Here is a 57671-nt window from a genome sequence, read left to right as displayed (position 1 = left end):
GCAGCCTCGTAGTCACGGATCAGCGAACGTATTTTCTGGCCGTCAGCTTGGGCAGGGTTGTTGTTTTGGAGCAATCCTGTTTTTGTATCTCACCGGCGGCTCCCATTGGGCAGTTGCTATTGGGAAAAACAGTAGGGGAGGAGATTGTCTTTAATGGCAGGAAGGAGGAGGTTTTGGAGGTTTGGTAGGTAAGTACTTCATCACCGCTTCAACTTCTTATTCTTCTGATAAAAGTTGATATCCTTCTTAGCGACCCAGTGGATGAATTTACGCATTTCTTCGTGTTCCCTCAGCTTCGCGGGGGTATGGAACTCATCCCTAAGTTCTTTTTCCGTGAAGACCGAGTGTATTTTTTGATGGCAGATATTGTGGATCAAAATAGTATCGGTATGCTTCCCTCCTCGGGATTTTGGAATGAGGTGGTGTTTAGAAACGCGCTTGCTGTTTCCCAGCGGTCGTTGACAAATCAGACAGTGTTGGTCGTCCATTACAAAATACGTGTGGTAGTTTTTTTTGAAATCAACTGGATCAACGTTTTTCTGTAAACAGAGAGTTCCCTTAATAGCACAGGATCAGTAGGTTTCTGTTTGTAACTTACTTACGGTGTTTTCGATTTTTTGATGAAGCTGCTCTATTTCTTCTGAATAGTCATTAGTGNTATAGTTGATGGCTGTTCTAAACAGTTCGAAAAGTTCAATTTGTAATGTGCAATACTCGCTCAATAGTGCATTTCGCTGGGCCAATTCAGCAGGGAGGTTCTCTATTTGATTGGTCGTTTCTACTATTTTTAGGTTGTCTTTCCAGCTGGGAATAGTCCTGTTGTCCAATTCTTGTATCAGTGAGTAATCGGAATTGGTTTCAAGATGGTCATAAAACTCAAAGGCTTTCGATTCATTCACGTTGAATTTTTCCATCTGAATATCGTATTGAGCGTATGCTGGGTTGGACGTTTCGTAAAATGTATATCCAAACAATGCACCGATAATGAGCAGCATACACAGAAAGCCTATGCCCGCTGCTCTCCAACTGGACATGAATTCATGATCATTGGCCTTGTGTTGATTGAGTGCTTCCCCTTGAATTTTTTCAACAATGAAATAAATTATAGCCGTATAAATGGCAGGTATAATTTGATTTGGAATTTTTGACATCAGGTGGTCAGGAACCATAAATATGCCACCAAATAGCAATATCGTAGCGATGATGCCAATGATTAAAGCTGTTTTGCCATCGTCTTCTTTCCCTAATTCGATGTAGTTATGACGAACCAATATCCCCGCAGCGAGCGGGCCACCCAAAAATGTCGCGCCACCAATCGCAGCTTGAGAGTAAAGCTTTATGTCTTGCTGATTATCATTTAGTTGTTCCATTATAGCGCTTATTTTTTGAGAGAGCTGATATAATAAACATCAGAGAAAAGAGAACTGCTCCGTATCTCCATGAAGGTAGGTCGAATTAGCGTTTTTTCAAAATAGACGCTGCTTCAGATAGTATTCATAAGGCGTTACAAATGTTACCCCCTCCTCTACTAGAAAAAGGATGATTCTTTTAAATTCTTCAAAGCGATTTTCGTCCTCCGCCCAGCTCCGAGGGTGCCCCTGAATAACCAGTAAAGGTTCGTTTTTGAACTGTTCGTAGCCTGCTTTGAATTGTTCAAAATCTGGTTGATGAACAGGGTACTCAATATTTACTTCCGCAATTCTGGGGAGCAAACACTTGTCAGTAGGCTCGTCGGTTTCCTTGTACATCCAAACTTTCAATGCGGGAATTTCTGCCAAGGCGCTAGCCGTATACTCGTCGGTAGAATTATAAGGTGCGCCGAAAGAGCGGAGGGTAATACCTAGCTTTTCTTGCGCTAGCTGTTGGGTCTTTAGCAGACTTTCGGTTTGTGCCGCCAGGTCTTCTCCTCGGTATTCTCTGATTTCAACATCCCCTTCTTTATGGCGGCAATGGCAAAAACCGTGATGCCAGATTTCATAACCCTCAATATGGCGTTCTTTTATCCAATTGAAATAGGTAGCATCTCCTTCCTCTAAAGAATTTCCTACAATGCCTATAGTGCCTTTTACCTCCATGCTGTCAAGAAAGTCTACCACTTTTATCCAACCGGGGTGAACCAAGCCTTCTTCAAACCACAGGTCGTCTAATTTTAAAATAACCATTGGCTTTGCTGGAGGAGTCAGACTACTTTTTGTGGTGTTACAATTGGTCAATAAGAGCATTGTTATTGCGACAATAAAAGGAGTTCGTATACACATAAGGTCTTCTTGTTAAGAACAAAGGGGAATTTTACGGAAGAAACATTTTTTTGTACAGTATAGGGTACTCCGGCTAATGTTTTTTTAAAATGGATGATCTTTAATGGGTTCATACTGTTAGAGCATTTACCACACGTAAAAACAACAAATGCTGTCGAATCCCATTACTTTAAGTCTTCTTATCTCTCTAGCCATCAATGTCTTGGTGTTCATCTTCGCATATAGATACCAAACAGATAAGCTTACAGATCTTACGTACAGCGCTACTTTTTTGCTGATTACGCTTATGTTTCTTTTATGGATCGGCGATACGAGTAACCCTTACCGCTTGCTCATTGCAACAATGCCCATCCTGTGGTCTATCCGACTAGGGAGCTACCTTTTCAAAAGAGTTTTGACGAAAGGAAAGGATCACCGTTTCGATGAAATGCGCCCGGTATGGTGGCGATTTGGTAGTTTTTGGATTATTCAAGGGGTCAGTGTTTGGGTGATTTTGTTGCCGGTAGTGGTAGCGCTTAGCGCTACGAAAGCGCAATTGGACGAGGCTTTTTTGTCGAGAAGTTTACCCGTCGGAGTTGCCATTTTCGTCTTTGGCCTATTGATAGAGACCATTGCTGATGCCCAAAAGTTCAAGTTCAGGACCACACCAGGCAATGAGGGCAAGTTTATGTCAGAGGGCTTGTTTAGTATCGTGCGTTTCCCAAATTATGCTGGAGAAATTTTGGTGTGGTTGGGTGTTTTTATTGCATGTATTCCGGTACTCGATGGCTTGGAATGGGCCACTGTTATTAGCCCTGTCTGGATAACGGCCCTTCTCTTGGGGCTTAGTGGTATCCCGATGTTGGAAAAGTCGAATGAAGAAAAATATGGCCATCTAGCGTCCTTTCAAGATTATCAAGCGAGCACTGCAAAGCTAATTCCGGGTATCTATTAGCCCGTTTTTTATAAATGCTATATCCTTTTCTCTGAACCTAGGGTGCCTAACCTGATGGTCAAGGAGTGTGATGCTTTTGAGCCTGTATTTACCACCCACGCTCTAGCTCCCTCTCTTCCTTTCTATCCATGAATTCCAGTAGTTTTCACCTACCGGAATTACCGGATACCCCCAGCCTTAGGGAAGTGTAACTTTGCGGAGGACACCTCAATGGTCATCCTTCAGTATTATACAATCACAAAACCCTATGCTTATGCGTTACCTTTACCTGCTATTCATTTTTAGCTTCCTTGCTGGCCCCATATCGGCCCAAGTGCTCGTCGAGCCTCTCACTCCTTTTGATTTTGCGACCAACTTCCGTGATGTCTACGTCGACGATAGTGGCAATGGCTGGGCCGTTGGTACCTGCAACGTGCTGGCGCGCACAACTAATAATGGCGACGACTGGGAATTCCTCGCTGCGCCAGAAGGGCTGGACTTTGACGTAGTCGCCTGTGAGCCAGGTACCGATTGCCAGACAGTGTTTTTAGGCATAGATGGCTTTGTATTTCGTAGTACCGACGGTGGCGAAAACTGGACTTCTACAGAAATAGAGTATAGCTCTGGCCGCGAATTTCATTTCCTTGAGGGGGATGTTATTATGCTTTCGCACAATGAATCAGGCTACTTACGGAGTACTGATGGTGGCGATACCTGGACGGCAACACAGCTAGACTTTTACTACCGAGATCGTCTACATTTTCCAACCCCCACCACGGGGTACCTTTATCAGCAGGGCGGCCCATTGCTAAAAAGTACGGACGCCGGGGCTACCTGGGATTCGATCTATCAGTTTGAAAGTAGCGCCTACTATGGTTCCTGGTTGACGGAAGATATTGGCTTTATGTATGATCAGAGTCGCCATATTTTCAAGTCTACTGATGGCGGAAGCAATTGGACATTAGTGACGGATACTGGCGTACCAAGCAATATCCGTTACCTGGAAGCACTTTCCGAAACACACCTGGTCGCTTATGTTTTTCCTAGCAGTATTTTTAGTTCTATGGATGGAGGAGTGACTTGGTCGAACAACGAAGGTGTTGGGCAAAGTCTCGAAAATGGCCAGTTTGGCCTGCGGTTTGAAGGCATTCACCGTTTGGGCAACAGTTTCTGGCTGGCCAGCTGGGGAACAGAAATTTTATATTCTACAGATGCACTGGAAACCGCAACCAGCCAATTTCCAGCTCCACGACCCAGCCTCGAAAAAGTAGCTTTCCCAACAGACGATGTAGGCTACGCCCTACAGGAACGGGTAGGCATGATGAAAACCACTGATGGTGGTAATAACTGGACCCAGGTTACGAATGATTTCTTTACGGTAAGCCGCGACTTTCTGGTATTGGATGAAGAAACCGTTATCATTCCTTACAACAGCTCGGGCCCGCAAATCACAGAAGATGGCGGAGATACGTGGTCGGCTCTCTTTCCGGAGGATATTCAAGACACCACTTACGTATTTCACATTGAGCAGTTACCTGGTGGGCGGCTCTATCTTTATGGCTCTGTACACGGCGCTTATTCAGATGATGGCGGAGATACCTGGGATGTTGTGTACCACGGACTGGGTGGTTTCCCGCGTAGTATGTTGTTTGTAGATGACCAAAACGGTTTTGTAGGCTCTGATGGAGGCCGGATCAACGCTACGACCGACGGTGGCCAAACCTGGACGCAGATTATAGACGGCGACTTTTCGACACAACCCATTGCCAACTTGTTCGCATTGAACAGTACCACCATCATGAATACCGTCAGCGGCACAACGCGCTGTTCTTCGGATGGCGGCCTCACCTGGAGCACCGATGCTTGTGGTGGCGTAACAGCCCCTGGAGAGGTCATTGTCGGCCCCGATGGTACCTACTATTCTGGCCGTCTTTTCCCCTCTCAGCAAGATTTATTGACCAACCTCCAACGTTCCTTGGATGGTGGCCTAACCTGGGAGTCGATTGCCGGATTCTGTACCTATGCGATTCCTGGTGCGGTAACGCCAAATAACCGTTATCTCTACGTTTACCAGTCGGCAGGCTTCCTCGGGCGCGTAGATTTAGATGCCATCGTAAGCACCGAAACGCCAGCAGACATTACCGCAGCCAAGGTTTACCCCAATCCTACCAGCGGTTTGCTACAGGTAGAATTGCCAGAACAGGCAAGCACTGCGCACCTGAGCCTTTATAACCTTCAAGGCCAGTTGGTTCAACAACAAGCAGCCAGTTCCAATACAGCAAGCATGGATTTATCTAATCTGCCCGCTGGCATGTACCTGCTCCGCGTGCAAGGTGAAGGCTGGCTCCAAAGCGCCCGCGTGATGGTGAGTAATCGTTAGATTTGTTTGGGGTCATGCCTGTAGGGGCGTTTGCATCGCAAGCGCCCCTACGGCCTCTATCCTCCGCTTGGGCGGAGGTGTCCGCAAGACGGGTGGGCAGCCCTCTGAGCCCTGGAACAAGAATCTTCACAAGGACTATAAAGCCCGCCCTGGTAACGAAGTTGCCAAGGCGGGCTTTCTTTATATTCTTAGGTGCCTTAAGTGGTTCAAAAAACACCCATCCTATTCAAGGAAACTTCCATAAAAACCCTTACCTTTGCGCCCTCAAAATCAAGGGATTGCCCTTGGTGGAAACCTCAAGAAGCATGATCACAGTAAGCGATTTGGCGCTCCAGTATGGTAAGCGTGTTTTATTCAAGGATGTAGATATCAAGTTTAACCAGGGCAACTGCTATGGTGTTATCGGTGCCAATGGTGCGGGTAAGTCTACGTTTTTGAAGATCCTTTCCGGCGAAATTGATGCCAATCGCGGGCACATTGCCTTCGAGCCCGGCAACAGAATGGCCGTATTGAAGCAGGATCACTTTGCTTACGAAAGCGAGCAAGTCCTCAATGTCGTCATCATGGGCTACCAGGAGATGTACGATATCATGCAAGAGAAAGACGCCATCTACATGAACCCAGACGCTACTGAAGCCGAAGGCATGAAGGCGGCAGAGCTGGAGAACCGCTTTGGTGAAATGGGCGGCTGGAACGCAGAAAGCGACGCAGCCGAACTGCTCAGTAACATGGGCATCAAGGAAGACCTGCACTACCAGAACATGTCGGACCTGAGTGGGTCGGAAAAAGTGAAGGTACTGCTGGCACAAGCCCTCTTCGGTAACCCCGATATGCTCCTCCTCGATGAGCCTACCAACGACCTGGACGCAAATACCATCACTTGGCTTGCCGACTTCCTGGCCGATTTCAAGAACATGGTGATCGTCGTTTCTCACGACCGTTATTTCCTGGATATGGTGTGTACCCACATTGTGGATATTGATTACCAAAAGGTCAATATCTACACCGGTAACTACACCTTCTGGTACGAATCCAGTAAGCTGAAAGCGGCACAAATTGCCAATAAGAACAAAAAGACCGAGACCAAGCGTCAGGAAATGATGGAATTTATCCAGCGTTTCTCAGCCAATGCTTCCAAGTCGCGCCAAGCCACTTCGCGTAAGAAGGCATTGGAAAAACTCAACATGGAGGACATCAAGCCTTCCAGCCGTAAATATCCGTTTATCAGCTTCCAGCCCGAGCGTGAACCTGGCGACCAAATCCTGCGGGTAGAAAACCTTAGCAAGAAAGACGAGAATGGTGACTTGCTTTTCAGCAATGTTTCTTTTACGATCAACCAGGGTGAGAAGATTACCTTATTGGGGCATGATAGCTCCGCAATCACCGCCTTGTACGAAATCCTGGCGGGCGAACTAGCGCCAGATAGTGGTGTAGTAGAATATGGTCAGACCATCACTTCTTCGTATGNGCCCAATGAAAACCAGCGCTACTTTGCTGGCGACCAAGACCTTGATTTGATCAACTGGTTACGTCAGTATTCTGAAAACAAGGAAGAACAATTTATCCGTGGCTTCCTGGGCCGGATGCTTTTCTCTGGCGAAGAAGTGTACAAGATGTCCAGCGTATTGTCTGGTGGCGAAAAGGTGCGCTGTATGATGTCGAAAGCGATGTTGGCTCACCCCAACTTCGTCCTCCTCGATGAACCTACGAACCACCTTGACCTGGAGTCGATCACCTCCCTCAATGAAGCCATGCGCGACTTCAAAGGCAACATGATCTTCACCTCTCATGACCACCAGCTAACGCAAACGGTAGCCAACCGCATCATCGAAATCACCCCCCACGGCATCATCGACAGCCTCATGGATTTTGATGATTATCTCAAATCAGAAAATGCCCAGGAGCAGCGCGAGAAACTGTTGGGTAAGGCCATGGCGTAAATCTTAGCTGTTTTTTGAACCACATAAGGCACCTAAGGACACCTAAGATTTTTTATTTTTTTACCACATAGGCAGATAGATAAAACCTTATGTGGCTCATGTGGTGAAAAAAATCTAGCCAGGTACGCTAAGCGGGGATGGTATATAGCACATAGTCACATAGGCTTTTACAATTCAAGGTTTATCTCCATAAAAAGTGACGGTCACCTGGATTTCATTATCAGCGCAATTTTCCTCTGTTGAAAAGAACTCGACCCCAAGGTCCTTCTCATACCAGTCTCCATCAAAAATAATTTCATTAACCCGCCCCTCTTTTAGTTGTATTGGCTGGCTATACCTTTTGGAGCCCTGCAAAATTTGTACCTGTCTGTCACAAGACAGATCTCCTTTGATGCTTACTTTAGCACGATAAATATAACGATCAGACGAATGAAGGGTGATGATTTTCTCTTCATTCCCGAATGCAATCCTCGTTTTTACGGTTTCTTGTTGTGAAAAATAAAGGATACTACCGGTTATTAGTGCCAGTAAAAGGATGCCGATAAGGATCTTGCCAATTAGTTTTAGGCTGTTCATGTAAAACGGTTTTTATTAGCTAAAACGGATATAATAAAGAAGAAACCCCACGATTTTTATTAGTGAAATCATGGGGTTTTCTACAAAAGTCAGATAAATCAATCTTTTCAGCTATTTATTGACTCTTTCTAAGTTAAAGTCAGGCTGGATTTTGGCTAAGGCCAAATTCGGGATGACTCATGTTGATTATTGGCAGTGTCTTTTGTTATGTCTTACCAAGTAATTCATACAAAAAAATGACTCTTTTCAAGATGTCTAAATTACTTGGCATTTTTCCTATATTATCACTTTTGTTAAAACTAACAAAATCGATATTATTGCTAATGAAATCCTTTTCCATCAGTAATAAGGAAGGAATAAGTTTTTCTTTTAAAAGAGTATGCCATTCAGGATCTATATATACAAAAACTTGATCCCTGCTGTATAGTTTACTATTTAAATACGCTTCTAAAGAAGAAACAAACAGCCTAAAAGTATCTAAAGTACTTCTTGAGAAAACAGGAGTAAAAGAACTTTCTTTAAAGTAGTTATACTCATTAAAGATTGAATCTAATAGTGAGGAGTACATACTCTTGTGACTCAGTAGTAAAGTACAATCAAAATGGAAGGTCTTTGAAAAATTTATTTCTTGTTCTTCTATCATGCTCTTTTATTTTATGGAAAGAAAATGTCAAGCAGGTCATCTGTTATTTCCGACAAAGGAATGTGTGTGTCCAATTCAAAGTTTGGGTTTTGAATTCCTCCAGGAAGTGTTGATATGGTAAAAAAAAATCACAACCTTTTTCTCACCATCCCGTATAGCTTGACAAAGAGCACCGAGAAAACGAAATAGTACACCAAGGCTCCTAGTAGAGAGGTACCCATTACGTAAAGGCTTTTTGGAGCGGAGAAAATACCTTTTAGAAAGGCCAATAGCTCCGAACCCCCAGTGTAATTAATCCACATGGACAAAATCATTGCCAAATAAAAAACGGGGATAAAGATTTTCACCATTTTAAAGAACAGTATCCTAATAGAAAAATCTTCGACCCTGGCCTTGTTCCACAGAATGAAAAAGGCATTTAGTATCACGACAAATATTGAAATATAAGCCATGAAAAAGTAGCCCCCGAGTAGGTCATCCGAGATGATATTTAATGAGCTTACCGGAAGGTAAATAATCATATAGGTTACGATGGACAGTACGATACTGTAGCCAGCCAGTTGTAGGTAGTGAAGGGTTTGGTTCTTCATAATTAAAATATATTGTTTCTCGCTAAAAGTCTAGCGACTTAACCTGCCGCGCAGGTAGATCCCAAAAATCAATGGAACTAGCTCTTATTGCTGTGACGGGATAAAGTGTAGTAAGCCCCTTATCTACCTTGACCAAGAAATAGTAATCATCAATGACCTTTAATTGCACCTCTTCAGGGAAGGAGGGCAAAGGGTCAATCAACGCAGGCCTTTTGAGGCGGTGGTAGTAAATTGGCCTACTTTCAGGGAGTTCCGTGATGTCCATCTGGATGACCAAATCTGAGGTTCTTGAGAAGACCATCCGCAAGTCCTCCGCTAGGATCGTATCGCTCCCCTGATACTTGATCTTCGTTTCGGTGATAACCTCCCCCGNATGGGTATAGAGAGTACCAGTCTCTTCCGCCGAGTCGATATTGATCAAGCCGATTTCTATGTATGAAATTGTGAAATAGTCTGGTACGTAGTAAATGTATAGTCCATCCATAGTGTTAATGCAGTTTGCCCAAATGAGCAGAAGTAGGTAGTTCATGGTTGTGGTTTGACTCCAATTTTGAGTTTATCGAGGAGGATATCCAATTGATGTACTGAAGAGTTCGATTTTATCTAAGGAGGTACTGTTATTGTCAACATTGATTTCGAATGTAAGCGTTCCAAAAATGTTTTCGACAACAGATTGAAACTCACACTGGAAAGTTCCTGTGCTTGTAGTCCACAAGCTGTCAGGAATTACGATGCCAAGTTCTCCATCTACCAAAGTACATTGGTTTTTCGCCGGATTAAATGGTTGATAAGTTATATCCAGTTCAGGTAACTGCTTGTTTATTTGCTCCAATATTAGTTTGAGATTAGGATATGGATGATTCGAAATAAGAACAACTTTTTTGTAACATGAGCTCATGTTCTTTTTCGTAATATTCATTAACAATGTAGCTTATAGCATTTGCAATAATTGATGGGCTATTACAGGGAGTTATGTTTACAAGTAATGCGAATAAAATGACTGCCATGATTACTTATGGTTTGTGAGATGTATTAGAGGGGGAGTGAAAAAAGCATATGTCTGATAATGAAAATGATATGCAATATAACAGTTGCAAGCTATAAGCGTAGTTAAAATAAGGCTTTAAGCGTATTCCATTTTGCTAGGTTCAATTGCCAATAGAAGCTGTTTTTTGCTTAACTCGGCTGATAGCTGAAACTATTTTGGGGTGAAGATTTATTACTTCTTCAATACCGATAATTTCGAATATTAAGATTGGTGAGTGGTGAGTCGTTTCTTCTAGTTTTAATCGAAATTTATTAAACTCAGTAAAGCTATCTGTTCCAAAATAGGGGATGAATTTGATGATGTTTTCGTTGTGTAAATATTTCCTCAATAGGGGCACGTCACTCATGTAGACCTGTGATTGAAGTACTGCTTTGCCTTGGTTGTTAAGATAGTTGGTCATCTCATGGGACTGCGAATAAATTTCACACTCGTAGTCGAGAAGCGTTTCTGCTCCTCTTGGAACAGGAGTGTCCAATAGGCGCATGGTTTTTTCCTTATTTGTTTCCAAGAGTGCTACCATAGAAACAATACTATCCCCCTCAAACTTAAAGGATTTTTCAGTGTCCATATCTAAGACAGAAATTATGTCAGGTTCTTCCGTCAGCTCGTTGGAGTAATAAGCAACGACAATGAAATTTCCTTGAATGGAAACAGTGTAAAAACCAATCAAGAGCTTAATAGTAACAATCAGGGTATTCATTTTTTTTGATTTTGTTCAATTGTTTAAAAGACAAAAAATAAGTGTAACAGCTTTTGGTGATAATCTTTGCTAAGAAACTTACTACAATGAGATTGGGTAGGAATATCAAAAGAAAGTTGTTACACTTATTTTTTTATAAAGTAATTGAAATGCTTATTATTCACATCCGAAAAACTGTTCATCAAGCCATTCGAAGAATCCTTCATTCCATAGTGCAGATGAAGGAGTGGCCAAGCAATCTGCTGCCTCACAGTTAGTCATAACTCCATATCCACAATCAGTTAGAGCCATTTTGATTCTAAATGTTTCCTTAAAAAGTCTTATCATAGCTTCATCGGTCATACTGTAATCAGGTGATTCTGCAAATGCAAATCCCACAATGGTTGCAGCTGCATTAGCAGCCCATGCAGCACAATCAGCTGCTTTACCTGCTGAAATTACTTCTCCTGAATATCGTACTCTAGGAAGAGTGAAATGTCCACAAAAGAAGTCAGTATTAGAGTGCAAGCCTCCGAAATTTTTTGAAAGATACAAATTGTCTAGGCATGCAATCTGCCCTGCACCGCTGGTTTGGGGGATAAAATTAAATGAAAAACATTCAAGTGTTCTATCAAAAAAAACAGCAGTCTCAGATGGAGGATTTTCATGGTCATATCTTGAGGAAAAGAGCTCTGCAGTTTTTGTGATCACCCACTCCTCAAAAGCCTCTTGATCCGTACATTCAGGATTTCCTCCTGAAGTCAAAATAGCCAATCTTTCCTCTTTGGTCAGCGTGATGCCATAAGTGGCCAGGAAATCCAGCAGCGCATTACGACATTCTTCATCTATGAGGTTTTCGTCTTCGGGGGTGTAATCATCCAGTTCGTTGGTAGGCGTACAGTCTGCCGGGTCTGCGATGACTGCGGTAAACAATTCTGGGTTGTTGTACTGAAACTCAGCCCAGGTCAATATAAGCCCCTCGTAAGAAGAAATCGCTTCAAACTCATTGAATCCGGGTTGATTGGGTAGGATACAATCCTCGAGATAAGCCATCCAAATTGCACAGAAATCATAATCAGGATGCAATTGCGATGGGTTGTCGGGGCCGGTGTCAAAGATGTCATTTACTCCTTCACAAAACCTTAATCGGACGTATTCTTCCTGCCAGGTGGGGTGGAAATCTTCGTTTCCGCCGCCACCGCCACCGCCACCGCCGATCATAATACCAAAATCAGCGGGGTCTTGCCAACACCATACCCAGACATCAAAGCATTCTACTTCTAAATCAATAGCAGGGCGATATCCAGATAAAACGCCAGAAATATCGCCACCTATCCCTGTTGCTAAATAGAAGGCTAAACGATCATTGTAATAACGTTGTAGTTCTAGGTAATCTTCGGAGCTAATACCACTTGGACCTGTATTGTTGTAACCTTCGCTTTGTAGGTAGGTGGTAAGTTCATCAATTGTAAAGCCATCAAACTGATCATCAATTGTTCCGTATACGCCATAGTTTTCATCCATATAATCCCCTACAAGTGTTCTGGCATCTAATCCTTCAAGGCCACCTGTAATATACACGCATATGTGTTCAAAAGAACCACCCTGACAAGAAGAGCCTTCTCCTTCTCCTCCAAAAAAGACATCCATATCGGGAGGGGACAAATTTTCGGTAGCAATGCCACTCTTTAAATCGGTGAGCAAGAAATTTCGATAAGCGAATTCTTCGTCTTTGCTTATTTCAGAGAATGCATTTGCACTGATCTTAGTCTCTACTTCCGTTCGATCAATAAATTGTATCCGCTTGTCACTTCCCGCTGAATAGTAGAGAAACATTCCATTAGACGTACCTCCATTGGGCGATTGTACCGGAATGGCTAGTAGTTTTCCTACTCCGGGGGTGACATACTCTATGGTTTTCGACCAAGCGATATAACCATATTGTTCGTAAAAAGTATCGTAAAACCCAGTGCGATCTTGTAGGTCGAGTAAGTCTTCGTAAAAAGCATTTACTAAATCGGCATCTCTGTCAGCAATGGGTGTTGATCGGAATGAGACCGTTTGGTTTCCTGATAAGGATTCTTCAGGAAGGGGAGTCAAGTCTTCTTTTTGGCAACTTAGGATGACTAAAAGCATCATTACCAAAGCATAATTAAAAGTTTTCATTGGCGCGTTTTTTAAAAAAATGATTAATTCATTTAACAGTGCTAATATCAAGGTCAACTTTCCCAGAAAACGGGAAACTCAAAAATTAAACTCAAAATTATTCAGGTAGTAATAGGTTTTGCTGTCAGTGGAATATTCAATCTCCGCGCCTAGATTTTTTAAGGTATCAAGGTGCCGATACAAAGCAGATACAGAAATACCCAAACGTTTGGCAAAGGCCCTGTGGCAGCCCGTACCTTTTCGTTTAATAAACTGGTGTAGACGACCTACCAATTGAATTTTTTCAGAGAGAGATTAGTATTGCGCAGAAAAAAGATTACGATTTTTCTGAGTTTTTCAAATAGTTAACACGCTTTAAATGAAACGCTTAGTCAACTATTGTGCAAAACAAAATCGGAATCTATTTTCGTGCTGTTCCCTAGCTTAATATTTTTTGATAAGTAACTTTCCTACTCCTATAAGCTCAAAAACACCTTTTCGTGACTTTTTTTAACATCTTTTTTTCAAGAGCCCTTCCCTTTTGACACAAATCACCCACCACCACTGCGTTTTCTTTTTCCAGGTGATAGTTTTTTTTCCGTTCTTGGTAATTCATCAGCAAATCGCACTTGCCCGAACACTTTGCATGAGAGGTGCCCATGCACAGCGTATTTTTATGGGATATCCCATAAAAAACCTCCGTGTCTCCGTGTCTCCGCGGCTAGAAGAAACTGCTGGTAACAAACGCTTAGCACACCTGCAAAACAACGCCTATGGAAAGCCTGGATTACCTGAAAACGTGGATGACGGAGCACGCCACCGCCACCGAACTACTAAAGTACCTGCTGTGGGTAGTGGTCATTATATTGGGGATTTCGTTTTTGCGGCGGCTCCTCAAGCGGCGGCTGCCGGATATTTCGGTGCGGTACAAGGCGCAGAAAGGCGTAGAGATCATCGGTTATCTGTTTATTATCCTTCTGACGATCTCTTATTTTACAGGGAATATCCAGGATTTTACGCTAGCCATTGGCTTGCTCACGGCAGGTATCACCATTACGCTACAGGAGCTGGTGTTGAGTATCGCGGGTTCTTTTTACATCTTCCTGGTGAGGGTCTACAAGCCGGGTGACCGCATCGAAATCAACGGAATCAAAGGTGATGTAATTGATGTAGACAGCATCTACACCACCATGATGGAGATAGGGGAGTGGGTGAGCAGCGATAACTACAGTGGCAGAATCGTAAAGCTCAGCAACGCCTTCGTTTTCAAAGGGCCGATCTACAATTATTCACAGGATTTTCCCTTCGTTTGGGATGAACTTACGCTGCCCGTTCGGTACGGCTCAGACGTGGAGTTGGCGAAATCTATCATCGTCGAAATTGCGAAAGAAACCCTCTCTGAATATGTCAATCAATCTATTGAAAAATGGCAGGAGGTCGTCAATAAATATTACATCGAAGATGCGGTCGTTGCTCCCACCCTGGCCATCACCATGACGGACAATTGGATGCAGTTTAACCTCCGCTATATCGTCGATTATAAAAAGCGGAGAAATACCAAACACATCCTCAACGAAAAGATAGGTAAGGCCTTCTTGGCCAGCGAAGAGAAAGTCCGTCTGGCATCGGCTACCTTTGAAATTGTGCAAATTCCGCCAGTGCAAATTGAATCTTGAAGGTATTTATCACATAGGCACATAAGTTTCTCTACTTATGTGCCTATGTGATAAAAAAACAAAAACCTTAGGTGCCCTTAAGTGCCTTATGTGGTTCAAAAAACACCTATGTGGTTCAAAAAAAACTAAATCCCCGCCAACTCCTCACGAATATCCCGCAAGCGGCCAGGGCGATAATCGAGGGTGATCAGCAAGTCGTCGGTGATGATGACTTCCTGACTAGAGAGGTAAGCCTTCTTGTCTTGCACTTTGATCGCCATGATTTTGGCCGTTTCTCCTACCGGCACACGAGATAAGACGAATCCTTTCTGGTCGCGGTAAGGCATCCTAAGGATGATGTTTCGCTCGGGAATCATGAGGAAGACCATCGCTTTGGCGTCTGTCTCTGTGGCGTTTTCGCGAGCAGCCAGTGGCGTTGTTTCTACGGTCTTCAAGAAGCGGTCGATATTGGCCCAACCCATCTGATTGATGTTGAAGAAATAAGAGCTGACAACGCCGGCGTCTACCTGCCCAAGCGCATCTACCCGGCGTTCGTAAGCTTCGGTTTTTCTGCGGCGGTACCCTTCATAGCCTGTGCTGTCGCGCTGGTACTGTCGTTGGTCGGCTGCAAAGGCAGAATCTGCTTTGGCTTTAAGGTATTCGTACATAGGGCCAGTAGTGATAAAGCCATTTTCGTCGACTTCACCTTTACGTATCGTGTTGTATTCCTCCATCGCCAAGCGATACTTTACCAAAGACTGGTTGTAATTGGCAATCCTTTCTTCGTAGCTCTTGATAGATTCTTCGTACCGGATTCGGCGATTTTCTCTTTTTTCTGCCGTACGTTCCTCTTGGGTAGCTTTGCCCATGAAGATCTTTTCCAGACCTTGTGGGTAGTAGGCAATATTGTCGTAGTTGGGTTCGCGTGGGCGAACAGGCTTGGTACTTTTGGGCTTTTTGGGTAGTCGTGGGTCCGCTTCGTCGTCGGGTTGCTTGAGGTAAATAAGGGCAAAAGTCATCCAGGACGGGCGTATAGGTCCAGGAGCAAAAGTAAGCCGAGGAAGCCTGCTTTGTACCGGTGCTTCAGAGTTGGCCCAGTCGATATCCTGGTTTTCTTCGCCGTGTGCTTGGCCGTAGAAGAGCGACATGTCTTGGCGGAACTCATTGGTAGGCACGGAAGATGCGATAGAACTACCAGGCTTCAGCTGCAAGCGCTGTCCATTTTGGTAAGCATTGATCTCCAGCATACCACCTGATTCCAGGATGCGGTCTTGCGCCGTTGTTGTAAGGCCCTGGCTGATCATGTCGCCGAGGGAATAGCATTCTGTAAGTTCTATGTCAACAAGACCAGTAACTTCTTCGCCGGTAGCGGTGACAAAGCTGTTGGCGGTGAGGAAGAATCGGCCCCCTTTCTGGCCTTCGATCAGTTGGTCTTGGTCGGCATCAATGATGTGTTTTTGTGCAAGTGGCTTCGCGAGGCTGTCACGTAAGCTGCCGATGCCCTGCCAGTACCAGCCACTGACGATAACATCTACCCGTCGATTGTCGCGCTGAAGTTCTTCGGAGTTGCGGTCGTTGCCGGCTTCCTGCTCCCCGAGGGCGAGGGTACGCATACCATCGGTGGTGATGTACTGCTGTTCGAGGAAGTTGGTCACCGATTGAGCGCGCTCTTGTGCCAGCTGATCATTGTAGCGGCTAGNGCCTCGGCTGTCTGTATGGGCAGCCAACTCGAGGCGATAATCGCCCATGCCTTGTAGCTGATCGATGAGGTTTTGGAGCTGTGCCTGAGCAGCAGCATCTAGTTCGGCACTAGCACTGGCAAAGTACACAGAGAATTGCTGTGCTTCTGCTTCGGCAGTTGTGCCTTCCTGCGCGAGCAGGTTACCAAAGGCAGCAAGGAGCAATAAAAAAGGTAAAAGATAATGGCGCATAGTTAAAAGGGGTTGGATTAGAAAGGTAATATCTTGCATTAATAACGTAAGTTACGCAAAAGGTAACGTGCAAAAGATGTGTTTTTTAAAAAAAGTGGTGCTTGATTAGTAGGGATTTAAAGGTTTTTGCGGACGGAATAGGGGAGCACGGCGCATCCCGATCTTCCATCGGGAGCGCACAGCCAGGGATAGCAGCGGTATGCGCCGTAGCAAAGCGAAGGAGCATAGGAGCGGATAGCCCGGCCGGCACGACGCCTTAGCGGAGTAGGCGGGGATGCCAAATAGTCGAATTGCTGAAAAGTAGTTATGGGGTAGAAGCACCGAAGGCACTTGAAACTTTTGAACCATATAAGTTCATAGAAGAGCATATAAGTTTCATTTTTTTAAATTCAACCATGAACCATCAACCATCAACAAATAATCAAACTAATGAAAAACCTGTTTTTACTTTTCGCCCTGCTACCATGTCTTGGCCTGTGGGGGCAACACATTTACGTACGTGCCTACGCAGGCGATAAGGGGGGCTGGATCGTGACTTCGGAAGGCAAAACATTGCATGAACTGCCGGGAGAGTGGCGTGTATCGGGGCACGATGCTGCTATGGCTCCGGTAAAAGAGTGGCCAATACTACTATGGAAAAACGGCAAGTATCCGGCGCCCAATGACTATGCCTTGCTGCACCTGGATGGTAGCATTGAAGAATTGTCTCAGTTTACGTGGGCCCGAGAAATGGGCAGCCAGTTGCTTTTTGTAATTATGGATGGCGAACGAGGGGTGCTGTGGCACAAAGATGGCTATGTACTGGGCAGGGAACTGAAGATGCTCAGTAAGTTTGATGAACGAGGGCTAACGGTAGTAGGGAGCGGTGCTTATCAGGGGTTAATGGATACTTTAGGGCAGTTTTTCGTGCCTCCTGTCTATAAAGCGATAGTGGATCTGGGTAAAGATTGTTTTTTTGTAAAAGACACTTTGGAACAAAGTTACCTGCTCCACTTGAAGAGTCGCCGCGGGAAGGAACTGTCCTGGGATACACTGGCCAACCCGACGATAAACCACTGGCAAATTAATTCGGCTTGGCCCTTCAGTGAAGGTGGCTACCTTTTGGTAAAAGGAAAAGAAAATCAACTACAGGTTATTGATACTACTGGTCGGCTGCTGCATCCGGATTTGGAAATAACGTACCGAGGTGCCAATGCTTTTAGCGAAGGTAGGCTGATTGTAGGTACGGCTGCGACTGACCGTAAGTTGGGCATTTTAAATACGGATGGGCAGTGGGTGAAAGCACCACAGTTTGATTATCTGCTCGACTATGAGGACGGCAGGGCGCTGGCCCATGATACACTTACAGGCCATCTGGGGTACCTTGATAGGCAGGGGGAGTGGGCCATTGCTGCGCGTTACTGCTATGCCAATAGTTTTCGATACGGTTTGGCGATTGTAGGTGCCCCTGGTGATCCAAAACGCTGTGAGGGGACGATGAGACAACGGGGCCCCGTGATGCATAGGCCTGGTAGTTTGGCTCGCTACAGGAATGTCAGGAATTATCAATTACTGGATACCAGTGGGCAAGTGGTCTGGCAAGATTCGTGCCGCGAAGTTTGGCTGCCAATACCGGGTGTGGTAGGCTGCAACTACAATGAAGGGACTTATGTGCCTGCCTATCGGCTGGAATGGTTAGCTACGGGGAAGTATTGGTTGAGCCCTGATTTTGTGTTTACCCGTTGGGAGCAAATAGCCGAAGTAGCGAAAGAAGAAGTGATACGGATAAACCTGGGCGCTCGGCGGCGGATGATTTTTCGTCAGCAGGTATTCCCTTTGCCTGAAGGTTTTACTCAAATCTTACCTACACTCACTGCTTTGGAAAACCTGAACCTGAACTACCATGAGGTAGCAGCAGCCTGGACACCGATACTTAACCTGGAGAACCTGCGGAAATTGTCGGTGCACGACTGCAAGTTGACGGAGTTGCCTGCCGATTTGAAAATACTGGAACAGCTGGAGGAATTGGATATTTCAGGGAATGAACTGACGGAATTGCCACGTAGTATCTTTCGAATGCGGCATTTGCGGGTGTTGAATATTGCAGACAACCCGCTGCCGCCAGCGATCATTCCGCGGTTGCGAAAGGCTTTGCCAGATACGGAGATCGTTTATAAATAGAATCAACGGTGACTATCGGGAAAATAGGCGAAGGGTATAGACGCTACGTGAGAAGGAAACGACGATCTTGGACAGGGACACCTGACAGGAATTACCTCACGGGATTTGACCTCGGAAACCAGCTATATACGCTAAATAGGAGTATTCGTTTTCGGGGAGCGGCACTGTATGAGTAGATCAAATGGTATTGTTTTTATTGACCGTGCTTCGGCTGCTAAATCTTTGATTAAAGGGTAGTTAAGGGAGGATTTTGTTGTAGTTGATAGAGTCATGTTTATACCTTTCGATCCAATTAACGCTTATGTGATTTAAATCACTAAACTGTAGTGATAAATGTAATAGTAATACTATTAATAAGCCCACATCTTTGCCTTGAACCAGCAAGCAAAGCAAAATGAAAGCTTTAAATTTTCTCCTTCTTACCTTCCTGACGACGCTAGTCATCGCCCCTTTGAGTGGGCAATCTTATCGACTGATTAAATCTGATTTTAGCATCTCCGGTACTTCTAATGTACACGATTGGGAATCTGCTGTAACGAAGATCAGCTGGCGGGGAACTTTTAACTTTTCCGATGGCATACTGAGCGAGCTGAGTGACGTAAAAGTCAATATTCCTGTCGATGGTATTATCAGTACCAAAGGCCGGATTATGGATGGCAAAACGTACGATGCGCTGAAAGAAGAAGAGCATCCCAATATCGTCTTTACGATGACCAGTGCTACGATTACGAACAAGGGTACAAAGGTAGCTGCCAAAGGTCGACTATCGGTGGCAGGAGTTACCAAAACAATAAACCTGGAAGTAATGATCACTCCATTGGCCGATGGCCAATATCAAGTGAGTGGTGCTTACCCCATGAAAATGACAGATTTCGGGATTGACCCACCGACGGCCCTATTGGGTACGATGACTACAGGTGACGAAGTGACGATTAACTTCAACCTGACCCTCAGCCCTAACTAACAACCAACTAATTTAAAATCATTCATTGTCTTAATAATTAAGTTATGAAAACCACCACTTTTTTCCGTTCCCTATTTATCCTGTTAATTAGCTTCGGCATGTGGCAACAAGCTGCTGCTCAGGTCTCAAACTGGCGCCCTTACGATCAAGACGGGGTCAACGTTTTCGAACCTGCAAAGGATATGACCACGACCTTCGATAAGCGTTTCCTAAGAGTAGGAGGTAGCTTTACGCAGCAGTATCAAGGACTGGAGCACGGCAATAGCGCCGACGAAATCCTCGGCCCAGACGGTTCTAACCTAAATGCATTGTACGATTTGGGTAGTGGCTTCAACTTGGCTACGGCCAACCTTAACCTTGATTTTCAACTTGAAGACGGTATTCGGGTATCTTTGGAAAACTATATGTCTTCTCGCCACCACTCAGAATTTTGGGTAAAAGGAGGATACATCCAGGTGGATAAGCTGCCTATGTTTAACAACTCCGATTGGTTCGACAAATACCTGCGGGTGAAAATCGGCCACATGGAGGTGAACTATGGTGATCAGCACTTCCGCCGTACAGATAATGGTAACGCCATCTGGAACCCGTTTGTAGGCAACTACATCATGGACGCTTTTGCCACCGAGATCGGTGGTGAGGTGTACGCTTTCCCTTCCCAGAACCTCATGGTAATGGTCGGTGCTTCTAATGGCCTTATCAAAGGAGATGTAACAAATAATACTCGCAAAGCATCTGTCTACGGTAAGCTAGCTTTTGACAAACAACTGAACGAGACCACTCGCTTCCGCCTGTCTGGTAGCGTATACATGAACCCCGAATCAGGACGTAGTACCCTTTATGGTGGTGACCGTGCAGGATCTCGTTTCTACGAAGTAATGGAATCAGCAGCTTCACAGGGAGATTTCTCTGGCCGCTTGAACCCTGGCTTTACGACAAACGTAACCAGCTTCCAGATCAACCCCTTTGTGAAAGTTCAAGGATTTGAATTGTTTGCTACCTACGAGCAGTCTCAGGGCTACGCCAGCAGTGACCCTCGCAAAGAAAATGCTGAAAACCCTGAAAAGCGTCAAGTAAGCCAGATCGCTGTAGAAGGTATTTACCGTTTCCTTCCTCGCGAACAGGTGTACGTAGGTGCTCGATACAATACGGTTACTGGTGCGCTGAGTTCCAGAATAACGGACGCTAGCGAAGAACCTATGGACCTTACCGTAAACCGTATGGAGATTGCTGCAGGATGGTTCCCAACGCCTAACTTACTGCTCAAGTTATCTTATGTAGATCAGCAGTATAAGGACTACCCAAGTGAGAACATCTTCAACGAAGGTTACTTCAAAGGTGTAATGGTAGAGGCCGCGGTTGGTTTCTAAGCAATATCACAATAATAAATTTTGAACGACGAAAGCCTCCCCGCAAGCATATCGCTTTCCGGGAGGCTTTCTGCTACCTGTCTGAATTATGAAAAGCTTACTCTTTGCACTGTTTTCCATTGGAATGTTTACGGCTTTTCTACCCGTGAAGCCCGATCCTGTTTTTGCGGAGCGTTCTTCTTTTTCCTATACAATTGATCAGGAAAGTAAGCTGTACCTGGAAGGCAGTAGCAACGTCATTGATTTCACTTGCCATTGTACGTCTTCTCTTCAGGGCGGGCGGTTTACGATGGCGGCCGAACAAGGCAATGGTTTTACTTTCGTAAACAGTCTTTTGCAATTGCCGGTGGAGGCACTTGATTGCGGTAACCGGGTCATGAACAAAGACATGTACGAAGCCCTGGCAGCCGAAAAGCACCCTTCTGTAGATATACAGTTGTTGAGCGTAAAAGCTCATGATCATAAGCTGTTTGGAGAATGCCATGAATGGGAAGACCTGCAAGCCCGCTTGCGCCTGACGATAGCCGGTGAAGCCAGAGACGTAATTATGCACATTAGAGGTACTCACCTCGGTTATCAACGTTATCGCTTCGTTGGGGCCAAACCCATTTACCTAACCAATTTCAATATCGAACCTCCTCGTGCTATGATGGGCGCTATTAAAGTTGATAATTGCATCACCATCAATATGGACCTGGTGCTGGTATTGTCTGCTGATTAGTGATTTATGACTAGTGGCTTGTCAAGTTTGAATATGCGGTGTTCAAAAGCTTGGGTTTTGCACTTTTACGCCGGACTGGCAGTGTTCTCTCAACTAAAAGTCGGGATCACGGTGGTACCGACTGTGTCGGCGGCAGCCGCGCTGACCGCGAGCTTTAGCGAGCACCGCCGCGAATCCCGAGGATCGGGATAAACACCACCTACCAAGCGTAACGAACAAATCACCAAGCATCAACCCGAAGTTTCAAACTTGACAAAGCACTAGCGTTTTGAACATTTTATACCTTCTCGTGCTAGGTAAAAAGCAGATAGTACTTGGTATTGTACCCATTTAGGGTTCTCGAAATCCCTATACCTGTACTAAGTACCTAGTACAGTGAAATTTCACCCTACTTTCTTTGCCAACAACTCCATATCTCTAATCAGTAATCGTTTGCGATTAAAGGTGATGATGTTGTCATTGCGCAGTTCGTTCAGGATGGTCGTTACCGTCTGTCGGGAAGTAGCCGTTAGGTTGGCAATTTCCTGATGAGTGAAGAATTTGCGAACGAGCACTTCGTAACCTACTCGTTGCCCTTGTTTTTGGCCCAGCTGGTGCAGGTATTCAATGATTCTACTTCGAGAGTTTTTGAATACCATAGATTCCAGGCGATGTTCTGTAGCTAGTAAGCGTTGGCCTACGAGGCGCATCAGTTCTAGATGAAGACTGTGATGCTGGCGAATTTTCTTTTGAAGCTCCGAGACTTTCATGACGCGCACTTTCACACGCTCTAGGGTGCAGGCAAAGTTGTGGTGTTTTTGCTCTCCTAGTAAGGCCATGGCGCCTACGATTTCTCCTGTTCTGTAAATAGCTTTGGTGATTTCCTTGCCACCAGCACCATAGGTGCCCAGCTTTATTTGGCCCTCTTGGATATAATAAACCATATCGGCTCGATCATCTGGTAAGAAGAGATAGGTGCCACGAGCCAAGGTGCGCACAGATAATGGATCAAAGGCATCTTGGAGCGTGTTGACTGCTGAAGAATTGGCAGTAAATTCGTTGAGGTAGGCAAAAGAGGAAGTTCCCATTATTATTGATGTTTTTGTTTTTTTGAAGCCGAGACTAAAGCGCTTGTATATATAGTTACGAGATAAACTAGGTTACTGGATGTTTTTGATAAATAGTTCGCGTTTTTTAGCGCGTTGTAATTGCTCGATTTGATAGGAACAAAATTAGCGGTGAAGTATAACAAAAGTATCACGGCAGTATAACAAGGATGTTTTTCTTTAAACGACGTACTTTTGACGTAGTAAACCTTACTACTATGTATCTACTCGGCTACGATATCGGCTCCTCTTCTATCAAAGCCGCTTTGGTTGATGTTCAAACGGGAAAGCAACTGGCTGTGGCGCAATCGCCGGAAACGGAACTGGATATGCTGGCCGTACAACCAGGGTGGGCTGAACAAGATCCCGAAACCTGGTGGGCCAATGTATGCCTGGCAACCCAGAAGCTTCTGCAAAGCACGGGTGTGGACCCTGCGCAGATCAAAGGCATAGGTATTGCCTACCAGATGCACGGATTGGTACTTGTGGACGAAAACCAGAAAGTACTGCGCCCTTCAATCATTTGGTGCGACAGCCGTGCGGTCGCAATCGGAGATAAAGCTGCCGAAGAAATTGGGAGCGAAAAATGTTTGCAGCACTTGCTCAATTCTCCAGGCAACTTTACCGCTTCCAAGCTCAAGTGGGTAAAAGACAACGAACCTGCGCTGTACGAGCGTATCCACAAAATAATGCTACCGGGCGACTATATCGCTATGCGGCTGACGGGCGAAATACGGACGACTGCAAGCGGCCTGTCCGAGGGAATTTTGTGGGATTTTCAGGAGAATGCGCCCGCAGCGCTGGTGATGGATTATTATGGTTTTGATAAAAGTCTATTGCCGGAATTGGTAGGCACTTTCTCTTTGCAAGGAGAGGTGACGACTGTGGCTGCCAAGGCAACAGGACTGACCAGTGGCACCCCCGTCAATTATCGGGCAGGCGATCAGCCTAACAATGCACTTTCGTTGAATGTAATGGAAGCTGGCGAAGTGGCGGCTACCGGAGGTACTTCTGGTGTCGTTTATGGTGTTGTTGATCAACCGCTTTATGATCCTGCATCGCGGGTCAATGGCTTTGCGCATGTCAATCACAGTAGTGAGGCTCCTCGTGTAGGCATTTTACTTTGTATCAATGGGGCAGGAATCCAATATAGTTGGATAAAACAACAGATGGCGGAGCATGGTATGAGTTACCCTGAAATGGAAAAAGCCGCCGCCGCTATCCCTCCAGGAGCCGATGGCTTGCGGATTTTACCTTTTGGCAATGGTGCAGAGCGAATGTTAGGAAATAAAGCTCCTGGCGCTAAGATCAATAATTTGCAGTTTAACCGCCATCAGCGTGCTCACTTTTATCGGGCAGCGCTGGAAGGTATTGCCTTTTCTTTTGTTTACGGCATGGAAATATTGCAGGAGATGGGACTCAATTTGCAGGTCATGCGAGTAGGGAATGACAACCTATTTCAATCGGCCGTTTTTTCTGGTACAATTTCCAATTTGCTGGGCAGTCGGATCGAAGTTTTGGAAACCACGGGTGCCATTGGTGCTGCAAAAGCAGCTGGCGTAGCCGTTGGGATTTACAGCAGCGTACGACAAGCAATGACTGATAATAAATTGGTGACGGCTTACGAGCCCGTGGATAGAAATGGTAGCTATCAGGACGCTTACCAAGCATGGCGTAGCGATCTTGAAGAGATGATTCTTTGATATTTTTTTTGTAAAAAACAACAACAACCATCAAAGCCCCATTCTCGGCCCTTCCCATTAGCAAGTATGGTATTGTTTCGGGAGCTATGCGACGGACGATTAATAACTGTCGGGTTTAATAGGCAAGTGATTTTGACTTTGATTGAGGCAAAGGTTCCCGACCTTAGCCATAGCTAAGGGAGGCGGTTCTTTAACGATGAGTAAAGCTAAAATCACTCCTAGGATATCTGACAGTTATTGATTGCCCGTCGCTATCTTGCAGGGGAAGGGAGGCTGGATGCGCGAAGTCGTTTAGGTCATTTTTTTACCACCAAACCATCAACCACCAAACCATGATAACAACAGGAAGTAAAGAATATTTCAAAAGTATTGGCAAAATCCCTTTCGAGGGCAAGGAATCGGATAACCCGCTGGCCTTTCGTTGGTACGAAGCCGACCGGGTAGTCGCAGGTAAAACAATGGCCGAGCATTTTCGCTTTGCGGTGGCTTGGTGGCATACCCTTTGTGGCACAGGCGGGGATCCTTTTGGTGCACCTACCAAGAATTTCCCTTGGCTGGGAGCAACCGACGCCGTTGATGAAGCAAAAAACAAGATGGATGCTGGGTTTGAGTTTATCACAAAACTGGGCGTTCCTTACTACTGTTTCCATGATTTCGATCTGGTAGCCGAGGGCGATACGCTGGCTGAAAGTGAGCGCCGGATAGAGGCCATCACGGACTATGCCTTGGAGAAGCAAAAGAGCAGCGGTGTGAAGCTCCTTTGGGGAACAGCCAACTTGTTTTCGCACCCTCGTTACATGAATGGTGCGATGACCAACCCCGATTTTGCGGTGGTGGCACGCGCAGGCGCTCAAGTGAAGATCGCCCTTGATGCAACTATCAAGCTAAGTGGAGAGAATTATGTGTTCTGGGGTGGCCGCGAAGGCTACATGTCGCTCCTTAACACCGATATGAAGCAGGAACTAGACCACATGGCTCGTTTCCTTCACATGGCTAAAGACTACGCGCGAGCACAAGGATTTACGGGCACCTTCTTTATCGAGCCCAAGCCGATGGAGCCGAGTAAGCACCAGTATGATTTTGATGCAGCTACGTCGATCAATTTCTTGCGAGAATATGGTCTGGCTGATGATTTCAAACTCAATATCGAAGTAAACCACGCTACCCTTGCGCAGCACACTTTTCAGCATGAACTGCAAGTAGCAGCCGATGCGGGTATGTTGGGTAGCATGGATGCCAATCGCGGCGACTACCAGAACGGATGGGATACCGACCAATTTCCCAATAATGTGATGGAGTTGACAGAAGCAATGCTGGTATTCCTTGCCGGAGGAGGTGTGCAAGGTGGAGGTATCAATTTTGATGCGAAAACACGCCGGAACTCTACCGATTTAGCCGATATCTTCTACGCCCACATTGGGGGCATGGATGTATTTGCACGAGCTTTACTAGCAGCTGATGCAGTGATGCAACAATCGCCTTATCTGAAGTTGAGAGAAGAACGCTATAGCTCTTTTGCCAATGGTGAAGGCAAGGCTTTTGCTGATGGCGCACTGAGTTTTGCCGATTTGGCCAAAATCGCTCAGCGTGATGGTGAGCCGGAACAACGCTCAGGTAGGCAAGAACTATTTGAAAACATTATCAATCAATATGCCTAGTCATGTACCTGGCACGAAGTGGCGTGGTGTTCGCTAGGCCACTTCGTGACGAGTATAACTATAATTGTATGGAGATTACTGATGCTATTTTCATTATCATTGTGATGAATGGAGTGTTGTTTTGGGATACCACTAGCTACGGCATGATTAGGGTCAAAGCCTCGAATTAACCTTCCTACTATCTAACCAACTAACTATCTAACCAATTTAAGGTATGGAATCATCATCTACCAGGTTTACAATTTTTTTAGCGGTCGTAGTGTCGCTTGGCGGCTTCCTCTTTGGCTTTGATGCCGGGATTATCTCCGGCGTAATGAATTTTGCCAGTCCTTTCTTTGAATTGACAGACTCGCAAGATGGTAGTATTGTGGCGGCCCCTACGATGGCAGCCATGTTTGCCATGCTGGTCGCGGGGCGTTTGAGTGATCGCATTGGACGAAGAGTGGTATTGAAAGCAGTCGCTTTTCTTTACGCGTTATCGGCAATATGGTCGGCTTATGCAGGCTCTTACGAGGCACTTTATGTTGCGAGATTAGTTGGTGGATTAGCCTTCGGAGCAGCGCTGATTATTGCGCCTACTTTTATCGCTGAAATATCTTCGGCAGCTAAGCGCGGATCGTTGGTGTCTATTCAGCAACTAAATATTGTATTAGGGTTTTTCGCTGCATTTCTTTGCAATGCGTATCTCAATCATTTAAATAATGACCCGGCCAGTAGTCTTACGGATGAAACGGTTTGGCGATGGATGTTGGGCGTAGAGTTTGTACCTGCGATCTTGTACTTTGTACTCTTGTTTTTTGTGCCGCGTAGCCCGAGGTGGCTCTACCTGCAAGGCATGAAAGAAGAAGGCGAGCAGGTGTTGGTCAAACTCCACGGATCTGCTGTTGCTAGGCAAGAGGCAGAAGATATTCAGAAGAGTATCCTGGAAAATAAAAACACAGAAAAGCCCAAAATAAAAGACTTATTTGCACCAGCGCTCAAGTACATTTTGTGGGTAGGAATTGCCATCGGCATACTACAGCAAGTGACAGGGATCAACGCGGTATATTTTTACGCTACTTCTATTTTTAAGCAAACAGGCATTGGTACCGATGCGGCCTTTGCATCTGGCGTATGGTTGAGTTTGACCACGGTGGTATTTACGATCATCGCTATTTTCCTTATCGACCGAGTTGGGCGTCGCCCGCTCTTGCTAATGGGTATTGGCGGCATTGCCGCCAGTATGTTACTTTGTGCATTTAGTTTTAATCAAGCTACTTATACCCTTACGGAAAACGATGCGAAAGCGCTGACAGAAGAGATTGACGCCACAGCGTTAACACCTTATTACGGACAAACGTTTACCAATGATTTGGACTTCAAAAATACAATGAAGGCAGCCATTGGCGAGCAAGTTTACAAAAAATACGAAGGAGATATTCTGGAGAAGGCCACCAAGATAAATGCTGTATTGGTGATGATTGGCATCCTTGCGTTCATCGCTTGTTTTGCGTTCTCTCTTGGCCCCGTCATGTGGGTGATGCTATCAGAGCTTTACCCCAATCAATACCGAGGCTTGGCCATTGGCTTTGTTGGGTTTATCAACGGTTTCGCCAGCTGGCTGATTTCGCGGATATTCCCTTGGGAGCTTGCCACTTTAGGCAATGCAACGACCTTCCTGATTTATGGATTGATAGCCGCAGTTGGCTTCTTCCTTTTCTTGAAGATTCTACCAGAAACCAAGGGCAAAACCTTGGAGGCTATTGAGGCGGAATATACCAGGTAAAAAAGTAAGCGCTTGTTGGGAAGTTTCCCGGCAAGCGTTCTTGTAAAGCTATTTTTAATGCTCAAAAATCCTATACTGCGAGGTTTTAATCCAGATCCTTCGATTATTAGGGTAGGAGAGGATTACTACATTGCAACCTCCACTTTTGAGTGGTTTCCTGGTGTGCAAATTCATCACTCAAGAGACTTGATAAACTGGGAGTTGGTCGCACGTCCGCTGAACCGGAAATCGCAGTTGGATATGCAGGGCGTGCCTGACAGTGGTGGTGTTTGGGCACCTTGTTTGAGTTACGATAATGGGACCTTCTATTTGGTCTACTCCAATGTGAAATCCTTTCAAGGCGTTTGGAAAGATACACCTAACTATTTGGTGACTACCCAAGATATTCTTGGCGACTGGTCGGACCCCATTTTTCTCAGCAGTAGCGGTTTCGATGGCTCCTTGTTTCATAATCCCGACGGGAAGAAATACTATTTAAGTATGTTGGTAGATCACCGGCAAGGGAAGTTTTCCGGTGGTGTTTTTTTACAAGAATACTCTGCTTCAGAACAACGACTAATTGGCAAATTACAGCCTCTTTTTCCAGGAACGGAATTAGGGCTTACGGAAGGCCCGCACCTTTATAAACGCAACGGTTATTACTACCTCATCACGGCGGAAGGAGGCACCGAATACGGGCACGCGGTGAGTATGGCACGTTCTCGGCATTTATTGGGCCCTTACGAGGTTCATCCCGAAAACCCCATCATGACGGCAAGGGATAATCCCGAAGCGCCTTTCCAGAAAACAGGGCACGCTGACTTGGTGGAAAGCCTCGATGGAGACTGGTACATCGTTGCCCTCACGGGGCGCCCACTCTCTACAAAAGGACGTTGTGTATTGGGTAGAGAAACAGTATTGGAGGAGGTTGTTTGGCACAATGGTTGGCCGCAGCTAAAGCAAGGAAATAAGCTGGTCAGAGAAAATATTACAATAGGAAATGAAGTTATCGAGAATGCACCGCCAAGCGACGTGAGGGTAGCATTTACAACCAAGTCTCTGGATATCAACTTTCAGTCTTTGCGTATTCCGATTACCGAAGACTGGTGTACGTTAGCAGACCGCCCCGGTTTTCTTCGCCTTTATGGGCAGGAATCGTTGAGTTCTCTACACCGTCAGTCTTTACTGGCCCGGCGTGTGCAGCACTTTAATACAGAAGTCGCAACTGCTCTTGATTTTCAGCCTAAAAATTTTCAGCAAATGGCAGGCCTGGTAGCTTATTACAATACCTATCATTGGTACTATTTATACATCCAGGGCACCGACAAAGGAGGCCGAGAGTTGCAGTTATTACGTTGTGATAAATACGAAATTGAAGAAATGTTGCGGGTACCTATAGTGTTGCCCGACGAAGGGAATATTAAGCTAAAATTCCGTTGGCAACATTCGGCCATACAGTGTTTTTACGCGCTGGATGGGGCTGATTGGCAACGCTGTGGCCCGGTGTTAGACGGCAGTATCTTGTCAGATGATTACGTTCGTGATGAAACCAATCGTTATCGCCCAGCCTTCACGGGGGCTTTTGTTGGCCTATGCTGTCAAGACCTAAGTGGCCAGAATCATCACGCAGACTTCGCCTGGTTTGATTACCAAGAATTTACTACATAGCGCGATGGCCTTCCGAAAAACTATGTGGCTATGTGATAAAAATTAAGCAATACAAAGAAAGGAACTATGTGGCTATGTGTTAAAAAAAACCTCGCTTTCGCGTTGTTAATCCTGTTAAGCAGCTGTCAGCCTAACGAATCGGCAGAAGAAAACACCTCTTCGGAGCCAACGGCAGAAGTTCGCCCCCTGGCAAAATTTGAACCCGCCGATGGGAAATGTATTCTCTTTGTGGGGCAAGATTTGGAATCGGTAGGAGGTTTGGAAGATTACAACGACGGATACTTCGATCACTTCCCCACACCGGGAGGTTTCACCATGTATTCGGGCATCTCCCCCGGTGACACCTCTTTTGGTTACGTGATGAAAGGCTTGGATGGCATTTGGGAAACCGATGATTGGGGCGATAGTGATAATAATATGTCGCTTCAGTTGGCTGATGAAGATTTCAAGCATTCTGCCTTGGCGATAGGTTTTTGGATGGTCAATCATGAAGGAGAAATTGCCCGTGGTGAGCAGGATGAGATGGTCGACCGTTTTGGGGAGTGGCTGAAATCATTGCACCCGCGTCCGGTATTTTTACGAATAGGGTATGAGTTCAGCGGCTCGTGGAATCATTATAATCGGGAAGACTTTATCACTGCCTTTCGGCGAATAAAAGACCGATATGATTCGATGGGGGTGAAGAATGTCGCTTACGTCTGGCAATCACATGGTGCGGATGAGCCTTTAGATTTGTTAGCATCGTGGTATCCAGGTGATGAGTACGTTGACTGGTGTGCTTACTCCTTCTTCTCCCGCTGGGAGGAAGCCAACATGGTGGAGTTTGCCCGGCAGCATGGTAAACCTGTCTTTATTGCAGAAGCTACTCCCACCATCTCTACGGCCACTACCAAGACGAACGGGAAAACAAAAGAGACGGTTCTTTCTAACCCCGCACAAGCGGAAGAGGCTTGGGATAATTGGTTTGTACCCTTCTTTAAAACCGTTACCGATAATCCTGATGTCGTAAAAGCAGTGAGTTATATCAATTGTCATTGGAAATCGCACCGCATGTGGTTTGATAATCCCACTTTTCAGGATGTTGATGCGCGATTACAGCGCAGTGAAATGATTCGTGAGCGGTGGTTGGAGGAAACGGGTAAAGCCACTTACCTTAAAGCTTCACCGGCATTGTTTGATGAGCTGTGGGGCGCTGGAAAAGATAGTGATTAGAGGTGACGACGACTGGGAACTATTGCTATCGATTAGGATGTTAATGGTCTATACGAATATCTTATTGAAATGATAGAGGATAACAAAATCGCCCTTCGCCCCTTACAAGCGTCCGACCGCAAAGCATTTGCCCTTTTGGCGAATAATAAAAATATTTGGGACAATGTCCGTAACCGAATGCCCCACCCGTATACAGAAGAGGATGCAGACGAATTTATACTAATGGCTCATACCCTTGGTGGCCCTACTATTCGGGCTATTACGCTGGATGGTACGCTGGCCGGAGTAATCGGATTACATCCCGCGCAAGACGTTTACGAAGGTACCGCAGAACTGGGATACTGGATCGGGGAACCTTATTGGGGGCGCGGCTTAGCATCAGCTGCGGTAAAAAAGATGATTCCAATAGGATTTCAGGAAATGAAGCTGCGACGCATTTACGCATCCGTTTACGACTATAATGCGGCCTCTATGCGAGTACTAGAAAAGAATGGTTTTGAAAAAGAAGGCGTAGCAAAAGCAGCAGTACTCAAAAACGGGAAAGTATTTGATGAGGTGAAGTACGGGTTGCTGCCGTAGGCGGTAACTTTCGGTATTCGTGTAAGTGACCCCTTCGGGGGTGAAAGGCGTAGAGGGGTTACGTCGGTAATCCCTCTACGATCTCTTATTTTTCGTTGGAACCATTGTCCTCTGCCGTCGTTTCCACCTCAAAAGGCTTCCGCGGCATCATCTCATCTCGCATGGCGGTATGGAATACAAAAGAAGCAATGATGGTAGCCGCTTGGGCCAGATCGGCTTCTACGAGGTGGTCCAGGTTATCCATATTAGAGTGGTGCGTACGCGCAAAATAAGCCATAGGCTCTTGGATAAATTGAAAGCCGGGGATACCAACGGCATCAAAGGCCAGGTGATCCGTGCCGCCAGTATTGGATAAGCTCAGCGTGCTGGCGTCCAAATCTTTGAAGGACTCCAGCCAAGCTCGGAAAATGGGAGCTACCGCCTCGTTTCCTTGCATATAAACACCCCGGATTTTACCAGTGCCGTTATCCAGATTGTAGTAGGCAGAGATTTTTTCCTGCTCCGGTTTCAAGCTTTGTGGCGTATTGTTATCGGGGGGGAACGTTGCAAAATGCTCTCTGGAGTAGCCACGGGATCCAAACAAGCCTTGCTCTTCGCCAGTCCATAACGCCAAGCGTAGGGTCCGCCGGGGCTGGATGCCACTTTCTTTAATCGTTTCCAGTAAAATACGGGCTGCTTCCATCATCACTGTAGAACCAGCGCCGTTATCGGTTGCGCCGGTACCGGTATGCCAAGAGTCATAGTGAGCACCGAACATGACCACCTCGTCCTTCAGGTCCGTTCCGGGGATCTCAGCGATGATGTTATGTTCCATTCCGTCCGGGTTGGTATAGTGAGCCTCCAGCTCTACACTGAGCTGTACGGGAATGCCGCGCTGGAGGTTTCGGAAAATTCGATTGTAATGTTCTACCGCCAAAGTGAATTGAGGCACTACTTCGCGGTCCACATTTTGAGCTCTGCCTTCCGCTGTTCGGGCACCGGATACAAATACAGTACCCAGGTCGCCTTTATAGCTACGGGTCAAAACGGCCAAAGGCTGTTCTTCGCCAAGAAATTGCCAGAGCTTCTGGTTGAAAGTAAAGCCACTTAAATCACGGTAATTGCGGCGTGGGCGTGGCGTAGGTTCCGGAGCATTCGCCAGTTCCAGTAGGCTTTCGGCATTATGTCTTTTTGCAGCGGGTTCAAATAGTTCCTCTACCTGACGCGTCGTGTCGAATAACACAAACTTCCCTTTCAGTTTTCCTTTGTAAGCGGCCAAGTCTTCTTCTTTATTTGCCTGGAGATAGATGACCTCCCCGGTGCCTTTTACCGAAGGAGACCAGGCTTTTGGGTAGGCAATGATCGGCCAGTAGCCGGGCCCGTTGGCGTGCATTTCAAAATGAGTCATTTCCCAGCCGCGCCCAAAAGGTCCCCAACTTTCCAGATGTACGTTGGCCATACCCCATTCGGTCAGGGTATTTTGGGCCCATTCGGTAGCCTTGTCCAGCATTGGCGAGCCTGTCAGTCGCGGGCCGTAGACGTCAGTGATCCAGCCTGCAATTTCCATGGCTTGGCTTTGGTCCAGACCGTGTTTTCGGATCAGGTCGTTGATGTCCTTATTCACCTCTTCTTGGGCAGTAGCCATGGTGAAGGTCGCGACCAACAAAAATACGAACACTAGTAAGCGATTAGTCATAATGCATGATTAAGTCAAGTGAAACAATGATGTTAAACCTCCTAAAGTTAGGGTAAAATCGGAAATGGAAGGGGAAAGAGAAGTTTAAGGTGTATAACAAAATTGCAGGTTCTTAAGAATTTCTTTGCACCAGGTGCCCTCTTTGCCTGAAACATCAAGAATTCTCCTTTTTCATTAGGCACTGGCGGTCAGATCGTCCCACAGCTACGGCAGATTACCAATTTGGGTACGATGGTTAGTACTTCGGTTACTTCCTTCCAGTTCTTGATATTTTTTTTGCTTTAAGTAATATTGTTGAATATTATTTGTGTTTTTTTGATCTGATTTCATACCTTAGCATTTCCTTGAAGAATTGACAATCTTTAAGAAAATCAGAGGTACTACCCCCCATCTTGTCAAGGGGGCATTCATCGGTTTTTTTTGCGTATTGTTTGGCTGCTACCTGCTATGGTAGCAGGTGATGTCGCACGCCCTTTGTGGTCGGTTGACCGAGGGCGGATTTGGCGGTCCGGCAGCTGGGTGGGAACCCTCCCACAAGCGGGTGTTATGCCTACTATTTACCTTTCACAAATACAGGTCTAAAACTTCCCCTTAGCCTAATTTAATGCTCACTGCACCACAAACAGTTCCTGGTCGTAACCGACTCCATTGCTATAAATTTCTATCACATACCACCCTGGCTCATAGCTTCGAATATCGATCAATAGTCGAGAGGTAGACTGTTCTTGATAGTTTAGTGGCATGATAGTACCATCGCTTCTGCGGATGGAGATATTGTTAACATCGATATTTGGGAAATTAACAGTAAGAAAACTACTGGTAGGGTTGGGGTAGAGGTTGATCCGTGCAAATTTAGTTGTGCTATTTAAGGCAATGATTTCGCTCTGACTGCACTCACCCGAAAAATCAACCTGGGTAAGGCGATAATAATTCATTCCAAAATTAGGGTTAGGGTCGGTATACTTATAATTGATGGTCTGTTGACTATCACCGTTGCCAGCCACTTCGCCGATGGTATTGAAGTTCTTGCCATCAATGCTGCGTTCAACCATAAAAGATTGGTTGTTGTGTTCTGTGCGGGTCTGCCAGTAAAGCTGAGTGCCACTGTCGGTGACTTCTCCCCGGAACTCAGAAAGCTCTACAGGAAGCAGGCCGAGGTCGAAAAAACCATTCCAGACATTACCCAGTTGAATCCCATCTACAACCATCATGTTAATACTAGCTGCTGGAGCATTGATCAAAATACGCCCAATTTGATCAGGCAAACCTGTTCCATTGACAGTAGTTGTTAAAGTAGGAGAAACTGGCTCTTGAGGCATGAAGTCAGGACTGATGTACACCTTGAGAAGGTCGTTGCCTGCGACGATAAATTCGTACTTCAGAACCACATGGTAAACGGTAGCTGCAGCAAAAGTAGCAGTGCTGGTAACTTCGTCGGCTATAGATTGCGTCGTTAAGGCGGCTTTTATCACACCACTTAACTGGTCTTTATAAAAACCAAACCCGGCAAAAGTACTCGCGAAGGCCTCCTTTTCTACCGCCATTTGGTAATCAGGAAAAGTAGGTAGCTGGCTCTCATTATCAATTCGAACCAGGAAGGATAGGTAGGCAGCACCACTGGCAAAAGAGGTTGCCAACAAGTTGTCGCGACCAATGTTTCCACCGCTACTCTGCAATTGCAAGACCTGCCCGTCTGCGTTGTTCTGCGGATAATCGGCGAGCGTCATAGCATCAGTAATCACTTGAAAGCTAGCATTGCCGCTCCATTGATTCTGATTGTTGAGTGTGCCAAGATTGAGGTCGAAATCTTCGTTGAAGTTGTTTTGAGCAACAATGGTTTGCTGAAAAAGGAGTGTAATAAGAATCGCGAAAAAGTATTTCATAGGGGTACATTTCTGAGGCGAATAAAACTTCAAAATACCCCGTCATTAGCAAGTGGCTAATAACGGGGCTTTAAAATTATTGATCAATCAACTCAAGGTATTAGTTCAGTACAATTGCTTTGGTGTACTGCTCACCAGCTTCGGTTTCCAGGCGTAAGAAATACTGTCCTTTAGGATAAGAAGCTACGTTTAATTGTATTTCCCCGTAAGGGAAAAGCAGGGTCTGGTTTTGGTAAATGATCTGCCCACCGTTGTTGAGGAGGGTTACTTTTCCTGGTGTTTCGATGTTCAACATGTTGGTTTTTACAAACAAGCGATCTGTCGTAGGATTTGGGTAAACACTCAATTCAAAATCAGCGCCTGATGTATCACTTTGTGGAACGGTGAAATTCTGGGTAGGGTTTACCCACTGATCAAAAGTACGGGTAGCAATTACTGCAAACTCCACACGGCTGATCTCCGTATTTGGCTGAAAGTGTGCATGTATGGTAAATCCTAAACCAAAAGGATTTTGAGTGATAGAGTAGTATACATTGATCAAATTAAGGTTCAGAGCTGCTTGTACGTGTCCGCGCAAGGCTGTGGGGATGTCGTTTGCATCTTCTACGTCAATGGTTTCTCCATCAACGTTGACAGTGATAGGGTCATTGGCGAGGGAGTTGGCATAGTCTTCTAAGCCCAGGCTTTGAGCCAAAGTGTAGGCTAGTTCGGCGCGTGTTACGGTACCGTTTGCATCAAAGCCATTGGCAGTTGTTGTCATTAATGGGCTACTGTTTGATTCACTATCGCGCAAAGCAGCACCGGTAGCCATTACTGATTCGGCCAGTAGACTTGCATTGCCATTGAGGGTAGGAAATTGTAGTGTGCCGGTTGAGGAAAGGTACTGGCGAACACCCTGGCCCATCATTAGGTAATCGGCGAGCTCCAAGCGGGTCAATAAAGCTTCTGGTTCGAAATTATTACCATTACTGTCCATCAAGCGGTTACTCACTGCGAGGCGAATAGATGCCTCGTTGTCGTGACCATTTACATCATCCAGCCCGGTAGCACCGGAAATAACACTTTGGGTGATAGTACCCTCTACGGTTTCAGGTAAGGCCAAGCCATTTAATCCTTCAATACTTAGGGTCCAGGTACCGGATTCAGGGCTAGCTACAGCTACTCCGCGTCCAACACTCAAGGTAAAGGTTACAGGGATACCTGCACTATAGCGTTGTCCACTAGGTGAGAATAATACTAAGTTCAAGAGGTTGCCGGTTTCGCCCAATACACCACCAATAACGGTCTTGGCTTCCAGCGTCGTCGTACCCGAAGCCACTTCAAAAGTAAGCTGCTCGGTATCACCAGGGAGATACTCTACAGTAAAGTTTTCTGTAGTACTTGCTGTTAATACATTGCTGTTAAAGTTGCGATTGATATTTAGGGAGCTTCCGTAATTGCTGGCATTTCCAAAAATGGTGTTTACCGCAGCGTAAGCGTTTACGTAGCCTGCGCCTACTTCCCAACCTGCACGGCCAGGAATGTTAGTAGCAGTCTGTTGTATAATGGCTTTTACCTCGTACGGATTCAGCGTGGGGTCTGCCTCCAGCATCAGTGCTACAATACCAGCTACGTGAGGTGCTGCCATAGAGGTGCCATCAAGTGTTGTATAGTAGGGTAGGTGAGCAGGTTCTATCGTTTCAATATCGTCGGGGGTGCCCAACACACCAATAGGAGAAATAGCTCTGGTAGAAATAATTGCTTTTCCTGGTGAAGTGACGGTAGGGCGATCTTCCCAAGTGAAAGTCTGACCATCAACGACCACTGTACCGCCTACGTTGTCGCGACCACGTGAAGAGAAATCCGTCAGGCGCCCCTGCTTGTCACCGGCAGCTACACAAATTACCCAAGGAGCTTTTTTATAGTTTCCGGTAATGGTACCCGAAGAAGCACCAGAGTTGCCCGCCGAGAATACAATGACAATATTACGATCTGTACATTTTTTTGTAGCAACGTTGATAGGGTCAGAAGGGTTGAAGTCGGTACCTGCATCGCTGGTCGTTCCCCAAGAGTTGGTCACTACCCGGATGCCGTACTGGAATTGCTTGACAATAGCATAATCAAAGGCAGAAAGGACATCAAGCAGTGCTACTGCTGCACCTGCACCATAGCCAATAAGATCGGCGCCAGGAGCTACCCCTTCATAAAGACCCTGTGATGCTATGCCGGTACCCCCTACAATACCTGCCACGTGGGTGCCGTGTCCTCCGGCAGCGTCGGTATTAGGTACGTCTTCAATAGGCGTGTAAGGCAAAATGCCAGAATAGGAATTGAGGTTGGCATGGGCTGCAACGTTTTGAACCAGGTTAGTACCAAACTCCAGGTCAGGGTGAGTGCCATCCACACCGCTATCGTTAATGATGACGCCTATACCACTGCCTGAGACGGGCAAGCCCCCATTCTGAGCGGTGATGATAGGGTCGGTCCTTAATTGGTCAACGCCGGTAATTACTGTCGCACGATTGTTCTCGTAATCGATGTCATAATTCAAAAACAAAGAACGTACACTGGGGTTAGCAGCGAGCGTATTAATTTGTGTTGGGGTAGCGATCACACCAGCAATAGGTAGTGATTGCAAGGTAGCTCCTTGGGTAATCCCAATAGATTCAAGTAAGCCAAGGTTAGCAATAGTAGGAGTATCATCTCCGTGAAAGGTTACTACTACTTCTAAGGGCTGGCCTAAATTCAGCGCTTCGGTAAGCTGAGGGGCAACAAAAGCTTGTGCTGTAGCCAGAGATAAAGAAGAAAGAAAGAAAAAGAGAATAGTTAAAAATCGCATGGTCGTGTATGTTTGAAGTAATTAATAGTGGATATTCAAATTCTATGCTTCAAAAATGCGACCTCTCTCTTCGAAATAAGGGCTGGTGTGATATTGACGATCGTATGGGAAAAAAAATAACGACGATTTTTATTTTCACTAGTATACTTGGGATAAAGCGAACATATTTGCGGGGAATTTACTATTTACCTAATCCCAACTAAAACATTTTATTATCGAAGATCCATCCAACATACAGCCAGTCCAACCTGGAAGCTTTCGTAGTGAGAACCATTGGTACCCCAAGGCACTCAATGCTACTATTCATCCAATGGTGAGCTTTTTTCTTAATCTTTCCAAAGAGAGGATCATCACTCGCTATTGTCATCTTCATCCAATGGTGAAACGAGCAAAATTGGAAGAAGTACTGGACTATGAGTGCAAATACTTTCTGTGGAGCGGTGCGGATTTGATCAATGCTACTTCTGCTACAGGAAAGCGCCAGATGGTCATCCTTGAAAATAACTCTTGCCCTTCGGGACAAAAGTCGATGCCACTCCTGGATGACAATAAGGAAGACGGTTCTTATCGCCTTCTTATTGAACGTACTTTCAAGCCTTTATTGAAAAAGAAAAAAGGCATGGGCAAAGGCAGGCTTGGCCTGATCTACGATAAAAACTTTATGGAGGCCTCTGGTTATGCAGCCGTTATTGCAGATGTTATGGAGGAAGAGGTATTGTTGATTCCTTATTATAAAGGAGAGGCTAATACCCACATTAAAATCGAAGACGATTGGGTGTACGTAAAACATGAAGGAGAGTGGGTGCCACTACGGGCTGCTTTTCGCTATGTTACTCAGAAGCCTTGGAATCGCCTTCCGCTACAGTGTAAAACAAAGCTGCTCAACCCTATCGTGGCTTGCCTGGCTGGAGGGCGCAACAAAATGGTCGCCGCTAAAGCTTACGATATTTACAATACAGAGCTACGAGAGTGTGGGCTGAAAATCAATATTCCGGAGACGATCTGGGATGTTAGTAGAGAAGAAATCCCGCTCTGGGTGCAAAAACTTGGCGGGCAAGCAGTAATAAAAATCCCCTACAGCAATGCCGGTCAGGGGGTTTACACCATCATTAGTGAAAAGGAGTTAGATAGCTTCATGGAGCTGGATATGGAATACCAGCGCTTCATTGTACAAAGCTTGATTGGCAACTATAATTGGAGCTCTACCAGTAGTACAGGTAAGTTTTATCATGTTGGTACAATTCCTACTTCAAAAGGAGAAACTTATGTGACTGATCTTCGTCTAATGGTTAGCAGTACCAAAGACGGTATCAAACCACTGTGTGTCTATTCGCGGCGGGCCGCAGAACCCCTCGCTGATAATATCACCAATGGTAGTGATTCGTGGAGTATGCTGGGTACAAACCTTTCTATTAAGCACGCAGAAAATGAATGGGGCTCGGATACCAACCGTTTAATGTTGACGGACCGACGGGATTTTAATAAGCTCGGACTTGGTCTTGATGACCTTATAGAGGCTTACATTCAAACCGTATTGTCCACGATTGCTATTGATAAAATGTGTAAAAACCTTTACAACAGTAAAGGTAAATTTCGGATGCGTCTTTTCAAGTCGTTGAATAATGACCGGACGCTACTGGATGAAATTATGATATGATAAAGGCACAGTATAGGGTACTTGTCCTGACGGATCACAAAGGACATAGCCCCGAAAATTCTATCTACGCTTTGCTGCGGCAAATGCGTACACATTCCCGTTGTGCGGGGATTGATATTGCCAGCCGATCGTGGGCTGGAAATGATCCGTTTTTTAATGGGCAAACAGGGCAAGAATTACAGGCGGCTACGGTCACCGATTCTTTTTCCTACACCATAGACGGCGACCATCTGGTAAAAAATATCAAGACGGTTAACCCTCAGGATTATGACCTCGTCTTCTTGCGGTTGCCCCGCCCGATCAGTGATGAATTCCTGACTTGGCTGGCGGATTTGTTGGATGGAAAAGCCATTGTAAATCATCCTAATGGAATTTTACAAACGAGTAACAAGCAATTCTTACTTAATTTTCCAGAGGTAAGTCCTTCCATGTGTTTGTGTCAATCTGTGGCGGATGTGCTGGATTTTGCGGCCAAGTTTCCCATCGTATTAAAACCATTAAAGGAATACGGCGGGCGTGGCTTGCTAAAAATTGACGGCAACAAACTGGACGACGGGACGACTATCCATGATACGGCGACCTATTTGAAAGAAATAGAAGGCATCCTTCAAACAGACGGGATGCTGGGGATGAAGTTCCTTAAAAACGTCAACCAGGGTGATAAACGAATCATTGTCGTAGGTGGTCAAATTATGGCCGCTTCGTTGCGGCTACCTGCGCAGGATTCCTGGTTGTGCAATGTTGCCCAAGGAGGTACTTCGGTACCCACCGAGGTGACGCCGGATGAAGAAGCAATCATTTCAACAATAAACCCCAAACTTCAACAAGCGGGCATCCTTATTTATGGTGCCGATACCTTGGTGGATGATGATGGTAAACGAGTGCTTTCGGAAGTTAATACCCTCAGTATTGGAGGTTTTCCGCAAGCCGAACAACAAACGGGCCGCCCCGTTATTCAACCAACAATAGATAAAATATTTCAGTATGCTGATGCCCACTATGCAGGATAACCTGCCGATGATTTTGGATTTCAATCTGGAAGATACTCCCCGGGGTACCAAGCGTAATTATTGGCTAAAAATCATCTCTGATGGTTTTGCCAACCCTATTTGTATTCCGGTCATGGTCGCTCGTGGCCTGAAAGATGGCCCCGTTTTAGGGCTCACCGCAGCTGTACACGGTAATGAGTTAAATGGTATTCCTGTTATTCAGCGCTTGTTTAATGAAGTGGAAATTGAAGAGTTGAGTGGCACCATCGTCGGTGTGCCAGTGGTAAACGTACCTTCTTTTATTCGTAAAAGTCGACGATTCAATGATGGCGTCGACCTCAACCACATAATGCCCGGCAAAGAGAGTGGTAACGTAAGCCAAGTTTACGCCTACCGTTTTATTGATCGCCTGGTAAAACATTTCGATTATCTACTCGATTTGCACACAGCTAGTCAGGGAAGAGTCAATTCTTATTATATTCGTGCCGACATGGATCATCCGGTTGTGAAAGAGTTGGCAATGCTGCAAAATGCAGACATCATTGTACACAATCCAGCTTCGGATGGTACCCTACGTGGAGCAGTAGATGAAATGGGTATTCCGGCAATAACCTTAGAAGTTGGCAACCCGAATACCTTCCAGAAACGATTGATTCGCAGTGGAATTACGGGGATTCATAATGTCCTTTGTCACCTGGAAATGGTAGACGATGAGATAGAAGTACCAGCCAAACCTACCGTCCTATGCAAATCTTCTTTCTGGATCTATACCGATGTGGGCGGATTACTCACCGTTTGGGTAGATTTACGGGAAGAAGTGAAAAAAGGCCAGCTAATTGCAACAATTAGAGATATATTTGGCCGTAAGATTAAGGATTATCTCGCACCGTCAGATGGCATTGTCATTGGCAAAAGCGTAAGCCCGGTAAATCAAACAGGTGGGCGTATATTACACCTTGGAATTTATAAATAAAGTTTTAGAGCATGAGCAAGCCAAAAGTGATTAAGGATTACGAAAAACTTCCGGAGGAAGTAGTCGAACAAATCAAATTGGTCTATCCACGGGGATTTAGTCAACACTTGATCGCGTTTGTCAACCGAGATGGTGAACGTAAAATGGGACTGCCTTTCGAAACAGAAGACTATTACTACCTGATTCGAATGACGCCCGTTCGAGCGAGTAATATCATCGAGGAAGATGATGATTACGATGACGACGGTGTCTTAAAAGCAAAAGCGAAAGCGAAATACACCGACAAGTACGATGATCTCGACTTTTTGGATGATCTCAACGCTAATGATGACAATGACCTGGGCGATACCGAAGAATTAACCGATGAACTCAGCGATGAATTGGCTGATGAAGCGGGTGATGACTTTGATGATTAAACATTCTTGATAGTGCTTGCTAGAGGTATTGACGTCATAAGCGTCAATATCTCTAGCTCTCACACGCTTTTCCCTTCTCCTTCAGGTTGATCTACGGTGTGCAGATTTCAGAACTTCGGTTAAAATCAAGGCCTATCTCCAAAGGAATTATCTATATCCTGATTGCGACCCTTTCTTTTGCTATTATGAATGCAATGGCGAAAGAACTCTCTGGAATGCACCCCCTTCAGGTCGTGTTTTTGCGCGCCTTCGGCTCGTTCGTGTTTATTTTTCCCTACATGCTTTATCGGCGCATAAGCATAGTCGGCAGTAATCCTAAAATATTGCTTGCCCGGTCTTTGGTGGGCGTAGTTTCTCTAGCAACATTTTTTATAGCGCTACAACGGATCCCGCTGGGGTCGGCAGTCTCTATTCGCTATCTAGGGCCTATCTTCGGAGCTGTATTGGCCTGGTTCTACCTCAAAGAGCGGGTAAGCCCTTTACAGTGGATCAGTTTTGCCATCGCTTTCCTCGGCGTAATTGTTATCAAAGGCTTTGACCTCAGAATTGATTACCTCAGCCTTGGTCTGATGCTGACCTCTGCCTTTTTTCTGGGCATGGTGTTCGTACTTATTCGCTACCTCAGTGATAAAGAACACTACCTCACGATCATCAATTATTTCATGATCGTTTGTATGCTGGTAGGCCTTTGTTTTGTCCAATATTGGCGTATGCCCCTGGCCGACGAGTGGCCTTCCGTGATCGGCATTGGCATCTTCGGCTTGATTGGCCAGATCTTCATGACGGTAGCCTTTAAGCATTCCGAGGCCAGCGTGTTGGCACCCTTCAAATACATGGAGCTGGTGTACGCGCTCATCATGGGCTACATTTTCTTTGGAGAAGGTTACGCGCTGCTACCTATGCTGGGGATTGTCCTCATTGTTATTGGTATGGTGCTGAATGTTTATGGGAAAGAGAAGAATACTTCTTCAACCTAACGATTCCCCCGCTGCGCATTGCGCATCCGATCTTTCTCCGTCTGGTTGAATTTGTAAACAAAAGTAAAGGTGAAACGAGCACCGTAGCGCCGACTACTTTGCTCTAATTCGTAACTAGTGGTCTTGGCAACCGAACGACGAATGCTGGAATCAAGGAGGTTGAACGCGCGGATACTCAAGCCTATTTTATCATCCATAAATGATTTGCTCAGCCCCGCAGACAATTCCGAGAACGATAGCGTGCTCACCTGGGCCTCATTACGAGGCGCTACGTAAAGGTAGTAGAGTTGCACCTGCAAGTCTTTAGGAAGCCGAAGATTGGCGGAAGCACGGGCACGCCAGCTGGTACCATTGGCCGAAAGGTCCTGCCCCTCGTAAATGCCGCTTTCTTCGAAGTGGTAGAAGTTGAAATCAGTGCTCAACTGCAAGGCGGCAACAGGCTGATAACTCGCCGTGAATTCTACCCCGGTTTCCCGTAATTGGTCGATATTGATAGGAAGTAAGACAAACAGGTCATCCTCCGTTCTATCAAGAAAGGTCTGGAAAGGTTGGTCGCTACTGCGGTAATAAATGCCCGGATTGAAGGAGTATTTATCGTGGCGATGGGTGAAAGTAAGTTCGTAACCATTGGTGTAAGTAGGGTCAAGCTCAGGATTGCCGGTTTGCAGTACATTGATATCGCGTACCTCATTGAAGGGGTAAAGACTCCACAAATTAGGGCGGTTGATCCGGCGCGAAAAGCTAGCCTGGATACCACTGTTTTCGCTAATGTTATAGGATAAAAATGCGGAAGGAAACCAGTTGAGGTACTCCTTGTCTTGCGTGAAGGTGTTTTCTGCATCTGAAATGTCAATTTGGGTATACTCACTGCGCAAGCCTACTTTGTATTCAAGCTCACCCAGTTTGTTTTGGTATTCCACATAGGCCGCACCGATAGCTTCGGTATAGTCAACCTCATTGTCAAAATCGCGAAATACCTGCCATTGGTCGTCCACCTGATTTTCGGCAAGGTAGTCGTTGGTCACAATCCTGTTTTCCAGCTTAGCACCAAGCTGTAATTTGCCGGTTTCCCCCAAAGGGTAGGAGTAGTCGGTGGAAAGCACATAATCGCGGCTGCCTGCTTTTGAATTGGTACGAATACCCGTAGCAACATTAGCAGGTAGTTGCTCCCCAAAAGTACTCAGGTCCCAATCTTTGTTGCTGTTCCAGAAATCATATTGAAAATCAATCGTCCATCGTTGCCCGGGCTGCTCGTAAGTGCGGGTGTAGTTGGCTTCTAATTGATTGTAATCGCGCCGTTCCAGCGAGTTGCCTTCGCGCAGTAGGGTAGAGGTCGCTTGTTCATCAGTGATATCATAACTGAGTGCGGTGAAATCAGTGTCTTTGGTGTCGGCCCGAAAAAAGGCCAAGGTGACGCTGTTGTTGTCGTTCCAGTAGTAGTCACCTCCCACGTAGAAAGAGCGCCCATCATCGTGGCGATCTTCGCGCTCGTCTTTCACCAGTCGGGTGATTCCAGTGTCGGAGAAGTTTTGCTGATCAGAGGTGTAAATGCCGTTGTAGTCGGAATAGCGCCAGCGGTAATTGGCAAAAAAGTTAAGCTTGGGGCCTTTATACAATAGACTGGGGCGGATAATGTGGTTGGCTGGTGCGCCCACCGTAGCGCTTACCTCTCCTTTGAATCCGTAATCCTGGTTCTTTTTCAAAACAATGTTGATGATACCCGCCGAGCCACTGGCATCAAAGCTGGCAGAAGGGTTGGTGATGACTTCAATACGTTCAATGTTTGCACCGTCAATTTGATCAATAGCATTGTTCATCGTCAAGCCGGTCCGGCGACCATTCACCAGTATTTGCACCTGGCTGCTGCCACGAAGCGTAACGGTGCCGTTGGGGTCTACCGCCACTTGTGGCACTTGGTTGAGAATATCCAAAGCATTGGCACCCTGTGCAAGAACATCCTTGCCCACATTGAAAACCTTTCGGTCGAGCTGAAGGCTGTACTGCGACCGCTCAGCGGTTACGACCACCTCGTCGAGCGCTATCCCCGAAGGAGCAAGGTAGATGTCTTCCAGCGTAAGCGTCTCCTTATCTTTTTGTAAATCAAAGGTTTGCTGAAAAACCTGGTACCCCAAAAACTGAATTTCAACAGCATGAGGCCCCAGGGGGATGTTGTCGAGTGAAAATTTACCTTTTTCGTCGGTGATGCCACCTGTTATCAAGGTGCCCTCAATGTCCATAATACTAATGGTGGCGTAAGCAATAGCTTGTCGGTTTTCGTCAAAAACTTTGCCTTTGATAGTGCCTCCGATTACGGGTGCTGCACCTTGCGCTGAAAGCACAACTAATGAAAGAGAAAAAAGAAAGAAAAGAAGAAGAAACTGTTTCATGTCGGGTGTAATTTTTGGTGAATGACTGGTTGTTGACCAGCTACTCCCACAATTATCGGTGCTTCTTACTCCAAGTAAAAGCAAAAGTTTGCCAACTGCTCAGTACGCTTGCCAACGGCACTTGGTCGGTTGATTAATGCGCTATATTTGACTTATGAAAAAGCTATACTACTATATCTTCCCAATTTTGCTGGTTGTGATACTGTCCTCTTGCCAGGAGCGGGAAGACAATCCTATCTATGCGTGGGAAGAGGTGATGCTGGGCGATTCTACAGAATGGAAGGAGCTGTCTTATGATGATAGTCATTGGGATGGGCATTATAAGGATCCCACAGGTAAGGGCATCTTTTGGTCGCGAATGAGAGTGAAGTTGCCCCCGCAGGAAAAATCACGCAAAGGTTGCGGTATTCAGGTGTTTGCAACAGCCGCTTACGAAGCTTACTGGGATGGTGTCTATCTAGGCACCAATGGCCGGCTCGCAGAAGATGGTTTTTTTGAAATACCGGGTGATTACCAATGGTTCAGCTTGTTGCCCGATAGCCTAGTGGGAGATGGAGAGCACGTATTGGCATTGCGAAGTACTAAAGAAATTGAAGAGCCTGGGCAACACTCCTACGTTTTCTTTGACGATTATTTTAGGCTTACCCGCGGGCCGCTGCAAGTAAGCAAGTACATGTTTATGCTGGCAGGCTGCTTTCTCTTGACGGCCATCTATTTCCTGTTCTTTTTTGCAACCGAGCCCAAAGAGTTCGCTACGCTTATTTTTAGTGTGATTTGCTTTGTTTTCATGGGGATCATTATCATGGAATACCTCAAGTTGTTTCACATTTATCCTTATCCTTTTCAGCGTACTCGACTAGAGATCATTGATGCGCTACACTTTTCTCTTGGGATTTTGATTCCGCTGTTTTTTATGATCCATTTTAATTTTCCGTGGAAAGTTGTTGGCTTAGCGATCATCATAGCCGTTATTGGTTGGCTGGAATTTAAGTACTACAGTAATTTTGATTGGATAGCGCGAAAACATTCGACCCTGGCCTGGGTATGGTCGGTTTTATTGGTGGGCTATGCGATCTACGAAAAGAAAAAAGGCGCAATATGGGTAATGACAGGCTTGGTACTTTGTTTTATTGTAGTGAACCTTATGCCAGTAATTCCCTATTACTATATGTCGTCTTACGATGTGAGCATCTTCATCGCCTTTGTCATTATTGTACTCACCATGCTCTACGTAATGAGCCTGAAGCGCAAAGACGAACGTTTGGCTTATGAGGCATCGCTGGTCCGTTCTGAACGCCTGAAAAACGAGTTGCTCAAGAAAAATATCAAGCCTCACTTCATCATGAATACGCTGACCTCACTGATCGATTGGGTGGAAGAGTCGCCTAAAGAGGGAGCCGCCTTCATTCATGCACTGGCCGATGAATTTGAGCTGCTCAACGAAATTGCCGATTATCAACAGATTCCTATTGGGCAAGAGATTCGCCTTTGCAAAAACCACCTCAAAGTGATGGGCTACCGTAAAGAGATCAATTACTTGTGGGAACAAGAGGGGATTGATCCCAACGATATTATCCCGCCTGCCATCATTCACACTGCCGTGGAAAATGGCGTGACACATGGTTTGCCGAACGGAGAAGGTAATATCACTTTCCGACTGGTTTATGAAATAACAAAAGCGTACCGCCAGTATACCCTCACCACGGTGGCCCAACAAAGGGCAGCCTCAAAGTTTGCGAAAAACAGCACGGCGGGGCATGGTACCGGCTTGCGTTACATTCGAGCCCGCCTACAGGAGAGCTATCAGGATCGTTGGGAGCTAATTAATCAACCTGCTGAAGAGGGCTGGCAGATGATCATTAGGATCAAAACCCTATAAATAACACGCATGAATATCCTTATCATCGAAGACGAACACCGGATCGCGCGCCGCATCGAACGAATGCTTCGTAGTATTATGGGAAAAGAGATTACCTCTATCCAGCATTGCGATGCCCTGGAGGATGGGCAGGGATTTATCGCTCATCACAAAGTAGACCTCCTTTTTCTTGACCTCAACCTCAATGGAGAAGACGGCTTTGGAGTCTTGGAGTCGGTAGTTGCCGAGCCTTTTCCGACCATTATTATCTCCGCTTATCGTGATCAGGCCATTCGGGCTTTTGAGTATGGTGTACTGGATTTTGTACCCAAGCCCTTTTCAGAAGAACGCCTTGCACAAGCCGTTCAGCGTTTGCAAAAGCGAGAAAAACAAGCCAATACACTGAGGTACCTTGCTATCCAGAAGAAAGGCCGCCGTACGTTGATTCCGATAGCCGATATTTACTATATCCAAGGAGCGGGCGTCTATACCGAACTCCATTTAAAAGACGGTACGACGGCTATTCACAATAAAACGCTGGAAAACCTCGAACTCCTACTGCCCGAGCATTTTGTTCGCATCCATAAATCGTACTTGGTATCCATGCAAGAAGCTCGCGAAATTGTGATTGAGCCCGGCAGCAAATACAGCTTACGCCTAAACAATGAAGAGCAGTTGCCCATTGGGCGGACGCGGTACAAGGAAATTAAGAAACGGTGGTTTGGGTAGTGGGGCAAGGTGTTTTTACGAACCAAGGTATACGGGATTTGTTTTTTAATAAAACCTGTACAAATGCGTTCATTAATAATCTCTCTATTCTTACTAACCTCCTTGTCCTTAAATGCTCAGCTGCAAAAAGGGGGTAAATATTTCAATTCAGCCTTTGCAAACTTTGGGGGACTAGAGACTCCTAGTTACCTCACTAATAATTCTGATCTAGGGGGATCTTCTCTTTTCTTATCCCCTCTTTATGACGAATTTTCTTTGTTAGCTGCACCTGAGTATGGAGTGTTTGTCTCTGATCGGCTACTGTTGGGTGGAGGACTGTTAGGGGGCTATTTTTCAAATTTTGAAGATGATGTGATACTGGCCCGCTTAATCCCTTTTGTGCGTTATTATTTTAATCCGCAGGCGAACAATACTCACTTTTTTAGCGAGCTAGAGTTTGATTTTGCAACTAGGGTTTTTAATGGAGAATCCGATTATGGTTTAGGAGGCGATATTAGCTTCGGGCTAACTCATTTTCTTGGTGACGGTTTGGCCCTGGATGCTTTTCTTGCCTTACGTGACGATGACTTAAGAGAAGGCGAATTGCCTCTTCGCCTCTTCGCGGGTACATCACTGAGTATTTATTTTCAGCAAGGCCAGTGGGCCGGGCGCAAAGCTGCTGAGGCTGGCTTCAAAGCGGGCTCGTGGATGATCGGAGGAAGTACTTCTGGATTCACTTGGGAAACTACCGAAAATGGTAATCTCGGTTTTTCTATTCGCCCCAATGTCTACTACTTTGTGGGAGATTACTTAGCGGTAGGAGCTGGTGTTGGGTTTGACTTTCAACGGAGAAAGCTCGGTAGTCTTCAGAAAGTAACTTTTGCTGAGATACTGCTTAGTCCTCAAGTACGGTTTTACCTTTCGGAAACAGGAAGCCGATATCAATGGTTTGTAGCTGGTGGTGCAGGGTTTCTTATAGAAGAAAGTCGTTTTAAATCTGATATTCCTACGACCTTTCCTTCAAAAGAAAGCGCCCGAAGTTACGAGCTAGGATTGGGTTTTGGCTTAAATACTTTCCTTACGTCTAACGTTGCGTTAGAGCTGGGGCCCAATTTGCGTTACTTTGCTGATGACGAGAGCTANCGCATAGGTTTTGATATCGGGTTGCAGTATTTTATCAACAAAGCAGAAGGGGAGGATTAAGCACTAGGTGATAGCTGAGGGCTACCCTCAAATTCCCTTTCCGTATTTAGGTAAGCTTGAGATTCGAGGCCTTCGTGTTTCGCTATGTTTTTGACACAGTGCAGCCACAAAAGCCTAGCCAAGTGCTAAGCTCTTTTGGCTTTTGAAAAACTCGCGAATAGTATTTGGTCCATTGTATTTTAAAATGATAACAGCCAATCAAACTTCAACGAACAACAATCAACCAAAAGCAGCTACACTGTATCTTTTCTTTGAAAAAGCGTTATGAAATAAAGATCATTAAAAGGCTCTCTCATGGAAATCATCACCTCGAACGAAAATTGGTTCAGGCGCTATACAAGCATTCGGAATATTATCTTACTCGTATTGTTAGTGGTGGTAGGTTATGGGACCTTTTTCGAAAGTGCTCCATTGGTTATTAAAAACCTTGCCAGTTATGTGGGCCTCCCGGTGCTATTAACGCTGCTGGTTTTTGATTTTCTTCAAAAGCCTTCCCTCTTTGAACTACGAAAAGGCGAAGGACAACTAGCCATAGACCTCTACGTACCAGATGCGCGTTTCTTGTTTTTTTACAACCCCAAGAAAAAAAGGACTATCACCATTGCTAAAGACACCCAGATAAAGGTGATCGGTACCTATAAATCCCTTCCTTGGCAGAGGAAGGTGCAATTTTTTATCAAGCCCTCTAATGGCGAGTTATGGACAAGCCCTAAGCTGGATTTTAGCTGGGCCACCAAGGCTGACGTCGCGCTGGTGCTGGAAACAGCAACGCAGCATAATCAAGACAGCCAAGAAATGCTAATGTAGAACCCTCGACTATTTCGTTAAGAGCCACGGCTCGCCCATATCCTCCGCTTGGGCGGAGGTGGCCCGCAGGGTCGGAGGTGGGGCACTCAAGAAACAAGGACCATCAACCATCCAGCCAACAAACAAAAAAACCAACAAACAAACCACCCTTACTCTCGCACCACTTTCCAACTCTTGGTACCATGCTGCGTCGTCACCTGCAAGGAATAAATGCCGGACGGGTATTTGCTCATGACTATCGGGTTCAGCGCCTGGTAGGGGGCTAGCTGCTCTTGCCAGCATACTTGTCCCATACTATTCATCAGCGTCCATGTTTGTGAGCTGCCATTTTGCTGCTGCATCACCTGAAGGTTACTGCGTACGGGGTTGGGATATACTTGCGTATCCGCAAATGCGTCAGGGCTGTTGGTACTCGTGAGCACATCAATCAAATAGGTCACCAGACTGTCACAGCCATTCACGGCAACATAGCCAATGGTGATACTTGTGTCGTTGGTGATCAAAATATCCTGGAAATATTCGCCCACAGGAATTTCCAGATCAACAGAGAAGGCCGTTTCCGAAACATTGAAATGCACAAAATGGATGCTGTCGTATTCGACGAAAGACACGAAAATCTCTATACTGGTATCTTGCAAAATAGGCAGGCCATAGTACAGCTCTCCAGCACACCAGTCCAGTCGTTCACTACTGGCTACAACTGGTTTGCGGATGGTATGATCAACCGTATTGGTGACAATCGCATCATTGAAGTCAAAGTAAATATGGGCCGTGTTTTCAATGGTCGTACCCGGTAGGATACTTGTTTTGGGCCTTATCGAAAATTCCACAAATCCGTGCGAACCTGGTTCGTTGGTGGTACTATCAGGGAGTAGAATGTCCGCAAAGGTAAAGGTCAGTGCCCGCTCCGGCGTAAGCTCCCAAGTGAATGGATGAGAGGCTCCCTTAATGTCAATGCTGCTTAAATCCAGCGCTTCTGAGAGCGTGTCGGCGATGACCACTTCGTAAGCAACATCGTTACCGGTGTTCTGAAACTGAATCATATAATTCAGCGTCCAATCTTTATCGATCAAATGCTCCGGCCCCACCCCGGCCGGCAAAGCAGTCTTGATATTAGGGTCGTAAGAATTAACAGCCGGGGCGCAAAAGACACCAGAGAAAGGGTCGCCGTCATTCATAGGAAGCTGCATCACAAAGCTGCCGTCCGATGTGCTATTGCAATTCGCTACCACTGCCGATACTTCGTTGTACACCGGGTGGCCAGGCGTTTGGTCGGCCTCTAGTCTCAAGCCTTCTCCCTGTACTTCGTATTGTAGCACCTGAGAGGCACCCGCAGGCAATTGGTAATCATCAACCTCTAGCATCAGAATGATGTCATCAATCACTATTTCTACCCGCAGTTGGGCAGGGGCCGACATGCCGCCAGCGCCGATATTCTCCAGCTGAAAATAAATGCTATCATTCTCGCAGTAACCACTGGCCGTAATCAAAGAACCATCCCACAAAGGATCGGGCGCGCAGAGTTCTTCCGAAAGGAGCGATACTTCCACACACGGGAAATCGCCAATCTCCACTCCTTCACAGGCCAGAAATACGTCAAGCGTAAACTGGCCACACTCAAACAAATCAAGCGTTTCCAAATCGAAATAGAGTACCCCGTTGGCATCCTCTGTATAAGGCACAGAAGCTGTGTCTATCGTCAAAACAGGGTCTAGCGTGATGGTGAAAATCACGTCTTCGGCAGGCAATGCCCCATTGTTACAATAGTCAACCGTGATGGTGCGCGATTGGCAAACTCGCAGTGGTGGTATCGTCACATCCCAGTCTATAAACGGGCAGTCACCTTGCGGTTGCATAAAGAAATCCGTAGTGGTCGAATCTCCAAGCGTTGTCACTTGCAAAAGTGTATCCGTAAAGCAAGAGGCCCAGAAAGCAGAGGGAGAAACCGCATTCAGGGTGTAATCCCCCAATAGTACCGGTAGCCAGTAGTAACCTTGGCTGTCCGTAGAGACCGCGTAATTAAAGGTAGCACTGCTCACTTCTACCAGCCAGTTGGCGATGCCTGTTTCATCATTGGTTTCACTACAGCTCAGGTCGGTGTCGGCGATTACCCTGCCTACGAGACTATGGTGAGGCGTATCTGCAAAACAGTTTTGTAAAAGGTCTTCAATTTCATTACAGCCTTCGGCATTTCCGGATAAAATGACGTTGCCGCCAGTCACGATATAATCACAAATATTTTCCTGTCCACAGACGGCCAACAGCGGATTGTCAACGAGTTCTATACGATCGATACCCGTAAAATCGATGTTTTCTGTTCCTTGCAAGCTGGCCAACGCATGATTGCCATCCATTTGGAAGTAGCTGCCGATAGTGGTCAGGTTACTGAGCGCCGAGAGGTCTTCGAGGGAGTAATTCCTGATCCATAAATAGCTACCTATAGTGGTTAGCGACTCCAAGCCTGCCAGCGATTCAAGGTTTTGGTTGCTTAGGAGAGAAAAATAACCACCAATGCTTTCTAGTGCTCCCAAGCCGGTAAGGTTAGGGAGTTGAAACTGGTTCCAGATTTCTACACCTCCACCAATCGTCGTCAGGTTATCCAAACCCGATAGACTGGTAAGGCCATTGTTGCCGTTTATTCTCAGTGATCCAGGGAGGTTCGTTAGGCTTTCCAACCCACTCAGGTTAGTTAGGTTGTCGTTGTTATAAATTTGAACAAGACCGGTAATGTTGCTCAGGTTATTGAGCCCGGAAAGGCTAGTGAGAGAAACATTGTACTCCAAAATAAAATAAGACTCAATGCTGGTGAGGTTGTCGAGCCCGGCCATGTTTATCAGATCACCATTCGCGGTGATTTCCAATTGGTCGTTAATGACGGTGATGCCTTCCAGGCCATTCAAGCTCACCAATTCGGCGTTTTTGTCAATAATGACATGGCCTCCAATTGAGGTAAGCTGTTCGATCCCACTCAGACTTAGTAGCCCATCATTGTCTTTAATCTCAAAATCTGTCCCTACACTAGCAAGCGAAGAAAGCCCTTGCAGGTTGGTCAAGCCATCATTCTGAATAATCAGTAACCTTGTCCCTATCGAGGCGAGGTTGTCCAGGCCAGCAAAGGACTGTAGGTGTTCATTACCCGATATGGTAAATAGGTAAGTAACCTCCGTGAGTCCTTCTAGTCCGGTAAAATCAGCGAGCGCCGAATTCGAGACAGCGGCTAAGCTACCAACAGTGTTTAGGTTTTCCAGCCCTTCCAAATTTAAGAGCTGCTCATTACTGACAATGTTGAGTAAGCCCCCAATGGATGCAAGCGAGGAGCTGGTAAACAAGCGCTCAACGAGTGGCAGTTGGCTGATCGTAAAGTTACCTCCAATACTGGTAATACCCGCGATGTCATCAAGGTTTTGCAACTGGGGCAGGATCGTCAGCTGGACATCCCCTGTGATGGAGGTGAAATTTTCTAAGCCCTCCAGTGAAGTCAATGCAGCATTGTAAATGATAATGCTTCCTCCCAGGCTGGTAAAAGAGGTCAGTTGGGCTATGCTTGCCAAGGCAGGATTATCACTAAGCTCCAGGTCGGTACCAATAGCGCTGAGGTTTTCCAAACCCGCCAGGTTTTGTAAAACGGGGTTGAGATATACTCTGAATCCTCCCCCAACGCTGGTCAAGCTTTCCAGTCCCGCAAGGCTATTTAGCAGCTGTTGGTCCGCAATGTTTACGTCGCCACCCACAAGGTCCAGGCTGTTGAGTCCATCTACGGAGGTGAGTGCTAAGTTGGAGATCAAGCGCAGATCACCGCCAATCAAGGTCAGGTTTTCTAGCCCGGTAAGGTCTACCAAGCTTTCATTGTCGTACAGCGACAGATTGTTGTAGATCGCCGTCAAATTGTCTAGTCCCGATAAACTCGTGAGGCTCGCCGTCGCATCAATAAATACATACCCGGCCACTTCGGTAAGCTGGCTCAGTCCGGCCAAACTGGTAATGTCTCCGGGAATAGTCTCTCTGATCTTAAGGTCATGTTGCAAAATAGTACAGCCAGGGTAGGTGGCCGCAAAATCATCAATTTCTTGCTGACTTGACAACACAATATCTCCTGTAGGGCAGGTCTGTGCCTGCAATTGCAAGCCCGAAAATACCACTAGTAAACACAAGATCAGCACTTTTTTCATCGCTATTGTTTTTTGAAAACTTTTCCAACACTACAAAAGTGCCTCTTCTTATCGGCTTTCAAAAGAACATTATTTTTGTTTAGTACATATTTTATGAGAAATAAATAGCTGATATTCAATAATTAAAATATATTTGAGTACAGATTAGTTGACTGTGTTGAGCCTTGCCTGTTCAGTCGGTACAGTGTTGTATTGGTTCTGAATGCCGTCAAAATTCGATCCTAGCTAGAGCAAATCCACTGTCCTCCTTTGGAGGAGGTGTCCGGAGGACGGAGGAGGACAACCATTCGCCGATAGGCTATCCTCCCTCAATTCTTTGAATTGATCCCGGCAGCGGGATACATGGGTGGCTGCTAGTAGCTAAACATGGAAGCTGTTCATGAATGTGTGTATTAGGTCATCAGTTATTGAAAAAACGCTGCGGACTTTGTGTCTCTGCGCGAGATACCCAATCTTGGATATTCTCTACTTTGGGGGCCTCCCTCCTTATCAGTCGGGCGCTACGTTTCGCAGTTCGCTATTCGCTCAGCCCTTACGGGCCTGGCCCTGCAGGGCCAGCTACTGCACATCGCTAGGCCAAAATCATAATCGATGAAACTCTTCCAAGTCCTTCACCAGCTCAATTCCCGCGAGCAAACCCAGTTTCGGCATTTCGTCGATTCTCCGTTATTCAACAAGCGCGAGGATTTAAAACAGCTGTTGGACTACTGGCTAGCCAGAAAAGGCCGCGCTGCTCCACCTGAGGATCATTGGCAAGCATTGTTTCCCAATCAGCCATTTTCTCGCAACCAATGGAACTTGCTGGCTTCTCGCCTGTTCAAGCTGCTCGAAGAGTTCCTTGCACTCCAGCAAATCCGCAAAGACGAGGCGCAGACCAAGTTTCACCTCGCCAAAGCCTATCGCAAGTTACAACAGGAAAAATACTTTGCCGAAGCCATCCGGGATGCAGGCTTGGCCCTCGAGAAGCAGGATTTTCGCGATACGGCCTACCTCCAAAATCGGCACGACTTCTCTTTCGAGCGCTACGACTATATCCTGAGTAGCAACCGTAAAGCCAAAACCAACCTACAAGAAGTCAGCAATGAACTCGACGCTTACTTTTTGGCGGCCAAACTCCGGCAGGCTTGCAACGCCCTCTCTCGGCAGACCATCAACCCCGAGCAATACACCATTGGCCTTTTGCCCGAAGTCTTGGCTTATGTCGAAAAGCATCCGGCTTACCTTCAGGTGCCAGCCATTGCCATCTACTACTATTGCTATCGCGCCATCAATGCCAAAGAGGAAGAAACCTATTTCAGCCGATTTCGGGAAGCCATTGAAAGTTACCAGCAATATTTTCCGCCTTACGAGATGCGCGACCTGTACACTTTTGTCATCAATGTCTATATCCGAAAGCTCAACACCGGAGCGAAAATCTACGCAGAGGAGGCCTTTGCTCTCTATCGCTTAAGCCTGGCTCAGGGCTACCTCCTGGATGATGGAGTATTGCTGGAAAGTACCTACGTCAACATCGTTGTGCTGGCTGCAATACTGGGTGATTACCAGTGGGCCGTCCGTTTTGTAAAGGAGTATCAGCCCTCGCTGAAACCCGAGTTTCGGGTGCCGCTTTACCATTTTTGCCTGGGTAGAATCTACTATGAGCAAGGCGAGCAAGAAAAAAGCCTCCGCCAGTTGGTATTGGTGGATACCAAAGCCTCTTTTATTTACTTGGGCGCTCGCGTCCTACAACTCAAAATCTACTACGAATTGGGGGAATACAATCCGCTGGAAAGCTTGCTGGAAAGTCTCCGTGTTTATTTGCAACGTAGCAAGGATCTAGGTTACCGCAAGGCGCACTACCATCACCTGCTGGCTTTTACCCGCCAGTTGCTACAGCTCCCCACGATGGACAAAGCAGCCCGCACCGCCTTCCGTCAGCGCATCGAAGCCGCAGAGGTTTTTGGCGAGAAGGAGTGGTTTTTGCGGCAGGTAAGGTAGCTTCTTCAAGGAACGAAAAAAGAAAGCTTGTTGTTCCTGGCTTTGGATACAGTTCTCTTAGCTGGACTTTCGGCATTAGAATGATAAGTGATGATCAGAGAATTTAAAAAAGAATACAGATGGTTAAGCAATTTCGCACCCTGTGAAATTACTTTCAATGGAATGCTATTTGCTTCCGTTGAACACGCCTACATGAGCGCTAAATCCAATGACATGGAATGGAAGAAATTCTGTGCGGACTCGAATAATTCTCCAGGCACCGTAAAGAAGAAGAGCAAGGAAATTGAACTTAGGGAGGATTGGCAATCGGTCAAAGTGGAGGTGATGGGCCAGTTGTTGAAGATGAAATTTTCACAACGGCCCTACCAGCGTTTGCTATTGAAGACAGGTGACCTTTATATTCAAGAGGGCAATTGGTGGGGCGATACATTCTGGGGCGTAGATTTAAAAACCAATACGGGCGAAAACAATTTAGGGATATTGATAATGGCTATTCGGGAGGAATTGGAGGAGGAATCGAGAAAAAATCTGCCGCAAATAATGGTTAAAAGGGTGATAAGCTTCTTTCGTCGCTTGCTGCGGTTGGGCTAGTCGCGATGCCTAGGGCAAATTCAGTAAATACGTCTTTCTAAAGGGCACATTTATGAATTTGCCCTTTAATCCAAAACCCGCGTACCGACGTAGGAGGGGAGCACGGCGGACGGAGGAGCACAGCCAGGGATGGCAGCATCCCCCTTGTGGGGTGCGAACAGCCCGGCCCCGCCGTCAGGCCGGGGGGATGCAAAATAAATACACAACTATTGGTAACGCAGCCTTTTTCATGGGTATAAAAGGGTACAATTAACAACTGAAGTACTCCTGGTTTATAAAAATCCATCGCGGAAAGTATTGATCGTTGTATATGAAAAAAAAACTCCGTGCCTCCGCGTCTCTGTGGCTAATAAACCAAGTACCAACACCTTAAAACCCAAAAACCATGGCTAAGAAGTCTTTAACTAAGGACAATTCCTGCGTGGAATTGCCCGAAGGATTAATCGCGTTGGCGTATAATAAAGACGGTCACCTGCTGGCCCGCACCCAACCCAAAGACAATAAACTTTATTTTAAGCTGGAACCCGAGGAGCTGCGGTATGCGCGGGTCTTTGTGATGCCAGAACCACCCAAAGGGCTGGAGCCCAAGAGCTTGGCCGCTGCCGAGCGCCTGCAAGCCTACGAACCCACCATTCGGTTGGGCAAGAAGAATGAAATCGATATTTCGCGTGTCCCTGATCAGCTGGTTCAGCGCTGGTGGTGGTACCGCTGCTGTACGCAGGGCCGGGTGACCAAGCGCTTCCTGATTGATGGTAGCTGGCAGGATATGCCCCTGTGTAATGCCCTTGTACATATCTGTGAGGTAGACCCCTTCCTGCGACTAGTGCCCCACGTTCCTGATCATATTCTGGATCGTTTTCGTGATATACTTCTGGAACGCGTCCCCATTCCAATTCCGTACCCGATTATTGATCCGCCGTTTTTTGAAGAGCAGCCTTTACCCCTGCCGCCGCGCCCGTTT

The 57671-nt window shown here is 46.1% G+C and carries 42 protein-coding genes (1 of these 42 only partly in view); 26 read left to right on the top strand and 16 right to left on the bottom strand.

What is annotated here, in order from left to right:
• Positions 1–200 precede the first annotated feature (200 nt).
• Together A3EU_RS35385 and A3EU_RS0112460 are read right to left on the bottom strand one after the other, a co-directional pair.
• Complete coding sequence (locus A3EU_RS35385; protein ID WP_020536506.1) at positions 201–488, bottom strand: HNH endonuclease; 288 nt, start codon at positions 486–488, stop codon at positions 201–203.
• Between the two features lie 978 nt (positions 489–1466).
• Positions 1467–2162, bottom strand: coding sequence for a DUF2334 domain-containing protein (locus tag A3EU_RS0112460; protein WP_020536504.1), 696 nt, complete (start codon positions 2160–2162; stop codon positions 1467–1469).
• A gap of 244 nt (positions 2163–2406) precedes the next feature.
• Here A3EU_RS0112460 and A3EU_RS30280 point away from each other — a divergent pair, with 244 nt between their 5' ends.
• The 3 genes from A3EU_RS30280 to A3EU_RS0112445 all read left to right on the top strand — a co-directional run bounded on the left by A3EU_RS30280 (position 2407) and on the right by A3EU_RS0112445 (position 7491).
• A complete protein-coding gene (locus tag A3EU_RS30280) occupies positions 2407–3192 on the top strand; it encodes a DUF1295 domain-containing protein (protein ID WP_020536503.1) in 786 nt (261 codons plus the stop codon).
• A gap of 253 nt (positions 3193–3445) precedes the next feature.
• Positions 3446–5551, top strand: a complete 2106-nt coding sequence (locus A3EU_RS35010; RefSeq protein WP_020536502.1) for a T9SS type A sorting domain-containing protein — start codon at positions 3446–3448, stop codon at positions 5549–5551.
• A gap of 305 nt (positions 5552–5856) precedes the next feature.
• Positions 5857–7491: an ABC-F family ATP-binding cassette domain-containing protein gene (locus A3EU_RS0112445; RefSeq protein WP_020536501.1), complete on the top strand. Its 1635-nt coding sequence runs from the start codon at positions 5857–5859 to the stop codon at positions 7489–7491.
• A gap of 174 nt (positions 7492–7665) precedes the next feature.
• Here A3EU_RS0112445 and A3EU_RS0112440 read toward each other — a convergent pair whose 3' ends face one another.
• The 7 genes from A3EU_RS0112440 to A3EU_RS35510 all read right to left on the bottom strand — a co-directional run bounded on the left by A3EU_RS0112440 (position 7666) and on the right by A3EU_RS35510 (position 13466).
• Positions 7666–8067, bottom strand: a complete 402-nt coding sequence (locus A3EU_RS0112440) for a hypothetical protein (RefSeq protein WP_020536500.1) — start codon at positions 8065–8067, stop codon at positions 7666–7668.
• Positions 8068–8272: 205 nt separating this feature from the next.
• On the bottom strand, positions 8273–8710 hold the full coding sequence (locus A3EU_RS0112435) for a hypothetical protein (protein ID WP_020536499.1): 438 nt from the start codon (positions 8708–8710) through the stop codon (positions 8273–8275).
• Between the two features lie 128 nt (positions 8711–8838).
• Positions 8839–9300, bottom strand: coding sequence for a hypothetical protein (locus A3EU_RS0112430; protein WP_020536498.1), 462 nt, complete (start codon positions 9298–9300; stop codon positions 8839–8841).
• A 556-nt stretch (positions 9301–9856) separates the two neighbouring features.
• Positions 9857–10132 carry a hypothetical protein gene (locus A3EU_RS0112420; protein ID WP_156825744.1) on the bottom strand — a complete coding sequence of 92 codons (276 nt, stop codon included), beginning with the start codon at positions 10130–10132 and terminating at the stop codon, positions 9857–9859.
• 316 nt (positions 10133–10448) lie between these two features.
• Complete coding sequence (locus tag A3EU_RS0112415; protein WP_020536495.1) at positions 10449–11048, bottom strand: hypothetical protein; 600 nt, start codon at positions 11046–11048, stop codon at positions 10449–10451.
• A gap of 156 nt (positions 11049–11204) precedes the next feature.
• The gene (locus A3EU_RS0112410; protein WP_020536494.1) at positions 11205–13193 is read right to left on the bottom strand and encodes a hypothetical protein; all 1989 of its coding nucleotides are present in this window, start codon (positions 13191–13193) and stop codon (positions 11205–11207) included.
• Positions 13194–13271: 78 nt separating this feature from the next.
• On the bottom strand, positions 13272–13466 hold the full coding sequence (locus tag A3EU_RS35510; RefSeq protein WP_020536493.1) for a winged helix-turn-helix domain-containing protein: 195 nt from the start codon (positions 13464–13466) through the stop codon (positions 13272–13274).
• A 479-nt stretch (positions 13467–13945) separates the two neighbouring features.
• Here A3EU_RS35510 and A3EU_RS0112395 point away from each other — a divergent pair, with 479 nt between their 5' ends.
• Positions 13946–14848, top strand: a complete 903-nt coding sequence (locus tag A3EU_RS0112395; protein WP_020536491.1) for a mechanosensitive ion channel family protein — start codon at positions 13946–13948, stop codon at positions 14846–14848.
• A gap of 125 nt (positions 14849–14973) precedes the next feature.
• On the opposite strand, the gene A3EU_RS0112390 is transcribed toward A3EU_RS0112395, so the two are convergent.
• Entirely contained in the window at positions 14974–16758 is a 1785-nt protein-coding gene (locus A3EU_RS0112390) for an OmpA family protein (protein WP_169433346.1), read from the bottom strand.
• A 429-nt stretch (positions 16759–17187) separates the two neighbouring features.
• Here A3EU_RS0112390 and A3EU_RS0112385 point away from each other — a divergent pair, with 429 nt between their 5' ends.
• The 4 genes from A3EU_RS0112385 to A3EU_RS0112370 all read left to right on the top strand — a co-directional run bounded on the left by A3EU_RS0112385 (position 17188) and on the right by A3EU_RS0112370 (position 21973).
• The gene (locus A3EU_RS0112385) at positions 17188–18918 is read left to right on the top strand and encodes a WG repeat-containing protein (protein WP_020536489.1); all 1731 of its coding nucleotides are present in this window, start codon (positions 17188–17190) and stop codon (positions 18916–18918) included.
• 394 nt (positions 18919–19312) lie between these two features.
• Entirely contained in the window at positions 19313–19882 is a 570-nt protein-coding gene (locus A3EU_RS0112380; protein ID WP_020536488.1) for a YceI family protein, read from the top strand.
• 44 nt (positions 19883–19926) lie between these two features.
• The gene (locus tag A3EU_RS0112375) at positions 19927–21252 is read left to right on the top strand and encodes a hypothetical protein (protein WP_020536487.1); all 1326 of its coding nucleotides are present in this window, start codon (positions 19927–19929) and stop codon (positions 21250–21252) included.
• Positions 21253–21340: 88 nt separating this feature from the next.
• Positions 21341–21973 carry a hypothetical protein gene (locus A3EU_RS0112370; RefSeq protein ID WP_044085803.1) on the top strand — a complete coding sequence of 211 codons (633 nt, stop codon included), beginning with the start codon at positions 21341–21343 and terminating at the stop codon, positions 21971–21973.
• A gap of 383 nt (positions 21974–22356) precedes the next feature.
• Here A3EU_RS0112370 and A3EU_RS0112365 read toward each other — a convergent pair whose 3' ends face one another.
• The gene (locus A3EU_RS0112365) at positions 22357–23040 is read right to left on the bottom strand and encodes a Crp/Fnr family transcriptional regulator (RefSeq protein WP_020536485.1); all 684 of its coding nucleotides are present in this window, start codon (positions 23038–23040) and stop codon (positions 22357–22359) included.
• Between the two features lie 236 nt (positions 23041–23276).
• Between A3EU_RS0112365 and A3EU_RS0112360 the strand changes: the two genes are divergently transcribed.
• From A3EU_RS0112360 to A3EU_RS0112330, 7 genes are all read left to right on the top strand, one after another.
• Positions 23277–24761, top strand: a complete 1485-nt coding sequence (locus A3EU_RS0112360; RefSeq protein WP_020536484.1) for a xylulokinase — start codon at positions 23277–23279, stop codon at positions 24759–24761.
• 332 nt (positions 24762–25093) lie between these two features.
• Positions 25094–26419, top strand: coding sequence for a xylose isomerase (xylA, locus tag A3EU_RS0112355; protein ID WP_020536483.1), 1326 nt, complete (start codon positions 25094–25096; stop codon positions 26417–26419).
• Positions 26420–26421: 2 nt separating this feature from the next.
• Entirely contained in the window at positions 26422–26589 is a 168-nt protein-coding gene (locus A3EU_RS34245) for a hypothetical protein (protein WP_020536482.1), read from the top strand.
• 44 nt (positions 26590–26633) lie between these two features.
• Positions 26634–28184, top strand: coding sequence for a sugar porter family MFS transporter (locus A3EU_RS0112345; RefSeq protein ID WP_020536481.1), 1551 nt, complete (start codon positions 26634–26636; stop codon positions 28182–28184).
• A gap of 57 nt (positions 28185–28241) precedes the next feature.
• The gene (locus tag A3EU_RS0112340) at positions 28242–29831 is read left to right on the top strand and encodes a glycoside hydrolase family 43 protein (RefSeq protein ID WP_026211367.1); all 1590 of its coding nucleotides are present in this window, start codon (positions 28242–28244) and stop codon (positions 29829–29831) included.
• A gap of 102 nt (positions 29832–29933) precedes the next feature.
• Positions 29934–31043 carry a glycoside hydrolase family 26 protein gene (locus A3EU_RS0112335; RefSeq protein ID WP_169433345.1) on the top strand — a complete coding sequence of 370 codons (1110 nt, stop codon included), beginning with the start codon at positions 29934–29936 and terminating at the stop codon, positions 31041–31043.
• A gap of 69 nt (positions 31044–31112) precedes the next feature.
• Positions 31113–31622 (top strand): GNAT family N-acetyltransferase, encoded by a 510-nt coding sequence (locus tag A3EU_RS0112330; RefSeq protein WP_020536478.1) that lies wholly within the window; start codon positions 31113–31115, stop codon positions 31620–31622.
• A gap of 85 nt (positions 31623–31707) precedes the next feature.
• Here the strand turns inward: A3EU_RS0112330 and A3EU_RS30270 are convergent, their stop codons facing one another.
• The 3 genes from A3EU_RS30270 to A3EU_RS0112310 form a co-directional block, all read right to left on the bottom strand.
• Complete coding sequence (locus A3EU_RS30270; protein WP_020536477.1) at positions 31708–33297, bottom strand: M20/M25/M40 family metallo-hydrolase; 1590 nt, start codon at positions 33295–33297, stop codon at positions 31708–31710.
• A gap of 608 nt (positions 33298–33905) precedes the next feature.
• Complete coding sequence (locus A3EU_RS32755) at positions 33906–35180, bottom strand: T9SS type A sorting domain-containing protein (protein ID WP_020536475.1); 1275 nt, start codon at positions 35178–35180, stop codon at positions 33906–33908.
• Positions 35181–35280: 100 nt separating this feature from the next.
• Positions 35281–37998: a S8 family serine peptidase gene (locus A3EU_RS0112310; protein ID WP_020536474.1), complete on the bottom strand. Its 2718-nt coding sequence runs from the start codon at positions 37996–37998 to the stop codon at positions 35281–35283.
• 376 nt (positions 37999–38374) lie between these two features.
• On the opposite strand from A3EU_RS0112310, the gene A3EU_RS0112295 reads away from it, so the two are divergent.
• From A3EU_RS0112295 to A3EU_RS0112275, 5 genes are all read left to right on the top strand, one after another.
• A complete protein-coding gene (locus A3EU_RS0112295) occupies positions 38375–39655 on the top strand; it encodes an ATP-grasp domain-containing protein (protein ID WP_020536471.1) in 1281 nt (426 codons plus the stop codon).
• Positions 39652–40665, top strand: coding sequence for an ATP-grasp domain-containing protein (locus A3EU_RS30260; RefSeq protein WP_020536470.1), 1014 nt, complete (start codon positions 39652–39654; stop codon positions 40663–40665). The genes A3EU_RS0112295 and A3EU_RS30260 overlap by 4 nt, the downstream gene beginning before the upstream one ends.
• The gene (locus A3EU_RS0112285; RefSeq protein WP_156825743.1) at positions 40640–41617 is read left to right on the top strand and encodes a succinylglutamate desuccinylase/aspartoacylase family protein; all 978 of its coding nucleotides are present in this window, start codon (positions 40640–40642) and stop codon (positions 41615–41617) included. Before A3EU_RS30260 ends, A3EU_RS0112285 begins: the two co-directional genes overlap by 26 nt.
• 11 nt (positions 41618–41628) lie before the next feature.
• Complete coding sequence (locus A3EU_RS0112280) at positions 41629–42033, top strand: hypothetical protein (protein WP_020536468.1); 405 nt, start codon at positions 41629–41631, stop codon at positions 42031–42033.
• Positions 42034–42131: 98 nt separating this feature from the next.
• Positions 42132–43010, top strand: a complete 879-nt coding sequence (locus A3EU_RS0112275; RefSeq protein WP_211213933.1) for a DMT family transporter — start codon at positions 42132–42134, stop codon at positions 43008–43010.
• On the opposite strand, the gene A3EU_RS0112270 is transcribed toward A3EU_RS0112275, so the two are convergent.
• On the bottom strand, positions 43007–45397 hold the full coding sequence (locus tag A3EU_RS0112270) for a TonB-dependent receptor (RefSeq protein WP_020536466.1): 2391 nt from the start codon (positions 45395–45397) through the stop codon (positions 43007–43009). The genes A3EU_RS0112275 and A3EU_RS0112270 overlap by 4 nt on opposite strands.
• Positions 45398–45551: 154 nt before the next feature.
• Between A3EU_RS0112270 and A3EU_RS0112265 the strand changes: the two genes are divergently transcribed.
• The 3 genes from A3EU_RS0112265 (at position 45552) to A3EU_RS0112250 (ending at position 49973) form a co-directional block, all read left to right on the top strand.
• Positions 45552–47276: a histidine kinase gene (locus tag A3EU_RS0112265; RefSeq protein ID WP_020536465.1), complete on the top strand. Its 1725-nt coding sequence runs from the start codon at positions 45552–45554 to the stop codon at positions 47274–47276.
• 9 nt (positions 47277–47285) lie between these two features.
• Positions 47286–47984, top strand: coding sequence for a LytR/AlgR family response regulator transcription factor (locus A3EU_RS0112260; protein WP_020536464.1), 699 nt, complete (start codon positions 47286–47288; stop codon positions 47982–47984).
• A gap of 1476 nt (positions 47985–49460) precedes the next feature.
• On the top strand, positions 49461–49973 hold the full coding sequence (locus A3EU_RS0112250) for a hypothetical protein (protein WP_020536462.1): 513 nt from the start codon (positions 49461–49463) through the stop codon (positions 49971–49973).
• Between the two features lie 149 nt (positions 49974–50122).
• Here A3EU_RS0112250 and A3EU_RS0112245 read toward each other — a convergent pair whose 3' ends face one another.
• Positions 50123–54142 carry a DUF7619 domain-containing protein gene (locus A3EU_RS0112245; protein WP_020536461.1) on the bottom strand — a complete coding sequence of 1340 codons (4020 nt, stop codon included), beginning with the start codon at positions 54140–54142 and terminating at the stop codon, positions 50123–50125.
• Positions 54143–54733: 591 nt separating this feature from the next.
• On the opposite strand from A3EU_RS0112245, the gene A3EU_RS0112240 reads away from it, so the two are divergent.
• The 3 genes from A3EU_RS0112240 to A3EU_RS0112230 form a co-directional block, all read left to right on the top strand.
• Entirely contained in the window at positions 54734–56119 is a 1386-nt protein-coding gene (locus tag A3EU_RS0112240) for a hypothetical protein (RefSeq protein ID WP_020536460.1), read from the top strand.
• A 90-nt stretch (positions 56120–56209) separates the two neighbouring features.
• Complete coding sequence (locus A3EU_RS30255) at positions 56210–56710, top strand: NADAR family protein (RefSeq protein WP_020536459.1); 501 nt, start codon at positions 56210–56212, stop codon at positions 56708–56710.
• Between the two features lie 385 nt (positions 56711–57095).
• A protein-coding gene (locus A3EU_RS0112230) for a hypothetical protein (protein WP_020536458.1) crosses the window boundary here: on the top strand, positions 57096–57671 show its start. 1605 nt of this gene lie beyond the right edge of the window; 576 of the gene's 2181 nt are visible here — the first part of the coding sequence; the start codon lies at positions 57096–57098; the stop codon falls past the right edge of the window.

The sequence above is a fragment of the Lewinella cohaerens DSM 23179 genome, assembly GCF_000379805.1.
Lineage (GTDB): Bacteria > Bacteroidota > Bacteroidia > Chitinophagales > Saprospiraceae > Lewinella > Lewinella cohaerens.
This window is presented reverse-complemented; position numbering and strand designations above follow the sequence as displayed.

Bases quoted from the DNA above. Each gene is read 5' to 3' on its own strand.
- A3EU_RS35385 (WP_020536506.1), bottom strand. From the start codon at position 488: ATGGACGACCAACACTGTCTGATTTGTCAACGACCGCTGGGAAACAGC.
- A3EU_RS0112460 (WP_020536504.1), bottom strand. From the start codon at position 2,162: ATGGTTATTTTAAAATTAGACGACCTGTGGTTTGAAGAAGGCTTGGTT.
- A3EU_RS30280 (WP_020536503.1), top strand. From the start codon at position 2,407: ATGCTGTCGAATCCCATTACTTTAAGTCTTCTTATCTCTCTAGCCATC.
- A3EU_RS35010 (WP_020536502.1), top strand. From the start codon at position 3,446: ATGCGTTACCTTTACCTGCTATTCATTTTTAGCTTCCTTGCTGGCCCC.
- A3EU_RS0112440 (WP_020536500.1), bottom strand. From the start codon at position 8,067: ATGAACAGCCTAAAACTAATTGGCAAGATCCTTATCGGCATCCTTTTA.
- A3EU_RS0112435 (WP_020536499.1), bottom strand. From the start codon at position 8,710: ATGATAGAAGAACAAGAAATAAATTTTTCAAAGACCTTCCATTTTGAT.
- A3EU_RS0112430 (WP_020536498.1), bottom strand. From the start codon at position 9,300: ATGAAGAACCAAACCCTTCACTACCTACAACTGGCTGGCTACAGTATC.
- A3EU_RS0112415 (WP_020536495.1), bottom strand. From the start codon at position 11,048: ATGAATACCCTGATTGTTACTATTAAGCTCTTGATTGGTTTTTACACT.
- A3EU_RS0112410 (WP_020536494.1), bottom strand. From the start codon at position 13,193: ATGAAAACTTTTAATTATGCTTTGGTAATGATGCTTTTAGTCATCCTA.
- A3EU_RS0112395 (WP_020536491.1), top strand. From the start codon at position 13,946: ATGGAAAGCCTGGATTACCTGAAAACGTGGATGACGGAGCACGCCACC.
- A3EU_RS0112385 (WP_020536489.1), top strand. From the start codon at position 17,188: ATGAAAAACCTGTTTTTACTTTTCGCCCTGCTACCATGTCTTGGCCTG.
- A3EU_RS0112380 (WP_020536488.1), top strand. From the start codon at position 19,313: ATGAAAGCTTTAAATTTTCTCCTTCTTACCTTCCTGACGACGCTAGTC.
- A3EU_RS0112375 (WP_020536487.1), top strand. From the start codon at position 19,927: ATGAAAACCACCACTTTTTTCCGTTCCCTATTTATCCTGTTAATTAGC.
- A3EU_RS0112370 (WP_044085803.1), top strand. From the start codon at position 21,341: ATGAAAAGCTTACTCTTTGCACTGTTTTCCATTGGAATGTTTACGGCT.
- A3EU_RS0112365 (WP_020536485.1), bottom strand. From the start codon at position 23,040: ATGGGAACTTCCTCTTTTGCCTACCTCAACGAATTTACTGCCAATTCT.
- A3EU_RS0112360 (WP_020536484.1), top strand. From the start codon at position 23,277: ATGTATCTACTCGGCTACGATATCGGCTCCTCTTCTATCAAAGCCGCT.
- xylA (WP_020536483.1), top strand. From the start codon at position 25,094: ATGATAACAACAGGAAGTAAAGAATATTTCAAAAGTATTGGCAAAATC.
- A3EU_RS34245 (WP_020536482.1), top strand. From the start codon at position 26,422: ATGTACCTGGCACGAAGTGGCGTGGTGTTCGCTAGGCCACTTCGTGAC.
- A3EU_RS0112345 (WP_020536481.1), top strand. From the start codon at position 26,634: ATGGAATCATCATCTACCAGGTTTACAATTTTTTTAGCGGTCGTAGTG.
- A3EU_RS0112340 (WP_026211367.1), top strand. From the start codon at position 28,242: ATGCTCAAAAATCCTATACTGCGAGGTTTTAATCCAGATCCTTCGATT.
- A3EU_RS0112330 (WP_020536478.1), top strand. From the start codon at position 31,113: ATGATAGAGGATAACAAAATCGCCCTTCGCCCCTTACAAGCGTCCGAC.
- A3EU_RS30270 (WP_020536477.1), bottom strand. From the start codon at position 33,297: ATGACTAATCGCTTACTAGTGTTCGTATTTTTGTTGGTCGCGACCTTC.
- A3EU_RS32755 (WP_020536475.1), bottom strand. From the start codon at position 35,180: ATGAAATACTTTTTCGCGATTCTTATTACACTCCTTTTTCAGCAAACC.
- A3EU_RS0112310 (WP_020536474.1), bottom strand. From the start codon at position 37,998: ATGCGATTTTTAACTATTCTCTTTTTCTTTCTTTCTTCTTTATCTCTG.
- A3EU_RS0112295 (WP_020536471.1), top strand. From the start codon at position 38,375: ATGGTGAAACGAGCAAAATTGGAAGAAGTACTGGACTATGAGTGCAAA.
- A3EU_RS30260 (WP_020536470.1), top strand. From the start codon at position 39,652: ATGATAAAGGCACAGTATAGGGTACTTGTCCTGACGGATCACAAAGGA.
- A3EU_RS0112285 (WP_156825743.1), top strand. From the start codon at position 40,640: ATGCTGATGCCCACTATGCAGGATAACCTGCCGATGATTTTGGATTTC.
- A3EU_RS0112280 (WP_020536468.1), top strand. From the start codon at position 41,629: ATGAGCAAGCCAAAAGTGATTAAGGATTACGAAAAACTTCCGGAGGAA.
- A3EU_RS0112270 (WP_020536466.1), bottom strand. From the start codon at position 45,397: ATGAAACAGTTTCTTCTTCTTTTCTTTCTTTTTTCTCTTTCATTAGTT.
- A3EU_RS0112265 (WP_020536465.1), top strand. From the start codon at position 45,552: ATGAAAAAGCTATACTACTATATCTTCCCAATTTTGCTGGTTGTGATA.
- A3EU_RS0112260 (WP_020536464.1), top strand. From the start codon at position 47,286: ATGAATATCCTTATCATCGAAGACGAACACCGGATCGCGCGCCGCATC.
- A3EU_RS0112250 (WP_020536462.1), top strand. From the start codon at position 49,461: ATGGAAATCATCACCTCGAACGAAAATTGGTTCAGGCGCTATACAAGC.
- A3EU_RS0112245 (WP_020536461.1), bottom strand. From the start codon at position 54,142: ATGAAAAAAGTGCTGATCTTGTGTTTACTAGTGGTATTTTCGGGCTTG.
- A3EU_RS0112240 (WP_020536460.1), top strand. From the start codon at position 54,734: ATGAAACTCTTCCAAGTCCTTCACCAGCTCAATTCCCGCGAGCAAACC.
- A3EU_RS30255 (WP_020536459.1), top strand. From the start codon at position 56,210: ATGATCAGAGAATTTAAAAAAGAATACAGATGGTTAAGCAATTTCGCA.